50 protein-coding genes and 1 riboswitch (1 of these 51 running past the window's edge) are annotated in these 54851 nt (G+C 73.4%); of the genes, 26 read left to right on the top strand and 24 right to left on the bottom strand.

The window, feature by feature from the left end:
- From ACE3UN_RS10715 to ACE3UN_RS10640, 16 genes are all read left to right on the top strand, one after another.
- Positions 1-596, top strand: partial view of an imelysin family protein gene (locus tag ACE3UN_RS10715; RefSeq protein ID WP_374674932.1) — the 3' end only. Its footprint begins 625 nt before the window's first position; only the last 596 of its 1221 coding nucleotides appear in the window; its start codon lies beyond the left edge, outside the window; the stop codon is at positions 594-596.
- Positions 597-616: 20 nt separating this feature from the next.
- Positions 617-2092: a di-heme oxidoredictase family protein gene (locus ACE3UN_RS10710; RefSeq protein WP_374674931.1), complete on the top strand. Its 1476-nt coding sequence runs from the start codon at positions 617-619 to the stop codon at positions 2090-2092.
- A 17-nt stretch (positions 2093-2109) separates the two neighbouring features.
- A complete protein-coding gene (locus ACE3UN_RS10705) occupies positions 2110-3210 on the top strand; it encodes an imelysin family protein (protein ID WP_374674930.1) in 1101 nt (366 codons plus the stop codon).
- A 25-nt stretch (positions 3211-3235) separates the two neighbouring features.
- Positions 3236-4366, top strand: coding sequence for a DUF1513 domain-containing protein (locus ACE3UN_RS10700; protein ID WP_374674929.1), 1131 nt, complete (start codon positions 3236-3238; stop codon positions 4364-4366).
- Positions 4367-4398: 32 nt separating this feature from the next.
- Positions 4399-4653, top strand: a riboswitch (cobalamin riboswitch).
- Between the two features lie 73 nt (positions 4654-4726).
- A complete protein-coding gene (locus tag ACE3UN_RS10695) occupies positions 4727-6682 on the top strand; it encodes a TonB-dependent receptor domain-containing protein (protein ID WP_374674928.1) in 1956 nt (651 codons plus the stop codon).
- Positions 6683-6703: 21 nt separating this feature from the next.
- Positions 6704-7270 (top strand): bifunctional adenosylcobinamide kinase/adenosylcobinamide-phosphate guanylyltransferase, encoded by a 567-nt coding sequence (locus ACE3UN_RS10690; RefSeq protein WP_374674927.1) that lies wholly within the window; start codon positions 6704-6706, stop codon positions 7268-7270.
- A complete protein-coding gene (locus tag ACE3UN_RS10685; RefSeq protein WP_374674926.1) occupies positions 7267-8151 on the top strand; it encodes an ABC transporter substrate-binding protein in 885 nt (294 codons plus the stop codon). Before ACE3UN_RS10690 ends, ACE3UN_RS10685 begins: the two co-directional genes overlap by 4 nt.
- Before the next feature lies 1 nt (position 8152).
- Complete coding sequence (locus ACE3UN_RS10680) at positions 8153-9196, top strand: FecCD family ABC transporter permease (RefSeq protein WP_374674925.1); 1044 nt, start codon at positions 8153-8155, stop codon at positions 9194-9196.
- Positions 9193-10011, top strand: a complete 819-nt coding sequence (locus tag ACE3UN_RS10675) for an ABC transporter ATP-binding protein (protein ID WP_374674924.1) — start codon at positions 9193-9195, stop codon at positions 10009-10011. The genes ACE3UN_RS10680 and ACE3UN_RS10675 overlap by 4 nt, the downstream gene beginning before the upstream one ends.
- Entirely contained in the window at positions 10008-10688 is a 681-nt protein-coding gene (locus ACE3UN_RS10670; protein WP_374674923.1) for an adenosine nucleotide hydrolase, read from the top strand. The genes ACE3UN_RS10675 and ACE3UN_RS10670 overlap by 4 nt, the downstream gene beginning before the upstream one ends.
- A gap of 183 nt (positions 10689-10871) precedes the next feature.
- Positions 10872-12350 carry a cobyric acid synthase gene (locus tag ACE3UN_RS10665; RefSeq protein ID WP_374674922.1) on the top strand — a complete coding sequence of 493 codons (1479 nt, stop codon included), beginning with the start codon at positions 10872-10874 and terminating at the stop codon, positions 12348-12350.
- On the top strand, positions 12343-13188 hold the full coding sequence (locus ACE3UN_RS10660; RefSeq protein WP_374674921.1) for an ABC transporter substrate-binding protein: 846 nt from the start codon (positions 12343-12345) through the stop codon (positions 13186-13188). Before ACE3UN_RS10665 ends, ACE3UN_RS10660 begins: the two co-directional genes overlap by 8 nt.
- Before the next feature lie 11 nt (positions 13189-13199).
- A complete protein-coding gene (gene cobT, locus ACE3UN_RS10655; protein WP_374674920.1) occupies positions 13200-14297 on the top strand; it encodes a nicotinate-nucleotide--dimethylbenzimidazole phosphoribosyltransferase in 1098 nt (365 codons plus the stop codon).
- On the top strand, positions 14294-15148 hold the full coding sequence (gene cobS / locus ACE3UN_RS10650; RefSeq protein ID WP_374674919.1) for an adenosylcobinamide-GDP ribazoletransferase: 855 nt from the start codon (positions 14294-14296) through the stop codon (positions 15146-15148). Before cobT ends, cobS begins: the two co-directional genes overlap by 4 nt.
- Positions 15145-15723 carry a histidine phosphatase family protein gene (locus tag ACE3UN_RS10645; RefSeq protein ID WP_374674918.1) on the top strand — a complete coding sequence of 193 codons (579 nt, stop codon included), beginning with the start codon at positions 15145-15147 and terminating at the stop codon, positions 15721-15723. The genes cobS and ACE3UN_RS10645 overlap by 4 nt, the downstream gene beginning before the upstream one ends.
- Before the next feature lie 38 nt (positions 15724-15761).
- Entirely contained in the window at positions 15762-16229 is a 468-nt protein-coding gene (locus tag ACE3UN_RS10640; RefSeq protein WP_374674917.1) for a DUF1810 domain-containing protein, read from the top strand.
- On the opposite strand, the gene ACE3UN_RS10635 is transcribed toward ACE3UN_RS10640, so the two are convergent.
- From ACE3UN_RS10635 to ACE3UN_RS10575, 13 genes are all read right to left on the bottom strand, one after another.
- Positions 16226-17215 carry a hypothetical protein gene (locus ACE3UN_RS10635; protein ID WP_374674916.1) on the bottom strand — a complete coding sequence of 330 codons (990 nt, stop codon included), beginning with the start codon at positions 17213-17215 and terminating at the stop codon, positions 16226-16228. The genes ACE3UN_RS10640 and ACE3UN_RS10635 overlap by 4 nt on opposite strands.
- A gap of 367 nt (positions 17216-17582) precedes the next feature.
- Positions 17583-18695: a DUF3466 family protein gene (locus tag ACE3UN_RS10630; RefSeq protein WP_374674915.1), complete on the bottom strand. Its 1113-nt coding sequence runs from the start codon at positions 18693-18695 to the stop codon at positions 17583-17585.
- Positions 18696-18863: 168 nt separating this feature from the next.
- Positions 18864-19997, bottom strand: a complete 1134-nt coding sequence (locus ACE3UN_RS10625; RefSeq protein WP_374674914.1) for a DUF3466 family protein — start codon at positions 19995-19997, stop codon at positions 18864-18866.
- A gap of 135 nt (positions 19998-20132) precedes the next feature.
- On the bottom strand, positions 20133-20609 hold the full coding sequence (locus ACE3UN_RS10620; RefSeq protein WP_374674913.1) for an N-acetyltransferase family protein: 477 nt from the start codon (positions 20607-20609) through the stop codon (positions 20133-20135).
- Positions 20606-21511, bottom strand: a complete 906-nt coding sequence (locus ACE3UN_RS10615) for a ChaN family lipoprotein (protein WP_374674912.1) — start codon at positions 21509-21511, stop codon at positions 20606-20608. The genes ACE3UN_RS10620 and ACE3UN_RS10615 overlap by 4 nt, the downstream gene beginning before the upstream one ends.
- Positions 21512-21553: 42 nt before the next feature.
- On the bottom strand, positions 21554-22456 hold the full coding sequence (locus tag ACE3UN_RS10610; RefSeq protein WP_374674911.1) for an ABC transporter ATP-binding protein: 903 nt from the start codon (positions 22454-22456) through the stop codon (positions 21554-21556).
- Positions 22453-23547, bottom strand: a complete 1095-nt coding sequence (locus ACE3UN_RS10605) for a FecCD family ABC transporter permease (RefSeq protein ID WP_374674910.1) — start codon at positions 23545-23547, stop codon at positions 22453-22455. The genes ACE3UN_RS10610 and ACE3UN_RS10605 overlap by 4 nt, the downstream gene beginning before the upstream one ends.
- Complete coding sequence (locus tag ACE3UN_RS10600) at positions 23544-24440, bottom strand: hemin ABC transporter substrate-binding protein (protein ID WP_374674909.1); 897 nt, start codon at positions 24438-24440, stop codon at positions 23544-23546. The genes ACE3UN_RS10605 and ACE3UN_RS10600 overlap by 4 nt, the downstream gene beginning before the upstream one ends.
- Positions 24437-25579, bottom strand: a complete 1143-nt coding sequence (locus tag ACE3UN_RS10595; RefSeq protein WP_374674908.1) for a hemin-degrading factor — start codon at positions 25577-25579, stop codon at positions 24437-24439. Before ACE3UN_RS10595 ends, ACE3UN_RS10600 begins: the two co-directional genes overlap by 4 nt.
- Before the next feature lie 46 nt (positions 25580-25625).
- Entirely contained in the window at positions 25626-27881 is a 2256-nt protein-coding gene (locus ACE3UN_RS10590; protein ID WP_374674907.1) for a TonB-dependent receptor, read from the bottom strand.
- Positions 27882-27971: 90 nt separating this feature from the next.
- Complete coding sequence (locus ACE3UN_RS10585) at positions 27972-28346, bottom strand: hypothetical protein (RefSeq protein WP_374674906.1); 375 nt, start codon at positions 28344-28346, stop codon at positions 27972-27974.
- Positions 28347-28383: 37 nt separating this feature from the next.
- Positions 28384-29709 (bottom strand): DUF2325 domain-containing protein, encoded by a 1326-nt coding sequence (locus ACE3UN_RS10580; RefSeq protein WP_374674905.1) that lies wholly within the window; start codon positions 29707-29709, stop codon positions 28384-28386.
- Entirely contained in the window at positions 29706-29915 is a 210-nt protein-coding gene (locus tag ACE3UN_RS10575; protein ID WP_374674904.1) for a hemin uptake protein HemP, read from the bottom strand. The genes ACE3UN_RS10580 and ACE3UN_RS10575 overlap by 4 nt, the downstream gene beginning before the upstream one ends.
- 191 nt (positions 29916-30106) lie before the next feature.
- On the opposite strand from ACE3UN_RS10575, the gene ACE3UN_RS10570 reads away from it, so the two are divergent.
- From ACE3UN_RS10570 to fabB, 3 genes are all read left to right on the top strand, one after another.
- The gene (locus ACE3UN_RS10570) at positions 30107-31333 is read left to right on the top strand and encodes a PepSY-associated TM helix domain-containing protein (protein WP_374674903.1); all 1227 of its coding nucleotides are present in this window, start codon (positions 30107-30109) and stop codon (positions 31331-31333) included.
- 70 nt (positions 31334-31403) lie between these two features.
- Positions 31404-31970: a 3-hydroxyacyl-[acyl-carrier-protein] dehydratase FabA gene (gene fabA / locus ACE3UN_RS10565; protein ID WP_374674902.1), complete on the top strand. Its 567-nt coding sequence runs from the start codon at positions 31404-31406 to the stop codon at positions 31968-31970.
- 10 nt (positions 31971-31980) lie between these two features.
- A complete protein-coding gene (gene fabB / locus ACE3UN_RS10560) occupies positions 31981-33195 on the top strand; it encodes a beta-ketoacyl-ACP synthase I (protein WP_374674901.1) in 1215 nt (404 codons plus the stop codon).
- Between the two features lie 39 nt (positions 33196-33234).
- Here fabB and ACE3UN_RS10555 read toward each other — a convergent pair whose 3' ends face one another.
- The 3 genes from ACE3UN_RS10555 to nhaR form a co-directional block, all read right to left on the bottom strand.
- The gene (locus tag ACE3UN_RS10555) at positions 33235-35508 is read right to left on the bottom strand and encodes a helicase-related protein (protein WP_374674900.1); all 2274 of its coding nucleotides are present in this window, start codon (positions 35506-35508) and stop codon (positions 33235-33237) included.
- Positions 35509-35530: 22 nt separating this feature from the next.
- Complete coding sequence (locus ACE3UN_RS10550) at positions 35531-36595, bottom strand: mechanosensitive ion channel family protein (protein WP_374674899.1); 1065 nt, start codon at positions 36593-36595, stop codon at positions 35531-35533.
- 73 nt (positions 36596-36668) lie between these two features.
- A complete protein-coding gene (nhaR, locus tag ACE3UN_RS10545; protein WP_374674898.1) occupies positions 36669-37565 on the bottom strand; it encodes a transcriptional activator NhaR in 897 nt (298 codons plus the stop codon).
- Positions 37566-37675: 110 nt separating this feature from the next.
- Here nhaR and ACE3UN_RS10540 point away from each other — a divergent pair, with 110 nt between their 5' ends.
- From ACE3UN_RS10540 to ACE3UN_RS10530, 3 genes are all read left to right on the top strand, one after another.
- Positions 37676-38440: a TerC family protein gene (locus tag ACE3UN_RS10540; RefSeq protein WP_374674897.1), complete on the top strand. Its 765-nt coding sequence runs from the start codon at positions 37676-37678 to the stop codon at positions 38438-38440.
- A 128-nt stretch (positions 38441-38568) separates the two neighbouring features.
- The gene (locus tag ACE3UN_RS10535; RefSeq protein WP_374674896.1) at positions 38569-39270 is read left to right on the top strand and encodes a Bax inhibitor-1/YccA family protein; all 702 of its coding nucleotides are present in this window, start codon (positions 38569-38571) and stop codon (positions 39268-39270) included.
- A gap of 8 nt (positions 39271-39278) precedes the next feature.
- The gene (locus ACE3UN_RS10530; RefSeq protein ID WP_374674895.1) at positions 39279-39578 is read left to right on the top strand and encodes a hypothetical protein; all 300 of its coding nucleotides are present in this window, start codon (positions 39279-39281) and stop codon (positions 39576-39578) included.
- 1 nt (position 39579) lies between these two features.
- On the opposite strand, the gene ACE3UN_RS10525 is transcribed toward ACE3UN_RS10530, so the two are convergent.
- A complete protein-coding gene (locus ACE3UN_RS10525) occupies positions 39580-42195 on the bottom strand; it encodes a cation-translocating P-type ATPase (RefSeq protein ID WP_374674894.1) in 2616 nt (871 codons plus the stop codon).
- A gap of 105 nt (positions 42196-42300) precedes the next feature.
- Here ACE3UN_RS10525 and ACE3UN_RS10520 point away from each other — a divergent pair, with 105 nt between their 5' ends.
- Complete coding sequence (locus ACE3UN_RS10520) at positions 42301-43305, top strand: sodium:calcium antiporter (protein ID WP_374674893.1); 1005 nt, start codon at positions 42301-42303, stop codon at positions 43303-43305.
- A 67-nt stretch (positions 43306-43372) separates the two neighbouring features.
- The gene (locus ACE3UN_RS10515; RefSeq protein ID WP_374674892.1) at positions 43373-44089 is read left to right on the top strand and encodes a dienelactone hydrolase family protein; all 717 of its coding nucleotides are present in this window, start codon (positions 43373-43375) and stop codon (positions 44087-44089) included.
- A 34-nt stretch (positions 44090-44123) separates the two neighbouring features.
- Here the strand turns inward: ACE3UN_RS10515 and ACE3UN_RS10510 are convergent, their stop codons facing one another.
- The 7 genes from ACE3UN_RS10510 to nosZ all read right to left on the bottom strand — a co-directional run bounded on the left by ACE3UN_RS10510 (position 44124) and on the right by nosZ (position 53106).
- On the bottom strand, positions 44124-44639 hold the full coding sequence (locus ACE3UN_RS10510) for a pyridoxamine 5'-phosphate oxidase family protein (protein ID WP_374674891.1): 516 nt from the start codon (positions 44637-44639) through the stop codon (positions 44124-44126).
- 104 nt (positions 44640-44743) lie between these two features.
- Entirely contained in the window at positions 44744-45280 is a 537-nt protein-coding gene (locus tag ACE3UN_RS10505; protein WP_374674890.1) for a nitrous oxide reductase accessory protein NosL, read from the bottom strand.
- Complete coding sequence (locus ACE3UN_RS10500) at positions 45277-46125, bottom strand: ABC transporter permease (RefSeq protein ID WP_374674889.1); 849 nt, start codon at positions 46123-46125, stop codon at positions 45277-45279. The genes ACE3UN_RS10505 and ACE3UN_RS10500 overlap by 4 nt, the downstream gene beginning before the upstream one ends.
- 10 nt (positions 46126-46135) lie before the next feature.
- Positions 46136-47104 (bottom strand): ABC transporter ATP-binding protein, encoded by a 969-nt coding sequence (locus tag ACE3UN_RS10495; RefSeq protein ID WP_374674888.1) that lies wholly within the window; start codon positions 47102-47104, stop codon positions 46136-46138.
- Positions 47105-47107: 3 nt separating this feature from the next.
- Positions 47108-48418, bottom strand: a complete 1311-nt coding sequence (locus ACE3UN_RS10490) for a nitrous oxide reductase family maturation protein NosD (RefSeq protein ID WP_374675027.1) — start codon at positions 48416-48418, stop codon at positions 47108-47110.
- A 13-nt stretch (positions 48419-48431) separates the two neighbouring features.
- Positions 48432-51098 carry a 4Fe-4S binding protein gene (locus tag ACE3UN_RS10485; protein ID WP_374674887.1) on the bottom strand — a complete coding sequence of 889 codons (2667 nt, stop codon included), beginning with the start codon at positions 51096-51098 and terminating at the stop codon, positions 48432-48434.
- Positions 51099-51183: 85 nt separating this feature from the next.
- Positions 51184-53106: a TAT-dependent nitrous-oxide reductase gene (nosZ, locus tag ACE3UN_RS10480; RefSeq protein ID WP_374674886.1), complete on the bottom strand. Its 1923-nt coding sequence runs from the start codon at positions 53104-53106 to the stop codon at positions 51184-51186.
- A 158-nt stretch (positions 53107-53264) separates the two neighbouring features.
- Between nosZ and ACE3UN_RS10475 the strand changes: the two genes are divergently transcribed.
- Positions 53265-53693: a cytochrome c5 family protein gene (locus ACE3UN_RS10475; RefSeq protein WP_374674885.1), complete on the top strand. Its 429-nt coding sequence runs from the start codon at positions 53265-53267 to the stop codon at positions 53691-53693.
- A 12-nt stretch (positions 53694-53705) separates the two neighbouring features.
- Positions 53706-54755, top strand: a complete 1050-nt coding sequence (locus ACE3UN_RS10470; RefSeq protein ID WP_374674884.1) for an FAD:protein FMN transferase — start codon at positions 53706-53708, stop codon at positions 54753-54755.
- The last annotated feature ends 96 nt before the right edge of the window (positions 54756-54851 follow it).

Here is a 54851-nt window from a genome sequence, read left to right as displayed (position 1 = left end):
CCAACGCCGACCGCCGGCGCCAGTACCTCACGGCCGTCACCGAGCTGCTCATCGACGACCTGCGCTACCTGGTGGGCGCCTGGGCGCCCGGGGCGAGCAACTACCGCGCGCGCTTCGAGGCCGAGGGCCTGGAGGCCGTGCGCAAGATCATCGTGGGCATCGGCTCGCTGTCGCGCGGCGAGCTGGCCGGCGAGCGGCTCGAAGTCGCCATGAACACCCAGGACCAGGAGGACGAGCACTCCTGCTTCTCCGACAACACCCACCGCGACGTGGTCGCCAATGCCACCGGCATCCAGAACGTGTGGCTGGGCCGTTATGTCCGCCGCGACGGCAGCGTGCTGCAGGGCCCGTCGCTGCAGCAGCTGGTCGCGCAGGCCAACGCCGCGCTGGCCGACAAGACCACGCGCGACATCGCCGCCTCGGTCGCCGCCGCACAGGCCATCCAGGCGCCGTTCGACCGCGAGATCGTCGGTGGCGCCGATGCCCCCGGCCGCCGCCGCGTGCAGGCCACCATCGACGCGCTCATCGTGCAGTCGAAGGATCTGCCCCAGGCCGCCGCCGCCGTCGGCATCACGCGGCTGACCCGCACGCAGTGACCGGACCCTCCATGCGCCCAATGCACCGTCCCCCGGCCGCCGCGGGGGCTGCCCTGATCGTGGTGGCCGCCGTGGCCGCCAGCCTGGCCGGCACCGGCCTGCTGAGCCCCACCGAGGCCGTGGCCGACGAGAAGCCCGCACCGGCCGACCCGCTCGGCGAGCAGACCGGCGGGGCCACCACCGTGCCCGCCGCCGGCCGCAACGCCTTTTCCTTTCCCTTCGCCAACCTGGACGACGATGAGCGCCAGCGCTTCGCGGTGGGCAACTCGTTCTTCCGCCGCAACTGGGTGGAGGCACCCGCGTCCACCACCGCGCGCGACGGCCTGGGGCCGCACTTCATTGCCCGGTCCTGCGGCGCTTGCCACGACCAGGACGGCCGCGGTGCGCCGCCGGATTTCCGCCGCGGCCTCAGCGCCGAGCAGCCCACCGGGCTGCTGCTGCGCCTGTCCGTGCCTGTGCGCGGTGGCGACGACCCGCTGGCCACCACGCCCGAGCCCGTGTACGGCGACCAGTTCAACAACCGCGCCATCGGTGACGTGAAGCCCGAGGGGCAGGTGCAGATCCGCCGCACCCCTGTGCCGGGCCGCTTCGCCGACGGCACGCGCTACACGCTGCAGGCGCCGCACTACCGCTTCAGCGACCTGGCCTACGGGCCCATGCGGCGCGACGTGCGGGTCAGCCCGCGCGTGGCGCCGCAGCTGGCGGGCGTCGGCCTGCTCGAGGCCATCGCCGAGAGCGACATCCTCGCCAACGAGCGCGCCCAGGCCGAAGCCGGCGGTCCCATCCGCGGCCGCGCCAACCGCGTGCTCGACGCCTGGTCGGGCGAGCAGCGCGTGGGCCGCTTCGGCTGGAAGGCCAACGTGCCGACGCTGGCCCACCAGACGGCAGGCGCCTTCCTCGGCGACATCGGCATCACCTCCCGCGTGTTCCCCAAGGAGGCCTGCACGGACGCCCAGCGCGACTGCCTGGCGGCGCCGCGCGGCGCCAAGGGGGAAGGCCCGGAGATCGACGACACCACGCTGGGCCACGTGGTCTTCTACCAGGCCACGCTCGCGCCCGCCGCCCGGCGCTCTCCCACCGACGAGCAGGTGCTGCGCGGCCAGGCGCTGTTCCATGCCGCGCAGTGCGCCGTGTGCCACCGGCCGAGCTACGTCACCGCCGGTGCCCCGTTTCCCGCGCTGTCCAGCCCCAAGGTGGCCGGCCAGACCATCTGGCCCTACACCGACCTGCTGGTGCACGACATGGGCCCGGCGCTCGCCGACGGCCGCCCGGACGGCCAGGCCAACGGCCGCCAGTGGAAGACGCCGCCGCTGTGGGGCGTGGGCCTGATCCGCGACGTCAACGGCCACCAGCGCCTGCTGCACGATGGCCGCGCCGACGGCGTGCTGGAGGCGGTGCTCTGGCACGGCGGCGAGGCGGAGGCCGCGAAGCAGCGTGTGCTGAAGATGTCCGCCGCCGAGCGCGCGGCGCTGGTCAAGTTCGTGGAGTCCCTGTGAGGCGCGGCATGCGGACGATGAGCCGTCTTTCATCGGTTCTGGTGGGCGGCCTCGCCCTCGCCGCTGCCGCCGCGCAGGCCGGCCCGGCCGAGCCGGCTTCGGCGGCTTCGGCACCGTCTGCCCCCGCCCGCCTGGCGCTGGCCGATCCGGCGACCGGCGTGTTCGTCGACCGCCTGCTGCGCCATGCCTATGCGCCCGACGCCCAGCGCTTCGCCGACGCCGCTGGCCGCCTGGTGGAACGCAGCCGCGTGCTGTGCGCGGCCGGGGCCCCCGGCGGTGCACCGCTGCCCGCCGCGCGCCAGGCCTGGGTGGACAGCATGCTGGCCTGGACGCGCCTGTCGGCAGTGACCACCGGGCCCCTGCTCACGCGCCGCAGCGAGCCGCGGGTGGACTTCAACGCCTTCCGGCCCCAGGCCCTGGACAAGGCGGTCGCCCAGCCCCATGCCACCGATCCGGCGGCAGACGCGGTGGCCGGGCGCTGGACCTGGCAGCTCGACCGCGTGGGCGCGCCGGCCAAGGGCCTGCCGGCCCTGGAGCACCTGCTGTGGAAGCAGCCGCCCGCCCCGCGCACGGCGGCCTGCGCCTACCTGCAGGCCTTGGCGGGTGACGTGCACGACGAGGCCCGCGGCCTGGCCGACGCGTTCCAGGCCGAGGCAGCCGCCACGCGCAGCCCCGCGCAGGCGGCGGAATGGTTCAACGGCTGGGCCAACCAGTGGCTGTCCGCCGTGTCGCGGCTGCGCTGGCGCGAGATCGAGATGCCGCTCAAGAGCTGGGGCATGGGCCAGGCGCCGCGTGCCAGCAGCGGCCAGACGGCCGCCGCCTGGGCGGCCCGCTGGGCCGCGCTGCGCCAGCAGACCGTGGGCGGCCCCGGCACGCCCGAGGGCCTGCAGCCGCTGGCGGCCTACCTGCGCGCGCGCGGCCTCGCCGCCCCGGCCGATGCCCTGGTGCGCGAGGCCGCCGCGGTGGACGCCGCGTTCGCGGGCGCCACGCCGGCCACCCCGGCCGAGCGCCTGCTGGCCGCGTCGGCGCGCATGGACGTGCTGGCCCACGTGCTGGACCGCCAGGTGGCCGAGCAGCTCGCGTTCCAGCTCGAGTTCAGCTCCGACGACGGCGACTGAGCCGCGTCGGCTGACCAGGCCAGGCATGGACACGGCACGACGCCGCTGGATGGTGGCGCTGGCGGGCGCCGCGGCCTGGCCGGCGCACGCCTGGGCGCAGTCCGCGCCCGCCGGGCTGGCCCTGGCGTGGGACGAGCCCGACGGCCCGGCGCGCGCGGCGCGGCGCTGCATCGGCGTGTGGCGCCCCTCGGGCGATGCGCTGGAGGTGGCCAGCCGGCTGGTGGTGCCCACCCGGGCCCATGGCGTCGCGCGGCTGGCCGTGCCCGGCGCCGGCGAGCAGCTCGTCGCCGTGGCGCGGCGGCCCGGGCTGTGGATGCGGCGCTGGTCGGCCGACGGCCGCGTGCTGCACGAGGCCTGGGCCGAGCCGGGCCGCCAGTTCAACGGCCATGTCTGGCACGACGCGGCGCAGGGTGTGCTGTTCAGCACCGAGCAGCGCCATGAGGACGGCGCGGGCGTGCTTGTCCTGCGCGACCCGCTGACCCTGGCGCGGCGCGCCGAGTGGCCCACCGGCGGCACCGACCCGCATGCGCTGCTGGCGGTGGACGACATGCTGTTCGTTGCCAACGGCGGCGTGCCCACCCGGCCCGAGAGCGGCCGGACCCGCGACGACACGCTCGCGCTGGACTCCTCGCTGGTCGCGTTCGACCGGCGCAGCGGGCAGCTGCGGGGGCGCTGGCGCCTGCCCGACCCCCAGCTGTCCCTGCGCCACCTGGCCTGGCACCCGGGCAGCCGCACCCTGGGCATCGCCCTGCAGGCCGAGCACGCCGACCGGGCGGCACGCGCGACGGCGCCGCTGCTCGCGGTGCTGGACCGCACCGGCCTGCGCGCCGTCCCGCTGCCACCGGCGGCCGAGGGTGGCGGGGACTGGGCGGGTTATGCCGGCGACATCGTGGCCACGCCGGGCGGCTTCCGCCTGGGCGCCACGCGCGCGGATGCGCTGCTCGGCTGGTCGGCGGCGTCCGGCTGGGCGCCGGCATTGCCGCTGGTGCAGGCGGGCGCGCAGGTGGCGTCCGACGGGCCGGCGGACGGCGGGGCCAGCTGGAGCCTCGGCGCCGCCGGGGCGCTGTGCGTGTCCCCCGCGGCGGCGCGGGCCCTGGCCCTGCCGCCAGGCTGCCTGCCCGACAACCATGCCGTGTGGCTGCCGCACGCGGCTTGATGCACCGCAGTGCCCTGCTGCCAGCCACGACGTTATGATGCGCGGCTGTTGGTGCTCGCGCCGCCCGCTCGGGGTGGCGCAGTTCAACGGGAAGCAGGGCGGGTCGTGCCCACGGCGACGACCCCAACCTGCGCTGCCCCCGCAACGGTAAGCGGACGAGGACGCGGCCACCACGGCCGGGCCCTCTGCTCGTGGCACACACCCACTGGGCGCGTCGAACGCGCCTGGGAAGGGACCACGGGTCGCCTCCGCCAGCCCGGATACCGGCCAACGAGGTGGCGCGCCGCAATGCCGTGGCAGCGCCGTGAGGTGCCCGCCGGCGGGGAATCCGGCATGGCACGTGTGCTGTCTCGTCCGTTCATGTCTTCCTCCTTCCTGCGGCTGCATGCCGCCCAGGCGCCTGCCCGCGTCTGCGCCCTGGCGCTCGCCTGCGTCGCGGCGTGCCTGCCCGTCTCCCTCGCCCATGCTCAGGCCGCCCCGGCGGCCGCGGTGCAGCCCGCCGCGGCCCCGGACCCCGAGCGCATCGTCATCACCGGCACCCGCGAGCCGGTGGCTGCCGGCCGCCTGGCCGGCGACCTGGTGGTCATCGACGAGGAGCAGATCCGCGCCTCCACCGCCGACTCGGTGGAGGACCTGCTGCGCCGCGAGGCCGGCCTGCAGCTGTCGCGCAACGGCGGCCCGGGTTCCAGCGCCGGCCTGTTCATGCGCGGCGCCGGCGTGGGCAACACGCTGGTGCTGGTCGACGGCGTGCGCATCGGCTCGGCCACGCTCGGCCAGGTCGAGTTCGAGGGCCTCAGCCTGGCCATGATCGAGCGCATCGAGGTGCTGCGCGGCCCCGGCTCCAGCCTGTACGGCGCCGACGGCGCCGGCGGCGTGATCCAGATCTTCACCCGCCGGGGCGACGGCAGCACCCGCGTGGGCGCGGCGCTCGCCGCCGGCCAGTACGGCGCGGCCGAGGGCTCGGTGCACGCCAGCGGCCGCTTCGGTGCCGTGGACGCGGCGGCGTCGCTGTCGCACGAGCGGCTGGACGGCGTGTCGGCCGTGCGGCCCGGCGACCAGTGGGGCAACCACCACCCCGACCGGGACGGCTTCGAGCGCAGCACCGCCCACGCGCAGTTCGGCTGGCGCGTGGCGCCAGGCCACCGCCTGGGCGTGAGCGCGGTGCGCAGCGAGCTGGACGCGCAGTACGACAGCAGCGAGTACCTGCCGCCCGATTTCGCCGCCGACGCCAGCCCGGATTTCCGCAACCGGCTGGACAACCAGGTGCTGGCGCTCGAGCACCGCGCCGACTGGAGCAGCGCCTGGGCGACCACGCTGCGCACGTCCTGGCAGGAAAGTGACCTGACCAGCGGCGGCACGCAAACCAGTCGCTTCCGCACCCGCCGCCAGCAGGTGGAGGCCCAGGCCACCTGGAAGCCCGCGGCCGGCCAGCGCCTGACCGTCGCCTTCGACGGCCTGAGCGAGGAGGCCGACACGCCCGCCTACCAGAAGGAGCGCGACAACCAGGCGCTGGTGCTGGCCTGGCTGGGGGAGCTCGGGGGTGCCGGCGGCCGGCCGGGCGTGCAGCTGCAGGCCGACCTGCGGCACGATGACAACTCCGCCTACGGCGACGTGACCACCGGCCGCCTCGGCGCGGCCTACGAGTTCACCAAGGGCTGGCGCGTGCGCGCGCTGGCCGGCACCTCGTTCCGCGCCCCCAGCTTCAACGAGACCGACTACCCCGGCTACGGCGTGCCCGGGCTGGACCCGGAGCGCGGCCGCAGCGTGGAGCTGGGCTTGAGCGGCCGCGTCGGCGGCGTCGAGCTGACCGCCACCGCGTGGCACAACCGCATGCGCGACCTCATCGTCTACACGCCGGACCCGGCCGATTGCCCCGACGACCCGTCCTACGCCTTCGGTTGCGCAGCCAACGTGAGCGACGCGAAGCTGCAGGGCCTCACCCTGGGCGGCAGCGCCGAGCTGGGCGCCTGGTCGCTGCGCGCGCAGGTGGATGTCGTCGACGCCAAGGACGCCGACACCGGCGCCCGCCTGAACCGCCGCGCCGCCCACCAGGCCTCGTTCGGCGCGGACTACACCTGGGGCGACTGGCGATTCGGGGCGGCCGTGCTGCAGGTGGGCGAGCGCTCCGACAGCGGCTGGCGGCTGCCGCAGGAGACCACGCTGGACCTCAAGGCGCGCTGGCAGCTTGCCCGCGACTGGGCGCTGGAGGCCAAGGTGCTCAACGCCACCGACGTGGACCTGACGCCGGCGCGCGACTACCAGGGCCTGGGCCGCCAGGCCTGGCTGGGCGTGCGCTACGACTTCGGCGGCCGCTGAGCGCCGCGCCCGGCCGACGCCATGCACGAACTCATCCTCGGCGGACAGAAGAGCGGCAAGTCGCGCTGTGCCGAGCAGCGCGCCGCCGACTGGATGGCGCGTTCGTCCGGCCATGAAGCCTGGCTGCTCGCCACCGCCCTGCCGGCGGACGAGGAGATGGTCGCCCGCATCGCACGCCACCGCGCGGCGCGGTCCGCCCGTGCGCCTGGCTTGCACGTGCGCGAAGTGAACCAGGACCTGCCCTCGGCGATCGAGGCGCACGCCACCCCCAGCCGCCTGCTGGTGGTGGACTGCCTCACCCTGTGGCTCACCCAGGAGCTGATGCCTCCCGGCGAGCCGCCGCTGGAATCGGCCGCGTGGCTGCCGCGCGTGGACGGCACCGCGGATGCGCTGTGCGCGGCGCTGGCGCGGGCGGACGGGCCGGTGGTGCTGGTGTCCAACGAGATCGGCCAGGGCGTGGTGCCGCTGGCCCGCGAGGCGCGCGCCTTCGTGGACGCGCTGGGCACCCTGCACCAGCGCGTCGCGGCCGCCTGTGCACAGGTCACGCTCATGGTCGCCGGCATCGAGATGCCGGTGAAGCGGCCATGAGGCGCGCGCTGCTGCTGGCCGCGCTGCTGGCGCTGGCCACGGTGCGTGCCGGCGCCACCGTGGTGCTGCGCGACGACGGCGGGCACACGCACCGGCTGGCGGCGCCGCCGCAGCGCATCGTGAGCCTGCTGCCCTCGCTCACCGAAAGCGTGTGTGCGCTCGGCGCCTGCGACCGGCTCGTGGGCGTGGACCGCTACGCCAACTGGCCCGAGGCGGTGAACCGCCTGCCGCGGCTGGGCGGCCTGGAGGACGCGCAGGTCGAGCGCATCGTGGCGCTGCGGCCGGACGTCGTGCTGGCCGCGCGCTCGGCCCGCGTGGTCGACCGCCTGCGTGGCCTGGGCCTGGCGGTGGTGGTGCTCGATTCCGAGACCCATGCCGACGTGCGGCGCACGCTGCAGGGGCTCGCGCAGCTGCTGGGCCGCCCGGAGGCCGGCGACCGGCTGTGGGCGGCGATCGAAGCGGACCTGCATGCCGCCGCCGCGCGGGTGCCGGCGGGCTGGCGCGGCCGGCGCGTGTACTTCGAGGTCGCGTCCGACCCGTACGCAGCCGGCGCCGCGTCCTTCATCGGCCAGACGCTGGACCGGCTGGGGCTGGGCAACGTGGTGCCGGCGGCGCAGGGCCCGTTCCCCAAGCTCAACCCCGAGGCGGTGGTGCGAGCCCGGCCCGACGTGGTGATGGCGTCCGCCCGGGCCCTGCGCGACATGCCCGGGCGGCCCGGCTGGGACGGGCTCGCCGCGCTGCAGCCGGTGGCCGGGCGGCCCGGGCGCGCCTGTGGCTTCGAGCCGGCGGTGTACGAGCTGGTCATCCGCCCGGGGCCGCGCATGGGCGAGGCCGCGCACGCCATCGCCGCCTGCCTGGCCGGCCTGCCCCCGGCACCCTGACATGGCCGACACCGCCCGCCGCCGCCTGCTGCAGGCCCTGCTGCTGGCCAGCGTCGTGCTTGGCCTGGCCGGTCTGCTGGCCGGCCCGCAGGGGCTGACGCCCGCCGCCTGGGCCGCGCTGGCCGACGACTGGCACGCCGGGCAGGCAGGCCTGATCGTCGGCGAGATCCGCGCGCCGCGCACGCTGGGCGCCTGGACCGTGGGGGCGCTGCTGGGCCTGGCCGGCGCCCTGGCCCAGGGCCTGTTCCGCAACCCGCTGGCCGACCCCTACCTGCTCGGCACCGCGGCAGGCGCCGGACTGGCCGTGGTGGCGGTGCTGGCCACTGCCACGCTGGCCGCCGGCCATGGGGACGCGGCGGGGGCGGCGCCGCTGGGGCTGCTGCTCGTGTGGCTGGAGCGCCTGGGCGCCGTGCTGGCCGCCTTCCTCGGCGCCCTGGCCGGCCTGCTGCTCACGCTGGCGCTGGCGCGCGGCGCGCGGGAGCCGCTGCGCCTGCTGCTGGCCGGGGTGGTGGTCGGCGTGGTGCTCGGCGCGGCGAGCGACCTGATCACCACCGCGGCGCCCGAGGCGCTGCGCGGCAAGCAGAGCTTCCTGCTCGGCACCACGGGGTTCCTCGGCTGGCCGCAGGTGGCCGTGCTGGGGCTGGGCCTGGCCGGCCTGCTGCCGCTGGCCTGGCGGCATGCGCGCGCGCTGGACGCCCTGACGCTCGGCGACGACAGCGCCGCCAGCCTGGGCCTGGACCTGCCGCGACTGCGCCTGGTGATGGTCGTCCTGCTGGCGCTGGCCACCGGGCTGGCCGTGTCACAGGCCGGGCTGGTGGCCTTCGTCGGCCTGATCGCCCCGCACCTGGTGCGCCGCCACGCGCCCGGGCCGCACGGCTTCCTGCTGGTGGCCAGCGCCGCGGCGGGCGGCACGCTGCTGCTGGCGGCCGACGTGGCCGCGCGCACGCTGCTGGCGCCGCAGGAGCTGCCCGTGGGCGTGCTCACGGCGGTGCTGGGCGGCGGCTACCTCATGCACCTGCTGCGGCGCCACGGGGAGGCCGCATGACGGCGCCGGCGGCCCTGCGTGCCGCGCCGCCGCGGCTGCATGCGCGCGGGCTGCATGTGCAGCTCGCGGGCCGCGCGGTGCTGCACGGCGTGGACGCCGTGTTCGAGCCGGGCTGGACGGCCGTGGTGGGCCCGAACGGCGCCGGCAAGAGCACGCTGCTGCGCGCGCTGGCCGGCCTGGTGCCGGCGGCCGCGGGGCAGGTGACGCTGGACGGCCGCCGCCTGGGCACCATGCCGCTGCGCGAACGCGCCTGCCGCATCGCGTGGCTGGCGCAGGCCGGGCCGGTGAGCGGCGAGCTCACGGTGCTCGACACCGTGCGCCTGGGCCGCCTGGCCCCGCTGGGCCTGTTCGCCGAGCCGGATGCCCAGGACGAGGCCGCCGTGGCCCGCGCCATGCAGGCCACCGGCTGCGCCGACTGGGCCGGCCGGCGGCTGCACGGCCTGTCCGGCGGCGAGCGGCAGCGCGTGCTGCTGGCGCGGGCGCTGGCCACCGGCGCGCCGGTGCTGCTGCTGGACGAGCCCACCGCCCACCTGGACCCGCCGCACCAGGTCGCGCTGGTGCAGCTGCTGCGGCGGTTGGCCGCCACGCACACCGTGGTCAGCGTGCTGCACGAGCTGAACCTGGCGCTGTGCGCCGACCGCCTGCTGCTGCTGGAAGGCGGGCGCGGGACGGCCGCCGGCCGCAGCGACGACCCGGCCCTGCACGCCGCCGTGCAGGAAGCCTTCGACCACACCGTGCAGATCCAGCGGCATGCCGGCCGCTGGGCGGCGCTGCCGTGCCTGCCCGCCATCGAGACCCCCGAGGAGACCCCATGACCCGAGCCGCCATCAGCTGGAGCGCCGGCAAGGACGCCTGCCTGGCCCTTCTGCGCGCCCGCGCCGCCGGCCTGCCGGTGGACACCTTCCTCACCGTCATGGACGAGCCGGGCGAGCTGAGCCTGAGCCATGCCCTGCCAGCCGACCTGATGCACGCCCAGGTGCGGGCGCTGGGCGGCCAGTGGCGGCCGACACCCATCGCCAGCGCCGGCTATGCCCAGGGCTGGGCGGCGGCGCTGGTGGCGCTGCGCGACAGCGGCCACACGCACCTGGTGTTCGGCGACATCGACCTGCTGGCCCACCGCGCGTGGCTCGAGCCGGCCTGCGAGGCGGCCGGGCTGGAGGCGGTGTTCCCGCTGTGGGGGCAGCCGCGGGCCGCGCTGGCCGAGGAGATCGTGGCGCGCGGCATCCGCGCCCGGCTGGTGTGCGTGGACACGGCACGCCTGGACGCCGGCTTCTGTGGCGCCGAGTACGACGCCGACCTGCTGGCGCGCCTGCCCGCCGGCGTGTGCCCCTGCGGCGAGGACGGCGAGTTCCACACCTTCGTCTGGGACGGCCCCGGCTTCTCCGCGCCCCTGCCGCTGACGGCCGGGGTGCGCCGGCTGGTGCCGGCACGCCCGCCGCTGTCGCCCACCGTGCTGGCCTTCCAGGTGCCCGCGCTGGAACGGGCGGCGTGAACGCCTGCGCCGGCGCCGTGTGGAAGTCGCGGTTGTTACAGCTGTTGCACGCCGGGTGGCCCGAGTGGCGCAGAACCGTTGCCCGCGCGCCGATGCGCCGGTGGCCGGCAGCGGGCATGATGCCGGGCTCCGAGGTGCGGTGCAGTCCGCCGCGCCCGGCCACACGAGGATGACGTCGTTCCCATGAACCCACGAGCCATCATGGTCTGGGGCTGCTCCAGCGGGGCAGGCAAGAGCCTGCTGAGCACGGCGCTGTGCCGCTGGGCCGCCCGGCGCGGGATCTCCGTGGCGCCGTTCAAGGCGCAGAACATGAGCAACAACGCCCGCGTGGTCGCGGGCACGCACGGCCGCTTCGGCGAGATCGGCGCGGCGCAGTACTTCCAGGCCCTGGCCGCCCGGGTGGAGCCCACGGTGGACATGAACCCCGTGCTGCTCAAGCCCGAGGGCGAGACGGCCAGCCAGGTGGTGGTGCACGGCAAGGTGGCGCCCGGCCTGTCGCGCCTGCCCTGGCGCGAGCGCAGCGGCCACCTGGCACAGGCGGCGCGCGAGAGCTTCACCCGGCTGCGCGCCGCGCACGAGCTGCTGGTCATCGAAGGCGCGGGCTCGCCGGCCGAGATCAACCTCGCGGCGCAGGACTACGTGAACCTGGGCACGGCGCGCTGGGCGCGCGACAGCAGCCGCCTGCATGCCCTGCTGGTGGCCGACATCGACCGCGGCGGTGCCTTCGCCCACGCCTACGGCACCTGGGCCCTGCTGCCCGAGGACCTGCGCGGCTATCTCTCGGGCTTCGTGCTCAACAAGTTCCGCGGCGACGCGGGCCTGCTGGCCCCCGGCCCGAAGCAGCTCGAGGCGCTGACCGGCGTGCCGCTGGCGTCCGTGCTGCCCATGCACCGCGGCCACGGGCTGCCGGAGGAAGACGGGGTGTTCGACCCGCAGCCGACCCAGGCGCCCGCCGCGGCCACCCGCACCATGGCCATCGTGGCCTACCCGCAGGTGAGCAACCTCGACGAGTTCCAGCCGCTGCGCCAGGTGGGCAGCCTGCGCATCGTCTGGGCCCGCAGCGTGGCCGACCTGCAGGGGGCGGACTGGATCGTGCTGCCCGGCTCCAAGCAGGTCAGCGGCGACCTCGCCTGGCTGCGCGCCCAGGGCATGGACCGCATGCTGCGCCTGTACGCCGCCGCGGGCCGGCCGCTGCTGGGCATCTGCGGCGGCCTGCAGATGCTGGGCCAGACCCTGTCCGACCCCGACGGCGTGGACGGCGAGGCCGGCGCCTGGTCGGGCCTGGCGCTGCTGCCCCTGGCCACGCGCTACCAGGCGCCCAAGCGCGTGGGGCGGGTGCAGTCGCGCTTCGAGGGCCTCGCGGGGCCCTGGGCACCGCTGAACGGCACGCTGCTGTCGGGCTACGAGATCCGCCAGGGCCAGACCACCGCCATCGACCGCCAGCGCGCCGTGCCGGTGCTGCAGGGCACGGACGGCCATGCCGTGGCCTGGCAGGGCGGCTCGGTGCTCGCCACCGCGGTGCACGGGCTGTTCGAGTCGCCCGCGGTGCTCAAGGCGCTGTTCGGGGCGCAGGTGCCCAGCCTGGACGACCGCTTCGACGCGCTGGCCGATTTTATCGACGAGGGCTTCGTGCCCGGGCTGCTGGAGCGCCTGCTTGCCTGACCTGAACCATGCACCGACCGGGGACACGTTCGGCGCCCCGTCCGACGGCCCGCGCCGCATCGTCTGCCTGACCGAGGAAACCACCGAGTGGCTGTACCTGCTGGGCCAGCAGGACCGCATCGTCGGCATCTCGGGCTACACCGTGCGGCCGCGCCGCGCGCGCGAGGAGAAGCCGCGCGTCTCGGCCTTCCTCGACGGCAAGATCGACCGCATCGTGGCGCTGGAGCCGGATCTCGTGATCGGCTTTTCCGACATGCAGGCGGCGCTGGCCGACAAGCTCATCCGCGCCGGCCTGAACGTGCTGGTCACCAACCAGCGCAGCCTGGCCGAGATCACCGCCACGCTGCGCCTGGTGGCCGGCCTGGTGGGCGCCAGCGCCGCGGCCGAGGCCTGGATCGCCGAGCGCGAACAGGCCTTCGCCGCCATGGCGCGCACGGCGGCGGCCTGGCCACGCCGCCCGCGCGTGTACTTCGAGGAATGGGACGAGCCCATGATCAGCGCCATCCAGTGGGTGTCGCAGCTCATCGGCGTGGCCGGCGGCGACGACGTGTTCCCCGAGCTGGGCGCGCAGCGCATGGGCCGCGACCGCGTCATCGCCGATGCCACCGAGCCGGCGCGCCGTGCCCCCGACCTCATCGTCGGCTCGTGGTGCGGCAAGAAGTTCCGCCCCGAGAAGGTGGCCGCGCGCCCGGGCTGGCAGGACGTGCCGGCCGTGCGCGCCGGCCGCCTGCACGAGATCAAGTCCTGCGACATCCTGCAGCCCGGCCCGGCCGCGCTGACCGATGGCGTGGCCCAACTGCATCGCCTGTGCGCCGACTGGGCCGCGCAGGCGTCCTGAGCTTCCACCGCATGCACCTGTCCTTCGCCGATTTCCCGCTGGCCGATGCGCCCGCCCCCGACCTGCACATCGCGCCGCTGCCCGACGACGGCCTGGCCGCGCGCGTGCAGCACCGCCTGGACCACCTCACCAAGCCGCTGGGCTCGCTGGGCCGGCTGGAGACGCTGGCGCTGCGCCTGGCGCTCATCGTGGGCCGCGAGACGCCGCGCCTGCACGACCCGCAGCTGGTGGTGTTCGCCGCCGACCACGGCCTGGCCGCGCAGGGCGTGTCGGCCTACCCGTCGGACGTGACCTGGCAGATGGTGGACAACTTCCTGGCCGGTGGCGCGGCGGTCTCGGTGCTGGCGCGCCAGCACGGGCTGTCGCTCACCGTGGCCGACTGCGGCGTGTGCCACGACTTCGGCCCCGGCCGCCCCGGAGGCGTGGACGGCACCCGCTACGCCGACCTCAAGCTCGCCCGCGGCACGGCCGACAGCAGCCAGGGCCCGGCCATGACGCGCGGGCTGGCGGTGCAGGCCATGGCGCAGGGCGCGGCGCTGGTGCGGCGCCTGCCGGGCAACGTGCTGCTGCTGGGCGAGATGGGCATCGGCAACACCTCGGCCGCCAGCCTGCTGATGAGCCGCCTCACCGGCCAGCCGCTCACCGATTGCGTGGGCCGCGGCACGGGCCTGGACGACGCCGGCCTGGCGCGCAAGCTGGGCGTGCTGACGCAGGTGCTGCAGCGCCATGCGGGCGCGGTGGAGCCGCTGGACGCGCTGGCCGCGTTCGGCGGGCTGGAGATCGCCACCCTGGCTGGCGCCGTGCTGCAGGCCGCGGCCGAGCGGCGCGTGGTGGTGGTCGACGGCTTCATCACCACCGCCGGCGTCGCGGTGGCCGCGGCGCTGGCGCCGGCCGTGCTGCAGCGCTGCGTGTTCGCGCACGCCTCGGCCGAAAGCGGCCATGCCCGCTGGCTGGCGCACCTGGGCGCCGAGCCCCTGCTGGACCTGGGCCTGCGCCTGGGCGAGGGCTCGGGCGCGGCGCTGGCCTGGCCGCTGCTCGAATCCGCCTGCCGGGTGCTGGCCGAGATGGCCAGCTTCGCCTCCGCCGGCGTGAGCACCGCCTCGGCATGACGCCGCCGGCGCCTGGCGCACGCCGCCCGTCGCTCGGCGGCCGCCTCGGTGCGGCGCTGGTGCACGAGCTGCGCCTGGCCGCCGTGGCCCTGCAGTTCCTCACCCGCGTGCCGGTGCCGGCGCGCGTGGGCTTCGAGCCCGAGTGGCTGAACGCCTGCGTGCGCCACTTTCCGGCGGTGGGCGCGGTGGTGGGCGCGGTGGGCGGCGGGGTGCTCGCCGGTGCGGCCGCACTGTGGCCGCCCGCCGTCGCGGCGCTGCTGGCGCTGGCCGCCACCGTGGCGCTCACCGGCGCCTTCCACGAGGACGGCCTGGCCGACACCTTCGACGCGCTGGGCGGCGTGGTCCCGCGCGAGCGCGCGCTGGCCATCATGAAGGACTCGCGCATCGGCACCTACGGCGCGGCGGCCCTGGTGCTGAGCCTGGCCCTGCGGGCCGCGGCCATGGCCGCGCTGTGCGCGTGGCCCGCCGCCGCCATCGTGGCCGCCATGGTGCTCAGCCACCTGCTGGGCCGTACGGTGGCGGTGGCCGTGATGGCCGCGCTGCCCTATGCGGGCGACGCCGAGCACGCCAAGGCCAAGCCGCTGGCGCTGGCCGTGCGGCCGGTGCACTGGGCGCCCGCCGTGGCGCAGGCCGTCCTCGGCGTGGCGGCCTGCGTGGCCTGGGGCGGCGTGCCGATGGGGGCGGTGGCCGCGGCATGCGGGGCGGCGCTCATCGTGGCGGTGGGCATGCGCGGCTGGCTGCGGCGCCGGCTGGGCGGCTACACCGGCGACGGCCTGGGCGCCTCCGAGCAGCTGGCCGAGCTGGCGGTGCTGCTGGCGCTCACGGCGGCTTGGGGCATGGGCACCGCGTGAGCGTCTCCGACCGCGGCCCCTGCCTGGCCTGGCGCCACCCGCGGCCGGACGGTGCGGCGGGCCGCTGCGTGGGCGCGGGCACCGACCTGCCCGTGGACCCGCGCCGCGCCAAGCGCCTGGCGCACCGCATCCGCCGCACGGCGCGGCACGCCGGCCTGCCTCGCGTGGTGGCCACCTCGCCGCTGCACCGCTGCGCGGATGTGGGCCGCTGGCTGCGCCGCTGGGGCTGGCGGCACGTGGTGGACGCCGGGCTGCGCGAGGTGGACTTCGGCCGCTGGGATGGGCAACGCTGGGACACCGTCGGCCAGCCCGCCGTGGACGCCTGGTGCGCGGACTTCGCCCACCACGCCCCCGGCGGCGGCGAGAGCCTGCAGGCCCTGCTGCACCGCGTGCGCGCCTGGCACCCCCCGCCCGGCTGCCGCGTGCTCGTCACCCACGGCGGCTGGCTGCTGGCACGGCACTGGCTGGACACGCATGGGGCCGGCGAGCTGCCCACCGCGGCCACCTGGCCGGCGGCGCCGCCCTACGGCGCCTGCGTGGCGCTCGCCGAGCCGGTCGGCGCGGCGCCAGGCTGAACGCACCCGCCCGGCACGCACCGTGCCCCGTGCGGCCCATGTCGCCATCGGGTCCGGATCCCTTCGACCTGGAGCGCTTCGTGCGCGCCCAGTCGGCCCACTACGACACTGCGCTGGCGGAGCTGCAGCGCGGCCGCAAGCGCACGCACTGGAGCTGGTTCGTCTTTCCCCAGCTGCGGGGCCTGGGGCGCAGCGACATGGCGGTGCGCTACGCCATCTCGGGGCTGCCCGAAGCCGCCGCCTTCCTCGCCCATGCCACCCTGGGGCCCCGCCTGCGCGCGTGCGTGGCCGCCATGAACCGGCATGCGGGTGTGTCGGCCACCGCCATCCTGGGCGACATCGACGCCACCAAGTTCCATTCCTGCGTCACCTTGTTCGCGCAGGTGTCGCCGCCCGGCACCGTGTTCCATGAGGCCTTGGCCATCCACTTCGGCGGCCAGCCGGATGGGGCCACGTTGCGCTTGCTGGCCGATCAGCGTGGCGAGCGCGGCGGGCACAGGGGCTAGTTCGAGGGGAATGCCCGGTGGTAGCCCCGGGGGAACGCCCCGTCCTGGATGTCGAGTTCCACGCCCCCCGGCGTGAACTGGATGCGGAACGCGTTGCTCATCATCTCCCCGCAACGCGCGATGCCGGTGACGGGGGCCGCCTCGGTCCCGGCCAAGGAGAAACGTTCCGCCCTCACCGCAGGGTCGGTCCGCACCACGACCAGGCTGCACCCGTCGCGCGGTGTGCTGTCGACGAAGGCCAGCCTGTGCGAGTCCGCGGACCACACGAAGTGCGACAGGACCTGATGGGGGTTCTCCGCCAAGTCCAGAAGCAGGTTCTCGCGGGGCAGCCCGTCCGGCCCCAGGTCGGGCAGCAGCGGCATGCCGATGTCGGCGGTGCCCAGTTCATCGCCGGTGTCGTCGGCGTCGTCGGGCGGCGGGATCGGCTCGGCCCCCGTCACCCCGAGAGCGACGGCTGGCTGGTTCTGCTCCCTCGGCCTGTCCAGGTCGTAGAGGCGGTACTGGAACTCGATGCCCTCGACGAAGTGTTCCGGAAAGAAGCGTGCATAGGCCAGGAACCGCCCATCCGGCGACACCACCGGGCTCATGGCAATGAAGCGGTCCACCGGGCGTGACGCCAGCACGTCGAACACCAGCACCTCCCGGAGGGCGACGTGTCCGGTGCCACCGAGGACCACGAGGGTACGCCCACCATACAGGTGGGCCGACTCGATGGTGGCCATCACCGATTGCGGCAGCCGCCTGGGGGCGCGGCCTTGCGCGCCGGGGGTGAGCAGTTGCAGGCGCCCGGCGTCGCGGTTCAGCACGACGCGCAGGGGGCCGAGTCGGGTGTGCTCAAGTTCCACGGCCTGGATGCGCGGCCTGGCCTGCCCGGAAGTGCTGGCGTGCGGTGTGTGGGGTGCCAGCACCGCACACACCGCAGCCACCGCCAGGGCCCAGCGCGGCAGGGTGCGCACACGGGCGTGCGTCCCCGTGGTCAGCACCATCGCCCCCTCACCGCGGCGCGGCGTCCACGGGAACCAGGACGAACCCGCGCGTGGCCTTGCCGGTGTCGCCCGGCCGGTGGCCATGCGCCGTGACGTAGCCCTGGTCGTTGATGCGCATGCCCCAACTGGTGGAGCGCAGTTGGCTCAAAGTCCGACATGGTGGGGTCATCGGTCTTCAGCGGCACGGCGCCGGTGCTGCGCTTCCAGATGAAGGCGTGGCGCTCATCCGGTTCGTCCGACTGGGGCCGGTTGATGTGGCCGCCACGTGCCCCTTGTCGTCGATGGCAGTGGCCTGGCTGACACAGTCGCAGCGCTTGCGCTCGATGGCCGGCAGCGGATCGCATTTTGTTAGCCAATTCGCGGTAAATCACTGCTGCGGCACCAACACAAAGGTTCGGTGTGCAACATTGAATGGCGGCGGCTTATAGGAATTCAACCGTCCGGACACCATAATGAGTCCTCGATCGCTTATGCGAACATTTGCTCCGTTGTGCCAAAGAGTCACATCGGCCGTCAACGGGTCAGCGGGATCCAACAACGATTGTAAATCCACGACGCCACTTTCTTCATCCCAATAGAAGAAGCGCGGCGGAGTGCCCGCGCCATCATCGACATAGGAGAAGGTACCGACCACCTGACCGCGATTGTTGATGTCCAGCGCCGTCATGTCGCGCATCCGCCCATCTGCCGGCTCCAGCGTCCTTCGGCCGGTGTCAAGGCTCCACATGAAGGCAACACGCCCCTTTGGATTGTCATGACGGTGCGTTAGATACCCTGACCCGACTACTTGGCCCCTATTATTAATTCCATAGGCCCGACTCTCCCGGCCGCAGTGCACCCAACCAATGGGAGGCCCATCATCAAGCGCTGTGAATTCCTCGGTGTTCGAGTCGTAGACGAACGCGCGGACGCTGGGGCACATGTTTTGCGGCGATTCGCTATAGCCCACGACCTGACCCATATCATTCAGACGTTGAACATACAGTGTATAGGGGCCATTCACTATGGGTCTCACCCCCCTATCAGCCGACCATACCCAGGGCCACTTACTCTGCCCGAGAACTTGGTCAGAATTCGAAATGTCAATAATTGGAAAGTCGGCGAGGGAGTGGGCGGCCCATGTCCCCTTCAAGAAGGGCAACACAGTTCGGTCGCTCTTCACAAGAATGGCTGTTTGTTTTCTGGATACTTCCGTAATCAATGTTCCCGCCATGTTTCCGCGGTTGTTGATTGCATAAAGTGCTGACCAAGCGCGTCTTGGCTCCGGAAGATACGAAGCTCCCCTATTTCGCTTCCACCAAAGGTGGTTATCAGCAACACCAAGGGCCACATCGTGATCGTTCAAATCGAAGCCGACAGTTGCCCGTTTGCCATCACCCCAGAGGCCCCAGTCCATTGCTCGGTACAGTGGCGGAGAGGCGAGGCTACTGAAGCTTGCCGCGCACGACAGGACCGCTGCAATCAGGCGGACGAATTGCATTTCAAACTCCTACCTTGACCAATTCCACGGAGAGTCTTCTGATAATCCGCATGTCGTAGGGTCTACGGGAGGTCTGTCAACACCGGGGAACATATTGCGATATGTAAGCATCGCGGCGATCCGGTTTGTGTCTCCAGCATCGGTAATTGTCTTTGTGGCCGCGCCGCTTCACGGCGCAGGCTTCACCGGCACAAGGACGAATGCACGACCCGCCTTGCCGATGTCACCTGGCAAGTTGCCGTGGGCCGTGATGTAGCCCTGGTCGTTGATGCGCATGCCATACGAGGTGGAGCGCAGCTGCACCTGGGCGCTCAAGGGGTCGTTGGGGTCGAGCATGGTCTGCAGGTCCACGATGCCGGTGTGAGCGTCCCAGTAGAACAGCCGTCGTTGCGGCTTGGGGTCGCCCTTTTTGACGAAGGTGCCTACCACCTGATCCCGCTCGTTGATGTCCAGCGGTTCGAAGTCCGACATGGTGGGGTCATCGGTGTTCAGCGGCACGGCGCCGGTGCTGCGCTTCCAGATGAGGGCGTGGCGCTCGTCGGGGTCGTCAGACTTGGGCCGGTTGATGTGGCCGACCACGTGCCCCTTGTCGTTGATGGCAGTGGCCTGACTGAACCAGCCGCAATGCTTTCTGTCCACGGCGGGCGGCCCACCATCGATGGCGGTGTAGCGGCCGGTGCTGTCCTGGTAGATGAAGGCGCGGGTGCCCAGGCACCCCGGTGAGTTGTCATCTTCCTGAAGCTTGTAGCCGACCACCTGGCTGTGGTTGTTGACCCGCAGCACGTGGTAGTTGATGCCCGACACCTCCTGGAGCGCACGCAGGCCCTGGGTGGGTGACCACAGCCACGGGTACTCGCTGCTGCCGAGTACCTCGCCGTTGTCGGCCAGGTCACGAACGGGCTCATGCGGGTCGGGCGTGTCCCCCGCCCAAGTGCCTTCGAGGAAGCGATGGGGTTCCTCGCCGAGGCGAAGAAGAATGGGCGTGGAGATGGTGTCGCTGCGTTGGCTGGTTCTGCCTGCGAACTGGTTCGCGTTGTTCACTCGGCGCAGGTACAGCATGTCGGGACCGAAGCTGAAACGCCGCGCGCCTTCCTTCTCGGTCCACAGGATTTCAACGCCGCTTTCATAGCCAATCGCCAGCGCCAAGCCCTGGTCATTGATGTCCATGACCCTGATACGACCATCGCCAGGCAAGAGAGGCAGCTCTTCTGCACGCCACATCGGCGTGGCGGCCTGGGCCGTCGAAAAGCACAGGGCGGTGAGCAGCGCGGTGCACGCGAGCGTCGGACGAACGGTTGGCATCAAGGCCCCTCCTGGCGTGGGTGGAGCCGCGCAGTGTGGGGCCGCCCCGGGTCGGGGACCACCACTAGAACGCGGACAGCCGGGCCCAGGCGGGGCCGCCGCGGCCACGCGCTACCGGACGTCCGGCGCGCTCGCTCAGGTGCCGTCCGTGGGTGCGGGCGTCACCCGCCGCGAGTAGGCGAGGAACACGTCGTCGCGCACCCAGTCCATGGCGGTGTAGAGCGCCTGCGCGGTGGTGTTGGTGCGCGCGGTGGTCAGGTCCATGCGGTGCTTGCCGTCGGCGGCGGCGCGCGCCTCGGCCGCGGCCAGCAGCGCACGGCCCACGCCACCGCCACGCGCCTGTGGCGACACGAACAGGTCGTACAGCACGTAGATGGGCGCCGCCTCCACCGAGCAGAAGCTCGGGTAGAGCTGGCAGAAGCCGAGCAGGCACGGGCGACCGTCGCGGTCCTGTTCCGCCACCAGCACGACGGACTCGCCGCGCGCCATGCGCGCCTGCAGGAAGGCGTGCGCCCCATCCCGATCGGCCGGCTGCTCGTAGAACTGCCGGTAGGCGTCGAACAGGGCGGCGAGGGCGGGCAGGTCGTCGGGGGTGGCGGGGCGGAGGGTCATGCGGGCGATTGTGGCCCGCTGGCGGGCGGGGCCGGGGGCGCCCTGAACGCCTCGCACGGGTCCGGCCGCGGTTCGGGCTCGGTGCGGACCACCGCGTCGTAGCGGCCCGGTGCGTCCGCGTCGGCGTTGTCGCCGCCGCGCTCCAGCACGCCGATGGCGGCGATCTGATCGGGGGGCACGCCGGCGGCTTGCAGCAGCACCGGCACGCCCAGGTCGCGGCGCACGTGGCCGTTGCCGGCGATCAGCACCACGCGGTGGCCGGCGGGTGCGGCCAGCAGCGCGGCGGCCAGGCTGGCGTCGCGCACGCGCTGGGCCAACACCATGGGGGCCACCATCGTGGGCGGCAGCGCGCCGCAGTGGCCGTCGGTGATCTCCTGTGCCTGGGCCTGCTGCCGGGCAGGCGTCCACGCGGCGCCGGCCAGCAGGGGCTGCAGCGCGGCCGGCACGGCGGCCTCGCCCTGGCGCACCACGGCACGCACGGTGTCGCGCGGCAGGTTGCCGCCGGCCACGCGCGCGCCGCCGTCCAGGGCCGCCTGCAGCACGGGTCGGTGCAGCGGCCAGCGCCAGCCGCGTTCGTCCAGCCCGCCGGCGCGCGCCACGGCGTCGGGGTCGCCCGGCGCCGCGGCCTGGGCGCGGCGCAGGTCCTCGCCGCGCGCGGCGTCCATCTGCTCGAACACCACCACGGTGGGCCGGCCGTCGGCGAGCAGGCGGCGCAACCACTCTGCCCGCAGCGCGTGGTGGCGCGGGTTGTCGTGCACCTCGCCCAGCAGCACGACACGCGCGTCGCGCGCAGGGGCGGGCAGCGGCTCGGCCGGCCGGGTGGCGCAGGCGACGAGCAGGGCGGCCCACGCCAGGGCGGCCGATCCGAGGGCGCTGCGGGCGGCGCGGCGGGGGCGTGTCATCGGCGCGGCAGGGTGCGTCACGGCCAGGTCTCCATGCGGGGGTCAGCCAGTGTGCCGGGTGGTGCCGGGCACGCTGAGCGAGGGGGCGGTGCGAGAGGTGACCGCGTCCGGGGCGGGCGCGCGCGCAGGTGGGGCGCCACGCCGCCGCGGCACCACGCCCACCGCGCCGTCGGGCAGCCTCACGCCGTGCAGCCCCACGCCGTACAGCGCCTCCAGCGCGGGCAGGGCGGCCAGGCCCGCGCGGCGCGGCGGGCCGGCCAGGCGGCCGTCCTGCACCAGCCAGAGGGTGTCGAAATCCGACAGGGCCTGGCCCAGGTCGTGCAGCACGGCCACCAGAGCGTGGCCGCGCTCCCGGGCGTAGGCCTGCAGGGTGTCCATCAGCTCGCGTTGCAGGGCCGGGTCCAGCGCCGCAAGCGGCTCGTCCACCAGCAGCAGGCCGTGCGTCTGGTCCCACAGCTGGGCCAGCACGCGGGCCAGCTGCACGCGGGCCAGCTCGCCGCCGGAGAGCTGGTCGATGCGGCGGCCGGCGAGGTGCAGGGCGCAGGCGGCGCGCAGGGCCTCGTGCACGATGGCCTCGCGCGCCGGGTCGGGTTCGCGCGCCAGGCGGCCCAGCCCCACCACCAGCCGCACGGGCAGGCCGAAGGCGATGGCCGCCCCCGCGCCGCCCAGCTGCGGCAGCACGGCACGGCGGCATGCCAGCGCGGCGCGTGGCATCGCGGCGAGCAGGCCGCCGTCCAGCCGCACCTCGCCGCGCTGCGCGGCCAGCTCACCGGCCAGCAGGCGCAGCAAGGTGGACTTGCCCGCGCCGCTGGGCCCGAGCACGGCGATGCGCTCGCTGTGCTGCACGCAGGCGTCGAAGGGGCCGAAGGCGCGGCCGCCCTGGTGCGGCTGGGCGGCGGCCAGCTGCAGCAAGGGCGACGCGGACGCGGCGGTGGCGGCCGTCATGCGGCACCGCCCCGGCTCGCCTGGCGCAACAGGGCCAGGAACAGCGGCGCGCCCAGCAGGGCGGTGAAGATGCCCACCGGGATCTCGGCCGGGAGCGCCACGGTACGCGCCACCGTGTCGGCCACCAGCAGCAGCGCGGCGCCGAAGGCGGCGGACAGCGGCAGCACGCGCCGGTGGTCGGCGCCGGCCACCAGGCGCGCCAGGTGCGGCGCCATCAGGCCGATGAAGCCGATCACGCCGCACCAGGCCACGGCCAGGCCGCACAGCAGCGCCACCGCCACCACCACGCGGGTGCGCAGCCGCGCCACGTCCAGGCCCACATGGCCGGCCACGGCCTCGCCGAGCGCCAGCGCGTTCAGGCCGTCGGCCAGGCGGCGCGCCAGCGGCAGCGTCAGCGCCAGCACGGCCGCCAGCACGCCCACCACGGCCCACTCGCCGCCGGCCAGCGAGCCCAGCGTCCAGAAGCTCAGCGAGCGCAGCTGCTCGTCGGTGGCCAGGTAGGTGCACAGGCCCACCACGGCCATGGCCCCGGCGTTCAGCGCCAGGCCGGTGAGCAGCAGCCCGGCCACCGAGCCGGGCGTGAGCCAGCGCGCCAGGCGGTCCAGCGCCAGGCACACGGTGAGGCCGCCGGCCAGGGCGGACGCTGGCAGCACCCACGGGCGCCACGCGGCGGGCAGGGGGTGCGTGGCCCCGGAGAACACCGTGAGCACCAGCGCCGCCGCGCACGCCGCGCCGCTGGTGATGCCCAGCAGCCCGGGGTCGGCCAGCGGGTTGCGGAACAGCCCCTGCGCCAGGGCCCCGGCCAGCGCCAGGCAGGCGCCCACGGCGAGCGCCAGCAGCGCACGCGGCAGGCGCAGCTGCCACAGCACATGGGCGCCGCCGGCGCTGGCGGGGTCGGTGCCGGGGCGCCAGGGGGCCAGCCAGTCGGCCGCGGACACCGGCACCGCGCCGAACTGCACGGCGCCGGCCAGCAGCACCCCCAGCAGGGCCGCGGCCGCCAGCGCCGGGCGCAGCGCCGACCCCGCGCCGCCGTCGCGCGGGGGACGGCCGGCGCCGCGGAAGGCGCGGTGCCACGCCGCCAGCGTGTTCACGTGGCGGGCCCTCGGCCGTGCAGCCCCTGCGCCAGCGTGCGGATGGCCGAGGGCAGGCGCGGGCCGAAGCCGAGCAGCCACAGCGCGTCCAGGCTGAGCACGCGCCGCGCGCGCCCGGCCGGTGTGGCCGCGAGGCCGGGCGCACGCAGCAGCCCGTCGATGCCGCCGGCCGCCTGCAGCCCCTGGTCGGTGACGAGCAGCACCTCCGGCGCGGCGGCCAGGGCGGCCTCGGCGTTGAGCGGCACGTAGCCGGCGGTCGGCGCCAGCGCATTGCGCGCGCCGGCCAGCGTGAGCATGGCATCGGCCGCGGTGTCGCGGCCGGCCACGCGCACCGCGTTCATCGCATGGGCCAGCACGAACAGCACACGCGGCGCGGGGCGCCCGCCGGCCAGCCGCTGCGCCTCGGCGCGCGCGGCCTCGGCCTCGCGCTGCCATTGCACCGCGAGCGCCTGCCCCGCCTCGGCACGGCCCAGCAGGGTGGCGACGGCCCGGGTGCGCTGCGCCAGGCCCTCGATGCGGTGCTCGGCCGGCAGCATATGCACCGGCACGCGCGCCGCCTCCAGCTGCCGCAGCACGGCGGGCGGGCCGGCCTCGTCGCTGGCGAGGACGGCCGTGGGCGCGAGCGACAGCACGCCTTCGGCGGACAGGGCGCGCGCGTAGCCCACGCTGCGCAGCGCGCGGGCGGCCTCGGGGTACAGCGAGGTGGTGTCCACGCCCACCAGCGTGCCCGCAGCGCCCAGTGCGTACACGGTCTCGGTGATGGCGCCGCCGACGGCCACGATGCGTGGGCCGGTGGCCGCTGCCCGGGCGGCGTGGCCCAGACCCATGCTGCCGCCCAGGCCCAGCGCCGCCGCCTGCAGCACGCGGCGACGTGACGGCCGGTGCGGGCTCATGCCGCGCACCCCGAGGCCGCGCCCGAGGCCACGCCGGTGGCACTGGCCAGCAGCTCGCGCCAGTCGCAGCGCTCGGCCTGGCCGGGCTTGCGCTCGCCGAACAGCATGGCGATGGTGCGGCCCTCGGCGTCGAACAGCTCCAGCGAGCTCACCACGCCGTCGACGGTGGGCTTGTGCACCACCCAGGCGCGGTCGATGTGGTCCTCGCGCAGGTGCAGGTTGAAGCCGGGGTCCAGCACGTTCAGCCACGGGCCCATCACGGTCACGCGCCGCACCAGCCCGGTGTGGATCTGGATCATGCCGGGGTTGCCCACGAAGACCATGATCGACGTGCCCTGCTGCGCGGCGCGCGACAGCAGCTCCTGCGTGCAGGCGGGTTCCACCGGGCGGGCGAAATCCGGCGGCGCCAGGCGCAGGGCCTGCGTGCGGCTCAGGCGGTGGCGGCGCAGCAGGCCGAAGAAGTCGTGCGTGTCGCGCAGGGCGGCCCAGTCGGCGTGGAAGGCGGCCAGGTCCACCTCCGCGTCCGGCCGGTCGGGCGTCTCGGTCGGCGCGGCCACGGGGGGCAGTGCGGCCGGTGCCTGGTCGTCGTGCGCGAAGCGCTCCACCAGTGCCTCGTAGGCGGCCGGGTCGCTGCCCTCGCGCAGGAACACCTTGTGGATGGCCGTGCCCTGCGCGTCGAACCACTGCAGGCTGCGCTGCAGGCCGCGGTCGGTGGCCTCCTGCACCGCGAAGCCGTGGGCCCAGGCGGCGTAGAACACGCGCAGGTCGATGGCCTCGCCCAGCACCAGCCCCACGCCCCGCCCTTCGGGGCCGGACACGGAGACCTCGCGGTAGCGGCCCACCTTCTCGTGCACGCAGGACGCGTTGCGGGTGAGCGCGGTCACCTCGCCCAGCGATTCGAGCGCCGCCACGGCTGCCGGCCAGTCCCGCCGCAGGCGCAGGGCGCGCAGCGGCGATTCGCCGGCCGGCCAGGCGCCCACATGGGCGGCGATGAGCGCCGCCTCCGACACGCCGAGCGCCTCGGCGATGTCGCGGTGGCGGCGCGCCGGCGGCCGGCGCGCCTCGGCAAAGGCGCGGCGCAGGGCGGGGAGGGACGCGGGGGCGTCCGCAGTCGGGGCGATGAGGGGCAGGGCGCTCATGGGGGCTCTCCAGCGATGGCGTGAGGGGGCCGCGTCGGGCGGTGGGTCAGAAGTCCGCGCGCAGGGCGATCTGCACGCTGCGGCCGGGGGCGGTGTAGGCGGGCAGGGCCGGGTTGGCGCTGCCGTCGGCGGCGCTGGCCGACAGGCCACGCACGTCGGACCAGCGCCACCAGGTCTCGTCGAAGAGGTTGCGCACCGCGCCGCGCAGCGACCAGGTGCGGTCGATGCGCCAGGTGGCGAAGAGATCCACCACGTCGGCGGCCGGCGGCAGGAAGGCGCTCGCCCGGCTGTCGCCGGGCACGTCCTCGGCGGCCTTGCCGTCGTGGTGCTGCCACTGCGCCATCACGTTCCAGCGGCCGGCGTCGTGGCGCAGCGCCAGCAGCCAGCGCAGCGGCTGGATGGTCTCCAGCGGCTCGCGCACGCCGTCCACCTCGCTGGAGCCCTCGGCCTTGGCCAGCGCGGCGCGGGCGCTCCAGCCGCTGCCCAGCGTCGCGTCCAGGCGCAGCTCGCTGCCGCGGATGTGGGCATCGCTCAGGTTCACGTACTGGAACACCGCCGGGTCGGTGGGCGTGAAGCTGCCGCCCACCTGCTGCTGGCTGATGAAATCGCGGTAGCGGTTGTCGTAGACCGCCAGCTGCCAGGCCACGCCCGCGGCCAGCTCGCCGCGCGCGCCCAGCTCCACGCTGCGCGCATGCTCGGGCTTCAGGTCGGGGTTGCCGATGGAGACGTAGCCCGAGGCCGGGTTGGAGAAGCCGTTGTTGACCTGGTCGGGCTGCGGCGCGCGGAAGCCCAGCGACCACTGCGCGTAGGGCGCGAAGGCCGGCGACACGCGCCAGATCGCGCCCAGCCGCGGCGTGACCGCCTGGTCGCTGAGCGAGACGGCGGTGCCGCTGAAGCCCGCGGTGTCGCGCGGCGCGAGGCGGAAGCTGTCGAAGCGCAGGGCCGGAATGAGGGTCAGGCGCTTGGTGTCGATCTCGCTCTGCACGAAGGCGCCGGCCTGGGTGAAGCGCGTGTCGGGGAAGGGGTTCGAGGGGTAGGTCTCGCCGAAGGGCGGCACGGTGCCGTCGCGCTCGGCCGAGAGCTCGCTGCGGCTGGCGTCCAGCCCGACGCTCAGGCGCTGCGGCAGCGCGCCGCGCAGCCTGGCCGTGCCCTGGGTGCTCAGGCCCACGACGCGCTCGCGGTAGCGGTTGTCGCGGGTGCGGTCGGCGCTGAAGGCGCGGTCCTCGGCATGGAACTGGGTGGTCTCGGCACGCTGCGCGTAGACGGTGGTCTGCCAGCCGGTGAGGCCGGCCGCGCGCTCGTCGCGCCAGCGGTGGCCCACGGACACGCGCAGGCGCTCGCTCTCGTCCTTCGCCTCGAAGCCCAGCGTCTGGTTGGCGAAGGGGTTGCCCGGGCCGGGCACGGCCGGCTCGGCGGCGACGGCGGACCACATCGTCGCGTCCTGGCGCAGGCGCCGCCCCTCCACCGTGGCCTCCAGCGCATGGTGGTCGCCCAGGCGCCAGGCCAGGTTGCCCAGCACGCTGGTGGCGCGCGTGTCCAGCGGGTTGGGGGCGGTGCGGGTCTCGTTGCGGGCGGTGTGGTCGCCCTGGTTGTCCGTCTCGTGGCCCTGGCGGTGGCTGGCCAGCAGCAGCGCCTGCAGCGTGTCGCCGCCCCAGGCGACGGCCGCGGTGGCCACGGCGGAACGGTCCACCGAATCGCCGCCCAGCTTCACGAAGCCCGCGGTGGAACGCGCACCGGCGCTGCCGGGTTCGCCACCCAGCAGGTCGGCCGGGCGCAGCAGGCGCAGGCTGAGCGCGCCCGCCAGGCCGTCGCTGCCGAACTGCGACGAGCTGGGCCCGCGCAGCACCTCGGCGGTGGCCAGGGTGTCCGGGTCCACGGTGTCCAGCCGGCCGGTGCCGAACGGGCCGAAGCTGAAGGCGCTGGGCAGGCGCACACCGTCCACCAGCACCAGCACCTGGTTGCCCTCCAGGCCGCGGATATTCAGGCCTTCCTGGCCGGCGCGCCCGCTGCCGCTGCCGGTGGAGAAGCGCGCGGCCGGCGCGCGCACGGCCAGGTCGGGCTCGTCCTCCAGCAGGCGCTTGAGGTCGCCGGCCTGGCGCTCGGCCACGTCCGCCGCGGTGTGGGTGCTGACGGTGGCCGGCACCTCGTCGGCCGCGCGCTCGGTGCGCGTGGCACTCACCGTGATGGTGGGCAGGCGGGGTGGCTCGGCGGCCGGTGGCGTGGGTTCAGCCTGGGCGAAGCCGGCGGCGGGGTAGGCGAGGGACAGCGCGCAGGCGAGCGGCGCGAGGGAAAGGCAGCGCATGTAACGTCAGGTCGTGGCGGAAGGGGCACGGGGCTGGCGTCATGGCTGGCGGTGTGCGGGGCGGCGCGAGGCCGCGGGCAGGGGGAAAGGTCAGTGCAGGGTGGTGCCGGGCGGGCGGGCCTCGCAGGGGGCGCGGGCTGGCCGGGCCTCGTCGGGCGCCAGGGCGGGCCGCGCCTCGTCGGGCGCGGGGCGGTCCATGGCCTGCCACTGGGCGTGGGCATGCCGCAGCGCGGCGGCCATGGGCGGCGGCACGTCCGGGTGGTGCATGAGGAAGAACAGGTTGGACACGATCTTGCGCGCCAGCAGCGGCCGCAGCAGGCTGGCCTGCGCCTGGCCGCTGGTGCGCGCATCGGGCGGCAGCGCCGCCCAGCGGGTCATCAGGGCGAAGGTGGCCACCACCAGGGCGTTCGGGCAGGGGAAATCGGCGGTGTCGGCGGGCGAGGGGGTGTCGATGGGGGCAGGCATGGCGGTGGGCGGTGCAGCGGTGCAGTGGAGGGCGGGCTCACGCCTCGTCCGGCACGGGCGGTGCCCACTCGGCCAGCGCGCGCTTCAGGCTGGCCTGGCTGGGGTTCTCGACGAACAGGCAGCGCTTGCCGGTGCGCTTGCAGTGGTCCTTCACGCGCCAGTAGGCGTTGTGGCTGATGCAGCCGGTCTGGCAGATCACCAGGTCGGCCGCCTGCAGGGTGTCGTCCAGCCTCGCCACCTTGTCCTCCTCGCCGCCGTCGTGGTGCAGGAAGCGGCCGCCCACGTCCTCGATGACCCGGCGGTAGGCACTCAGGCTCGCGGCCCGCCCGCCCACGCACAGCACGGCGCGGTCGCCCAGCGGCGGCGGCACGGGCGCGGCCTCGTCGGCATCGCCGACGGGGCTGGCGGGGCCGTTGGCGCGGGTGGCGTGCAGCGCGGCCAGCGCCTCGCCGGCCCGGTGCCGTTCGCGCTCCAGCTCGTGGCGCGTGCGCAGGAGCGCGCGCTCCAGGTCCTGGATGCGCTCGATCTGGTGGGCGACCTGGCGGGTCAGCTCGTCGCGGCTGCGCAGGCTGGGCACGGCGGCTTCCAGGGCGCGCAGCTCGTCCTGCAGGCCGGCGACGAGCGTGTCGCGGCCGATCAGGTCGGCCCGGGCGCGCACGAGCTGGGCCTGGGTGGCCTCGAGCCGGCGCGCATGGTCGGCGGCCTGCTGCACGCAGCGTTGCTGCGCGGCGCCGAGTTCGCGCGCCAGGACCTCGTTCTCCTGCAGCAGCGTCTCCAGCCGGGCCAGGTCGGCCCGGTCGGCGGCGCCGTTCTGGTGCTGCAGCATGTGGATGTCGGCCAGCACCTGCTCTTCGAGGATGGCGTCGCAGCGCGGGTGGCTCAGCGTGGCCCACAGCGCGCCGGGCACGTCGCGGCCGTGGCGCTGGGCGGCCCACCAGTCGGCCAGGGCCACGGTGGTCTTCAGGCGCTGCGTCTGGCGCAGCGCGGCCGCGTAGCGCCGGTCCAGCTCCTTCTGCACCGCCTCGGCGATGGCGCCGCGCTCGCGGCATTCGGTGTTCACGCCGCAGTGCAGCTCGTAGTCGCTGGCCTGCGCCTGGCCGCCCAGCACCTTGTCCACCAGCTTGCGCACCACCGGGAGGGGCAGGCACACGCCGACGACCGGGCAGTGGGCATGGCGGCTCAGCTCCCACACGCGCCGGCGGCGCGAGCCGCGCGGCGGGTCGGGCGGGAACGGCGCGGCCGTGCAGCCACAGGCCAGGGCGAGCGGTGCACCCATCGGCGGGTGCTGCATCGGCGCCTCCAGCGGCCCGGGGCTGGCCGCGTCCGAGGGCGTGCGCATCAGGGCGGGGGATGGGAGGGTCATTTCGTCAGGATGAGCTTGCCGGTGCCCGTGCGGCGCAGGCGGTAGACCTGGTCGCCATGGACGATCAGGGCCTCGTCCCCGCCGGCGAGCAGCGCATCGCTGGGCCAGCGCGGCAGGCCGGCACCGGGCGGCGGCGGCAGGGCGGTGGGGGAGGCGGGCGGCGCGCCGGCAGACGGCGTCGGCAGGGAGGGCGGGCTGGTCAACATCGTCCGCATCGTAATGCGAGTGATTCGCATTACGACATCAACCCTGTGGAAAGCGGGCTAGGCCTTGTGAATGCGAACTATTCCCATTAACATCGCACGTTCGCCCGGCCAGCCGTCGCCAGCCCGTGCTCCGCGTCCCGTCTTCGCACGGCGCGGTCCGTCTTCCCGAGAGCCACCGAGGAGCCCCCGCCATGCGCGCCTGGCTTGTCCGCATTCACCGCTGGTTCGGCCTGGCCGCCGCGGCGTTCCTGTTCATCGCCGGCCTGACCGGCGCCATCATCTCGTGGGACCACGAGCTGGATGCCGCGCTCAACCCCGCGCTGTACGACGCCCGCACGCCGGGTGCACCGCTGCCGGTGGCCGACCTCGTCGCGCGCATCGAGGCGTCGGATCCGCGCGTGCGGGTCACCTACCACCCGCTCGCGGTGGAGCCGGGCCACACCTTCAGCGCCTTCGTGGCGCCACGGGTGGACGCGTCCACCGGCGCCCCGTTCGCTGTCACCTACAACCAGGTGGCGCTGGACCCGGCCACCGGCGAGGTGCAGGGCCGGCGCATGTGGGGCGCGGTCTCGCTGGAACGCGAGAACCTGCTGCCCTTCCTGTACAAGCTGCACTACTCGATGCACCTGCCGGCCTCCGACAGCGGCCTCGAGTGGGGCATCTGGCTCATGGGCCTGATCGCCATCGCCTGGGTGATCGACACGCTCGTCGCGCTGTGGATCTCCTTCCCCAACCTGGCGCAGTGGCGCCGCTCCTTCGCCTTCCGCTGGGCGGCGGGCGGCCACCGGCTGGTGTTCGACCTGCACCGCTCGGGCGGCGTGTGGCTGTTCCTGCTGGTGCTGATGGTCGCGGTCACGTCCGTGTCGATGAACCTGCAGCGCGAGGTGATGCGGCCGGTCGTCTCGTGGTTCTCCACCCTCACGCCCACGCCCTTCGACAGCCGCACGCCGTCGGCCACGCCGGCCGAGCCGGTGGTCACGCGCGAGGCGGTGGTGGCGCGCGCCACGGCCGATGCCCGCGAGCGCGGCATCACCGAGCCCGCGGGCGGCCTGCTGCTGTCGCCCGAGTTCGGCGTCTGGGGCGTGGGCTTCTTCCAGCCGGGCAACGACCACGGCGACGTCGGCCTGGGCAACGCCTGGCTCTACTACGACATGGCCAGCGGCCAGCCCGCCGGGGCGGTGGTGCCCGGCACCGGCAGCGCGGGCGACCTGTTCATGCAGAGCATGTTCCCGTTGCACTCCGGGCGCATCATCGGCCTGCCCGGCCGGGTGCTCATGAGCCTGCTCGGCCTGGCGATTGCCGCGTTCAGCGTGACGGGCGTGTGGCTCTGGTGGAAGAAGCGGGTGGGGCGCGCCCGCGCTGCGGCCACCGTGCGCACCCCGGCGGCCGGCACGGGCGACCCCATGCCCACGGTTTGATCGGGGGCGGGGCGGTTCGTCAGCCTGCCCGGGCACAATGGCAGGTTGCTCTTGCACACCGGACCGACCCATGCCACCCAGCGATTCCGCCACCGCCCCCGCCCGCCCGGCCAGCCAGCGCGAACAGGGCCGCCACAGCTACACCCGTGACGAGCTGCTTGCCTGCGGCCGCGGCGAGCTGTTCGGCCCGGGCAATGCCCGCCTGCCGCTGCCCAACATGCTGATGATGGACCGCATCGTGCGCATCGACGACACGGGCGGCGCACACGGCAAGGGCTTCATCGAGGCCGAGCTCGACATCCACCCCGACCTCTGGTTCTTCGCCTGCCATTTCGAGGGCGACCCGGTGATGCCGGGCTGCCTGGGCCTGGACGCGCTGTGGCAGCTGGTGGGCTTCTGGCTCGGCTGGCGCGGCAACCCCGGCCGCGGCCGCGCGCTCGGTTCGGGCGAGGTCAAGTTCTATGGCCAGGTCTTGCCCACGGTCAAGAAAGTGACCTACCAGCTCGAACTCAAGCGCGTGATCGAGCGGAAACTCGTCATGGGCATTGCCGATGGCAAGGTCTTTGCCGATGGCCGGGAGATCTACTCCGCCACCGACCTCAAGGTCGGCCTGTTCACCTCCACCGAAGATTTCTGAGTCACCTGCAATGCGTCGTGTCGTCGTCACCGGCTATGGGATCGTGTCGAGCCTGGGCAACCACCGCGAGGAAGTTGCCCACAGCCTGCGCGAAGGCATCTGTGGCCTGAAGTTCAACCCGACCTATGCCGAGCGCGGCATGCGTTCGCAGGTCAGCGGCCGTCCCGCGCTGGAGCTGGAATCGGTGATCGACCGGCGCACGCTGCGCTTCATGGGCGACGCCGCGGCGTACTCGTACCTGTCCATGCAGCAGGCCATCGAGCATGCGCGCCTCACGCCCGAGCAGGTGTCGCACCCGCGCACGGGGCTGGTGGCCGGCTCGGGCGGCGCCTCCAGCGCCAACCAGGTGTGGGCCGCCGACACGCTGCGCGACAAGGGCATCAAGCGCGTCGGGCCCTTCATGGTCACCCGCACCATGGGCAGCACCGTGTCGGCCTGCCTGGCCACGCCCTTCCACATCAAGGGCGTCAACTACTCCATCACCTCGGCCTGCGCCACCAGCGCGCACTGCATCGGCCACGCCGCGCAGCTCATCGCCTGGGGCCAGCAGGACGTCATGTTCGCCGGCGGCGGCGAGGAGGAGAGCTGGGAGCTGTCGCTGCTGTTCGACGCCATGGGCGCCATGAGCAGCGGCTACAACGACCGGCCCGAGCAGGCCTCGCGGGCCTTCGACGTGGGCCGCGACGGCTTCGTCATCGCCGGCGGCGGCGGCATGCTCGTGCTGGAGTCGCTGGAGCACGCCCAGGCGCGCGGCGCCACCATCCTGGCCGAGCTGGTGGGCTTCGGCGCCACCTCCGACGGCCACGACATGGTGGCCCCCAGCGGCGAGGGCGCGGTGCGCTGCATGGAGCAGGCGATGGCCACGGTGAAGACGCCGGTGGACTACATCAACGCCCACGGCACGTCCACGCCCGTGGGTGACCTGGCCGAGCTCAAGGCGGTGCGGCAGGTGTTCGGCGACCAGGTGCCGATGATCAGCTCCACCAAGTCGCTGTCCGGCCACTCGCTGGGCGCGGCCGGCGCGCAGGAGGCGATCTACAGCCTCATCATGCTGGAGCAGGGCTTCGCCGCCGCTTCCGCCCACATCGAGCAGCTCGACCCGCTGGCCGAGGGCCTGCCCATCCTGCGCGAGCGCCACGACGGGCCGCTGCACACCGTGATGAGCAACAGCTTCGGCTTCGGCGGCACCAACGCCACGCTGGTGTTCAGCCGCTTCGGCGGCTGAGGCCGGGGCCGGCCGCGCGGCGGCTGCCGCGCGCGGCGCTCAGCGGCGCCCGCCGCCGCCGCGGCCGCGCCGCTGCGCCAGCGGGCGCTTGCCCTTGAGCTGGCGCTCGATGCCGTCGTTGAGCTCGCTGCGCAGGGCGAGCACCTCGTCCACGTGGCCGTAGACATCGGGGAAGCGCAGGTCCAGCCACAGCCACAGTGAACACGCGCGCAGGGCCTGCTCCATGGCGTCCAGCCGGCTGTGGCCGCTCACGGCGCCCAGGAACCACGGGTCCTTCACGTGGCCGGTGTGGGCGTGCTGCCAGGCCCAGTCGAGGTACTCCTGCACGCCGCCTTCGGTGCGCGTGTCCACGGGCGCCTGGGCGTAGACGAAACGCTCGCGCAGGCTCAGCGAGCCGGCGTGCCGGTCCAGCTGCTCGGCCAGCTCCAGCATGGTGTCCAGCTCGGCGACGGCGAAGTGGGCGTCGTCCAGCCTGAGCTGCTCGACGAACACGCCCAGCACCTCGCGCAGCTTCGTCTTGTGCAGCCGCAGCGCGATGGTCTGCACGTGCCAGAGGTTGGGCGCCACCGGGGCCTTGAAGTCGCGCGGCGCGCGGGGCGGGCGCGGCAGCAGCTCCTTCAGCGCCCGGGCGGCGGTGGGCTCGGCTTCCTTCAGCACGCCCACGAACCCTTCCTCGTGGATGCCGTAGCGGCCGGCGCGCCCGGCGATCTGGTGCACCTCGGATTCGTTCAGCTCGCGGTCGGCCACGCCGTCGAACTTGTTCATGGTGGAGAACAGCACGCGCTGGATGGGCAGGTTCAGGCCCATGCCGATGGCGTCGGTGGCCACCAGGATGTGCGAGGCGCCGGTGGCGAAGCGCTCGGCCTCGCGCCGGCGCACCTCGGGCGGCAGCGCCCCGTAGATCACCGACACCGGGTGGCCGTTGGCGGCGATCTGGTCGCGCAGCATGAGCACGTCGCGCCGGCTGAAGGCCACGACCGCGTCGCCCATCTTCAGCGCGGCGATGGGCACCGGGTGCGCGAGGCGCTCCACGTGCTGCTTGCGCTCGAAGCGGCGCACCTCGCAGCGCTCGCCGCACAGGCCCAGCAGCTTCTCGATGGCGGCCACGGCGTAGGCCGAGCAGATGATGATGACCTCGTTGGCCGGCACCGCCACGATGGCCTGCGTCCAGGCCCAGCCGCGCGAGTTGTCGAAGATCATCTGGGCTTCGTCGATCACCGCCACGTCGATCGGCGTGTTGGTGTCCACCATCTCGATGGTGCTGGACACCGCGCGGGCGCCCGGCGCCGGCACGTTCTCCTCGCCCGTCAGCAGCGAGCAGGGCACGCCCCGGGCCACCAGCCGGTCACGGCCCTCCAGGGCCAGCAGGCGCAGCGGGGCCAGGTAGGCGCCATCCACCGCCTGCGCCAGGCGCTCGAAGGCGGCGTAGGTCTTGCCGCTGTTGGGCGGGCCCACGTAGAGCGTCACCTGGCGGTGCGCGCGGCGCGCCTTGTCGAAGGTGTCCGGGTAGCCGCGGAAGGCCAGCTCGTCGTTCAGGTTGGCCAGCGCATCGGCCTCGGTGACCTGCTGTTCCCAGCGTTCCTGCGCGCGGTCGGCGGCCTTCTTCAGCTCGTCCAGGCCGGCGCCGGCCACGTCGGCCCGCACCGGGTGGGCGGCCAGCTCGGCCTGCAGGCGCGGCAGCAGCGAGTCCACGCGCGCCTCGGCCAGCTGGCGGCTGCGCTCGACCGTGCCCTCCAGGTGCTCCACCAGGGCGGCCGCGGCGGGGTAGGGCTGGGGCACGCCGAGCGCCGCATGCAGGGCCGGTTCGTCGCCGGTGCGGAAGAAGGCCCAGACCACGTCCTCGGCCACCGGCACGCGGAACAGCACCGGCACACGCCAGTCGGCCCGGGGCAGGCGCAGGGTGTGGCGCACCAGGCGGGTCCATTCGCCGCGGTGCCGGGAGACGGCCGCCGCCTCCAGCGCGGTGAAGCGCTCCAGCATGGTGGCGCGCGCGTCGGTGCCGGTGCCCACCGCCTGGATCTGAGCCAGCGCCACGGCGATGTGGCTCGGGTGGATCCAGCGGCTGGCGCGCTGGCCGGCGGCGGCCTTCTGCAGCATCACGAAGCCCAGGCGGTCCATCTCGGCCTCGCCGTGGGTGTCGTTCTCCACATCGACCTGGTCGGACGGCTTCACCACCTGGGGCAGCGAGTGGCCGTGCGCGCGCAGGCGGTTGAAATCGGTGGCGGTGAACCCCGCGGGCAGGCGCTCCGCGTGGCGGGGGTCGGGCAGCTTGGGGGGCCGGGGCGTGCCGGCAGGGGCGGTCTTGTGGGTCATGCGTGGGCGGCAGGGTAACCGCTCACGCCGGATCCGGGAAACCCTGCAGCTCCGCGCGCACCCGCGGCAGCGCGTCCGGGTGCTCGCGCGCGATGAACGCGATCAGCTGCTCGCGCAGCTCGCAGCGCAGGTCGAAGGCGGCGCCGGAGTCGCGGGCGCTGATGAGCACGCGCAGCTGCATGGCGCGCTCGCTCACCTCCGTCACCTGCACCAGGCACACGCGCCGGTCCCACAGCGGCGAGGCCTCGCACAGGCGCTGCGCCTCGGCGCGCACCGCGTCCACCGGCAGGCGCGGGTCCACCCACAGGAACACCGTGCCGAGCAGCGCGGCGCTGGTGCGCGTCCAGTTCTGGAAGGGGTGGTCGATGAACCAGCTCAGCGGGATGATCAGGCGCCGGTCGTCCCAGATGCGCAGCACCACGTAGGTGGCGGTGATCTCCTCCACGCGGCCCCATTCGCCCTCGACGATCAGCACGTCGTCGATGCGCATGGGCTGCGCCAGGGCGATCTGGAGGCCGGCCAGCAGGTTGCTGAACACCGACTTGGCCGCCAGGCCCACCACCAGGCCCGCCACCCCCGCCGAGGCCAGCAGGCTGGCACCGAACTGGCGCGCCGTGGGAAAGGTCATCAGGATCAGCGCCAGGCCGGCCACCATCACCGCGCCGGACGCGGTGCGGGCCAGCACGTTGGTCTGGGTGCGGATGCGCCGGGCGTTGAGGTTGTCCTCCACGTTGTCGGGGTGGCGCTGCATCACGCCGTCGGCCACGCCGCGGATGGCGCGGGTGCCCAGCCAGGTCAGCGCCACCAGCAGCAGCACGCTGTTCAGGTGGCTGACCACCGCCCGGCCCGGCAAGGTGTCGGGCGCGCCCTGCCAGACCACCTGCAGCGCGGCCAGCGGCAGCAGCCACTGCACGGGCCCGTCCAGCCGGCGCACCAGGGCGCTGAGCACCACCGACCAGGCGGCCATGCGGCGCACCACCGGGCGCAGCAGGCGATGCGCAAGCTGGGCCGCGAGCACGATGCCCGCGGCCAGCAGCAGCAGTTCGGTCCAGGGGCCCAGGGCGCGGGTGAGGTCCGTCCAATCCATCGTGCCGGTGTGAGCTGCCAAACCCCGCGGGCAGCAATCGGCATGCCTCCGGGACCCGGGGGGGGCCCGCGGCTCAGCCGCCGGGCAGCTGCTCGCTGGCGCGCGCGGTGATGGCCGCCACGCAGGGGTGCGTGATGCGGCGTTCCACGCTGACGGCGTAGAACTCCTCCACCAGCTCCTCCGTGCGACCCACCACGCGCACGCCGTACTGGGCGGCGGTTTCGGACTCCAGCACCGTGGGTGTCATGAACACCCCGCGCCCCTCGCCGCCGAAGGCCTTCATGAGCGCGGCGTCGTCGAACTCGCCGATGACGCGCGGCCGCAGCTTGTGCGCGGCGAGCCAGAAGTCGAAGCGCTGCCGCATGGCCGACGTGCTGCCCTGCAGCAGCATCGGCGCCCCGTCCAGGCACTGGGGGAACGGCCCCTCGAGGGTGCGCTTGAGCGTGGGCGCGGCGAAGAAGCTCATGGCGGTGGAGCCCAGCAGGTGGTTGAAGGCCTTCACGCTGACCTGCCGGCCCATGGGCTCGTCGGCGATCACCAGGTCCAGGCGGTGCACGGCGAGCTGCCCCAGCAGGTCGGCGAAGCGGCCCTCGTGGCAGATCAGCCGCACCTCGTCGGACACGGCGAGCGCGGGCTCGATCAGGCGGTAGGCCACGGCCTTGGGCACCGAGTCGGCGATGCCGACGTGGAAGACGAGCGCCTGCTCGCCCGCACGGGCCTGGCCCAGGCGCGCCTCGAGCTCGGCGCCCAGGGCGAAGATCTGGTCGGCGTAGGCCAGGGCGGTGCGCCCCTCGTCGGTGAGCTCCAGCCCGCGGCCGGCCTTGCGGAACAGCGCGCAGCCGAGCCGGTCCTCCAGCAGCTTGATCTGTCCCGACAGCGTCTGGGGCGACACGTGCAGCTGCTCCCCGGCACGCACGATGCCCCCGGCCTTGGCGGCCGCCCAGAAGTAGTGCAGGTGCTTGAAGTTCATGGCTGCGGCCGCAACGATGCGTTTTATTCGAATGATCGAGGGGGTTGATTCGAATTTACACGAATCGACCTTGTTCCCTACACTTTCCCGTTTCGCCCGCCTGGACCACCATGGACTTCCTCCTGGACCCCAACCTCTGGATCGCCTTCGCGATGCTCACCACGCTGGAAATCGTGCTGGGCATCGACAACATCATCTTCATCTCCATCCTGGTGGGACGCCTGCCGGCCGACCAGCGCGACCGCGCCCGCCGCATGGGCCTGGGCTTCGCCATGGTCACACGCGTGCTGCTGCTGCTGTCGCTGAGCTGGGTGATGGGCCTCACGGCCGACCTGTTCGAGTTCGCCGGCCAGGGCATCAGCGGCCGCGACCTGGTGCTGTTCGCCGGGGGCGTGTTCCTGCTGTGGAAGGCCTCGCGCGAGATCTTCATCCAGGTCGAGGCGCGCGAGGAGCACTCGCCCGACGAGACGGCCGAGCCCTCGGCGGCGGCCAAGCGCGGCCTGTTCTGGGGCATCATCGGCCAGATCGCGATCATCGACATCGTCTTCTCGCTCGACTCGGTGATCACCGCGGTGGGCATGGTCGACAACGTCGCCGTGATGATCGCCGCCGTGCTGGCGGCCGTGGGCGTGATGATGTTCGCGGCCAAGCCCATCGGCGAGTTCGTCGACCGCCATCCGTCGGTCAAGGTGCTGGCGCTGGCCTTCCTGGTGATGGTGGGCATGGCGCTCACGGCCGAGGCCTTCGACGTGCACGTGCCCAAGGGCTACATCTACGCGGCCATGGCCTTCTCGCTGGCGGTCGAGGCGCTCAACATCCGGGCGCGCAACAAGCGCCTGGCCAAGGCCGCCAACGACACGCTCAGCATCGAGTGAGCCGCCCCGCGCGGCTCATGCTTCGGTTTAGTTGGATCGAGACTACGAGACTTTCGACTTTTCTCGAATGAACCGCCGGCGTAGATTCCGGTCACATCGATCACTGTCTTTCTTGCCAAGGACCCACCATGAACCTGCAACCCGTTCGCGCCGATGGCGCCTTCGCTGGCGGCCACGGCACCAGCGTCGCGCAGCGCAACCGCGTCCTGCGCAATACCTACTGGCTGCTGGCGCTGAGCATGGTGCCCACCGTGCTGGGCGCCTGGCTGGGCGTGGCCACCGGCCTGGCCCGGGCCATGTCGCCGGGCGTCAGCCTGATGGTCTTCCTGGTCGGCTCGTTCGGCCTGATGTTCGCCATCGAGCGCACCAAGAACTCGGCGGCCGGCGTGCCGGTGCTGCTGGCCTTCACCTTCTTCATGGGCCTGATGCTGTCGCGCCTGGTGGGCGTGGTGCTGGGCCTGGGCAACGGCGCCTCGCTCATCATGATGGCCTTCGCCGGCACGGGCGCCATCTTCCTGGGCATGGCGATGCTGTCCAGCGTCATCAAGCGTGACCTGTCCTCCATGGGCAAGTGGCTGTTCATCGGCGCGATCATGCTGCTGGTGGCTGGCATCGCGAACTTCTTCCTGAAGTCGCCCGCGCTCATGATCACCCTGTCGGTGCTGGCCATCGGCATCTTCTCCGCCTTCATCCTGCACGACCTCAAGCGTGTGCAGGACGGGTATGAGACGAACTACATCACCGCCACCCTGGGCGTGTACTTGAGCATCTACAACGTGTTCCAGTCGCTGCTGGCGCTGTTCGGCATCTTCGGCGGCCAGGACGAGTGAGACCCGCCATGCACGCCAGCCTGCCCCACGCCATCGACCGCTCGCCGGGCGGTTGGCTCGGCCAACTCGGCCGCACCCTGCTGGCCGTGTGGCTGCTGGCCATGGGGGTGGCGATCGGCCTGCTGGTGATGGCCGTGCTGGGCGTCACCTGGCTGGTGGCGCGGTTGACCGGGCGGCGCCGGCCCTTGCCGAGGCCCGTGTTCGTGGCGCGCGGCTGGGCCAGCCACCGCGCCAGTCGCCCGGCGGCGCCCGCCACGGGCATGGCCGACGTGGTCGACATCGAGGCGCGAGAGATCACGCCACGTTGAATCACCTGGCGGCGGCTACGCGCCGCCGCCAGGCCTTTTCAGCCTCCACGGCCAGCGCCACCGCAGCGGCCGCGGCCACGCTGAGGGCGAGGTCCGCGGGCGCCAGCGCCTCGGTGCGGAACACCGCCTGCAGCGCCGGCAGGTAGACGACGGCCAGCTGCAGGACCACCGTGAGCGCCACCGCGGCGAGCAGTGGCCGATTGCCACCCAGACCGCGCCAGACGGGGTCGTGTTCACTGCGGATGGCCAGCAGGTGGGCCATCTGCGCGAAGGTGAGGGTGGTGAAGACGAGCGTCTGCGCCCGCGCTGTGCCGCCCGGGTCGCCCTGCAGCGCCCAGGCTTGCAGCGCAAGGCACAGCCCGCCCATGAGCAGCCCCACCCACAGCGCGTGCTGCCACAGGCCGCCGGCCAGCACGCTCTCGTCGGGCGCACGCGGCGGCCGTCGCATCACGCCGCCCTCGGCCGGCTCGGTGGCCAGGGCCAGGCCGGGCAGGCCGTCGGTCACCAGGTTCACCCACAGGATGTGCAGCGGGGCCAGCGGCATGGGCAGGCCCACCAGCGGCGCGAGGAACAGCACCCAGATCTCGCCGGAGTTGCCGGTGAGCGCGTAGCGCACGAACTTGCGGATGTTGTCGAAGATGCGGCGGCCCTCGCGCACCGCGCCCACGATGGTGGCGAAGTGGTCGTCCAGCAGCACGAGGCTGGCGGCCTCGCGGGCGACGTCGGTGCCCCCCAGGCCCATGGCGACGCCGATGTCGGCCTGGCGCAGCGCGGGCGCGTCGTTCACCCCGTCGCCGGTCATGGCCACGAACTGCCCCTGCGCCTGCAGGGCCTGCACGATGCGGATCTTCTGCGCCGGGTCGGTGCGCGCATAGACGGCCACCTCGCGCACCGCGGCGGCGAGCGCCGTGTCGTCCAGCGTCGCCAGCTCCGGGCCGGTGACGACGCGGGCGCTGCCCGTCTGCGCCACGATGCCCAGCTCGCGCGCGATGGCCAGGGCGGTGGCAGGGTGGTCCCCGGTGATCATCACCGGCCGGATGCCGGCGGCGCGGCATTCCGCCACGGCGGCGCGCGCTTCCGGGCGCGGCGGATCCATCAACCCGACCAGCCCCACCAGCTCGAGCACCTGCTCCGCCTGGTCGGCGTCCCAGGTGGTGGCGACCCTGAGGTCGTCGACGCGGCGGCGTGCCAGCGCCAGCACGCGCAGGCCCTCGGCGGCCCAGGCGTCCGACGTGGATTGCGCGAGCGCCAGCGCGCCGGGGTCGTCCCCGGCCAGGCGGCAGCGCGGCAGCACCGTCTCCGGTGCACCCTTCACCCACAGTACACCCCCGCCACCCGGCGCGTCGTGCAGCGTGGCCATGCGCTTGCGCTCGGCGTCGAAGGGCCACTCGTGTCGCCGGGGCTGTCGGCCTTGCTGCCCGGCCACGTCCACGCCAGCGGCTTCGGCCGCCTGCAGCAGGGCGGTCTCGGTGGGGTCGCCCACCCAGTCGCTGCCGCCCGCGCGCGCGTCGTTGCACAGCACGGCTGCCGTCCACAGCGCCTGCGGCTCGGGCACGAAGACGGCGTGGGTGCGCAGCTGCATGCGGTTCTGCGTCAGCGTGCCGGTCTTGTCCGAGCAGATCACCGTGACCGAGCCGAGCGTCTCCACGCTGGGCAGGCGGCGCACCAGCGCCTGCACGGCCACCAGCCGGCGCGCGCCCAGCGCCAGCAGCACGGTCACGACGGCCGGCAGCGCCTCGGGGATGGCCGCCACCGCCAGGCTGATGGCCGTGAGCGCCATGCGCAGCACCGGCTCACCACGCAGCACGCCCAGCGCGAAGACCAGCGCACAAATGGCGAGCACCACCCAGGCGATGCGCCGGCCGAACGCGGCCAGGCGCTGCTGCAGCGGGGTGAGGCGGCGCTCGGTGCGCTGCAGCAGCGCCGCCACCCGGCCCAGCTCGGTGTGGCCGCCGGTGGCCACCACCAGGCCCTCCGCATGGCCGTGCGTGACGAGCGTGCCCTGCCAGGCCATGTTGTGCCGGTCGCCGAGGGCGGGCTCGCCAGCGGGCAGCGTGGCGGTGGTCTTCTCCACCGTCACGGACTCGCCGGTGAGCGCGGATTCGTCCACCTTCAGCCGCGCCACCTGGTGCAGGCGCAGGTCAGCGGGCACACGCTGCCCCGCCTCCAGCAGCACCACGTCGCCAGGCACCAGCTCGTCGCTGGCCACTTGGCGCAGCTGGCCGCCGGCACGGCGCACGGTGGCCTGCGGCGCGGCCATGCGGCCCAGCGCCTGCAGCGCGCGGTCGGCCTGCCACTCCTGCCACAGCCCGATGCCGGCGTTGAGCAGCACGATCACCAGGATGGCCACCGTGTCGGCCAGCTCGCCGATCGCCCCGGAGATCAGCGCGGCCGCCAGCAGCACCATCACCATGACGTCGCGAAAGGGATCGAGCAGCCGCAGCCACAGCGGCCTCGGTGGTGCCTCGGGCAACCGGTTGGGCCCGTGGCTGGCCCGCCGCGCCGCCACGTCGTCGTCGGCGAGCCCGTGGTCCAGGCGCACGCCCAGGCCGTCGGCCAACGTGGTGGCGGGGTGCGCGTGGGGCTCGGAGATGGGGCGGGCAGACGATGCAGCCATGGGGCTTGTGGGGTGGCGTGGTGCGGGCAAGGCTAGCGCAGCACGCGGACGGGCACGTGTCCGGCGTCAAGGCGGCCTCAGGCACCGCACGTACAGTGCGCGTGCATGGACCTGTGGCGCATCTGGATCGAGTTTGGCTTGTGCCTTGCGCTGATCGGCGTGGCGGGCACGCGGCTCATCCGCCAAGCCGACACCATCGCATCGCTGACCGGCATGTCGCGCCACTGGATCGGCATGACGCTGGTGGCCACGGTGACCTCGCTGCCCGAGCTCGTCACCGGTGCCACGGCCGTGCTGGGCGCCCAGGCGCCCGCGTTGGCGACGGGCGACGCGCTCGGCAGCTGTGTGCTGAATCTGGCCTTGCTGGCCGTGCTGGAGCCCCTCGACCGACGCGGTGCATTGTTCGCGTCGGCCGCGCCCGCGCACCGCGTGTCGGCGATGGTCGGCTCGGCCTTGCTGGGCCTGGTGGCGCTGGAGATCGCCGGCGCGGTGCCGCGCCTGGCAAGCGGTGCGGCGTGGGGCATGGCCAGTGGCATCACGGTGCTCGCTTATGCTGCCGTGCTCGCGGTGGGGCGCCGCGGTGCAGCCATGGCGGCGGGGCCGGAAGGCGCGGCGCCGGCCGTCGTGCCGCCAGGGGCGCTGCGCCAGGCCATGGGCTGGGCGGCCGTGTCTTCGGTCGTGATCGTGGCCGCTGGCGCCCGCCTGCCCTTCGTGGGAGTGGCCCTGGGGGACGCCATGGGCTGGTCCACGTCATTTGTAGGCAGCCTGTTCATCGCCACGGCCACCTCGGCCCCCGAGATGGTGACGACCTGGGCGGCGTGGCGCGCGGGCGCGCTCGACATGGCCATCGGCAACCTGCTGGGCAGCAACCTCTTCGACCTGCTGGTGCTGGCCTTCGACGATCTGCTCTGGACGCATGGTCCCATCCTGCATGCCGTGCCCGGCGCGCAGGCGGCCACGGCGCTCACGGCGGCCGCGATGAGCGCGCTCGTGGCTTTCGCGGTGGGCCGCCGGTGTCGGCCCCTCCTCGGCGGTGCCAGCGCGGTGGGGGTGGGGTTGGGGCTGCTGTACGTGCTGCACCTCGCCACCCTGGCCGGCTGGGGCACCTGACCCCGACGCTGGCAGGCGCACCGCCGCTTGGTGATACTGGCCGCTTCACCTGAAGGAGGCACCACACATGTCAGCGCACGACACGACAGGGCAGAGCATCGAGTTCAAGCGCCCGGACGGCCGCACGGCGACGGGCTACCTGGTGGAGGCCGACGAGCCGCTGGGCTCGGTGGTGGTCATCCAGGAATGGTGGGGCGTGAACGACCAGATCCGCGGGGTGGCGCAGCGCCTGGCGGCCGCCGGCTTCACGGCCCTGGTGCCCGACCTGTACCGCGGCCAGAGCACGCTGGACAAGGAGGAGGCCCACCACCTGATGACGGGGCTGGATTTCGCCGACGCCGCCACCCAGGACGTGCGCGGCGCCGTCACCCTGCTCAAGGCGCGCGGCGCCGGCACGGGCAAGGTGGGCGTGACCGGCTTCTGCATGGGCGGCGCGCTCACCTGGCTGGCCATGGTGCATGTGCCGGAGGCGGACGCCGGCGTGGTCTGGTACGGCTACCCGCCGCTCGAGTACATCGACGCCGGCAAGGTGGACAAGCCGGTGATGGCCCACTGGGCCACGCAGGACAAGGCCTTCGACATCGCCGGCGTGGACACGCTGGAAGCCAGGCTGCGCGAGGCGAAGGTGGACTACGAAGGCCACCGCTACCTGGCCCACCATGCCTTCGCCAACGAGACGGCGCAGGGCCCGGGCCGCATCGAGATCACCCAGTACGACGAGCGCTGGGCGCAGCTCGCCTGGGACCGCACGATGCGGTTCTTCGGCCGGCACCTGGCCTGCTGAGGCCGGGCGGGCCGCTGACCCGTCGGGCGCGCGGTCAGCCGCCCGGGCGCAGCTCGCCGTGCTCGCCCATGTGCTTGGGCGGCTCGCCGGTGACCGCAGCCTTGAGCATCTTGGCGATCTGCACCGGCTTGCTGTCCTTCACTTCCCAGTAATCGGCGTGGCTGATGTGCACGCCCACCAGGGCGAGGTCGGGGTCCTGCGCGCCCTGCGGGAACCAGGCCTCGGCCATGGGCGACCACAGCTGCTTCACCTTGGCCGGGTCGTCGACCAGGCGGGCCTGGCCGGCGATCGAGACGTAGCGGTCCTTGTCCATGTCGGCGAAGGACAGGTTCACCTGCGCGTCGCGTGCCAGGTCGGCCACGGGCTCGCTGCGGCGCGACATGAAGAACCACAGGGTGTCCTCGCTGCCGTCGTCGAGCTTGGGGTTCTGCACGGTCATCGGCCGGCCATGCAGGTGGCCGTTGCCGTGGCGGGTGATGAAGAGGCAGAAGCGCATCGGGCCGATCAGGTCGGCCAGGTGCTGGCGGTCGATCTCGCTGGAGGCGGTCATGGGGGGCTCCTTGGTGGGATGGCAGGGGTTGCCGCCCCCCACGGCAAGCCACATACCGGCACCCGCGGGGCCGTGACCGCGCGGGCGCGCCTCACATGCGCTGGTTACATGCGCTGGTCGTGCTGCGCGCCGCCGGACAGGTCCACCATCTCGGGCTTGATCTCGGCGAACTTCAGCACCCGGCCGCCGTGGTCGCCCGCGAACCGGCGCGCGTCCGCCTCCTGCGCGAAGCTGGCGATGGTGGGACCCATGGAGCCGTGCTTCTGGCTGCCCAGCACGTACCAGCCGTCCTGCGCCAGGATCCAGTGGCCCTGCGGGTGGCTCCAGTCGGCCCGCCCCATGTCCTGCACGTAGGCGGCGGTCACGGGGCGCACCTGCTCGGGCTTGAGCAGCATGCTGAACAGCTCCACCGTGTCGCAGAAGAACTCCGGCGCGGGGGCGCCCTGGTAGTGGATCTGCGCCTTGGGGCCCGGGTAGTCGGCCAGCAGCATGCCGTCCAGCGAGCAGGTCGTGCCGGGCTGGATCTCGGCGGCCACGCGCGCGGCTGCCGCGTCGTCGCGGCCGCAGCCGGCCAGCGCCAGGCCCAGGACAAGCGCGGCGGACAGGCGGGCGATGGCGGGAAGCAGGGCAGTGCGGGTCATCGGAATCTCCAGCTCGCCACGGCCAGCGGCGCCACGATCCAGCCCAGCATCGCGCTGCCCATCAGCCAGGGGTTGGCCAGGGCGGGCGGCACGATGCTGCCCAGGCCGTACAGCGTGCGCAGGTCCTCCAGCGAGAACACGTTGAGGATGCGGAACACGTCCGCGGGGTTGAGCAGCAGCAGGTAGGGGAAGGCCTCGGCGCCCAGCGCGCCCAGCCGCGCGCCGCCCAGCACCAGCAGGCCCAGCAGCAGCAGGTCGAACACCAGCACGAACAGGAACCACAGGCTGATGGCCAGGCCGGACGCCCGGGTGCGGTCGCGTGCGAACACCGACAGCATGACGGCCAGGCTGAGGAAAGCCAGCCCCAGCAGCACCGAGCTGGCCATGAAGCCGAGGTAGTGGTACAGGCCGTTGGCGCCCAGTTGGCGGCCCATCTGCACGGCCACCAGCGCGAAGCCGGCCAGCGTGGACAGCGTGAGCGCGGCGGCCAGCCCGAGGTACTTGCCGAGCAGCAGCTCGCCGCGCGTGATGGGCAGGGCCAGCAGCAGGTCGAGCGAGCCGCGCTCGCGCTCGCCCACCACGGCGTCGAAGCCCAGCAGCAGCGAGATCAGCGGAATGAGGTAGATGACCAGGCTGACCAGGCTGGCGATGGTGGCTTCCGCCGAGCGCAGGCCCACCGCGCCCTGCTGGGCGCCGCCGAGGTAGGCGATGGCCAGCGAGAACACGGTGAACACCACGGCGACGGCCAGCACCCAGCGGTTGCGGATGCGGTCGCGGAACTCCTTGGCGGCGATGGCGGCGACCTGCCGGATTTCGGGCAGGTGGGCGGCGAGGGAGGTGCTCATGCGCGGGCCTTCAGGCGGCAGCGGCCGGGCGCTGGGCCAGGCCGACGAACAGGTCTTCCAGGGTGGGCTCGGCGAAGTGCACGTCCTGCACGGCGGCGCCCAGGGTGGCCAGCGCGCGCAGCAGGGCCATCTTGGCCGCGCGCGGGCACTCGGCCCGCCAGCCGCCCGCCACGGCCTGCGGCGCCGCGGCCGCACGCGCGGTGGCCAGGGTGGCCGCCAGCACCTGGCCGACGGCGGCATGGTCGGCCTCGGACGCACGCACGGTCACGCCCAGCGGCAAATCGTGCTGCTCGCGCAGCGACTGCACCGTGCCCAGCGCATGCACGCGGCCGGCCGACAGGATGGCCAGGCGGTCCACCCGCTCCTGCAGCTCGGCCAGGATGTGCGAGGTGAGCACGATGGTCACGCCACTGTCGCGCAGGGCCCGCAGCGTGGCATGGAACTCGCGGATGGCCATCGGGTCCAGGCCGGTGGTGGGCTCGTCGAGGAACAGCACTTCCGGGCGGCCCAGCAGCGCCTGCGCGAAGCCCAGCCGCTGGCGCATGCCCTTGGAGTACTCGCGCACCGGGCGGTGCACGGCATCCGCGCCGAGTCCCACGCGCGCCAGCAGCGGTGCGCACTCAGTGGCGTCCACCTGCTTGAGCCGCGCGAAGAAGCGCAGGGTTTCCAGGCCGCTCAGGTTGTCCCAGAGCACCACGTTCTCGGGCAGGTAGCCCAGGCGGCGGCGCGCGGCGCGAAACCCGCGGCCGGCCACGTCCGCGCCGGCCACGCTGAGCGAGCCGGCGGTGGGCGGCACCAGGCCGAGCATCATCTTGAACAGCGTGCTCTTGCCGGCGCCGTTGTGGCCGATGAGGCCGAACAGCTCGCCGGGCGCGATGTCCAGGTCCACGCCGTCCACGGCATGCACGGCACCGTAGTGCTTGTGCACGCCGCGCAGCACGATGGCACCCGGGTGGGGGGAGGGGGTCGAGGCAGACATGGGTCAGGGCGCGGCAGTGGGCGCAGGTGCGGGGCCGAGGGCGCGTTCGCGTGCGGCCACCCAGCGCTGCCAGCGTGCGGCGTCGGGCGACATGCGGGGGTGCGGGTCGACCACGCTGGGGACACGCAGCACGGGGAACTGGCGGCTGACCAGGCGCAGCGCCTGCACCGAGGGGCTGGCCAGCAGCAGCTTCATCGAGGGATGCTGCCAGGACAGGCGGTCCACCAGGTCGTTGGCCTCGTAGGGCAGGTCGCCCACGCCGTCGCCGTCGCGGTCCCAGCCGAGGTAGTTGCTGAAGTGGTTGCCACGGCCGGGCCGGGCGGCGCCCCAGGGCTCGTCGCGGGCGCCGACGTAGCGCACCTGCTCGCGGTTGCCCACGAAGTCGTTGTGCTCGACCTGGTTGCGGGTGGAGCCGGCCGACAGGTGCACGCCCACCTCGTTGTCCACCACCAGGTTGCCGCGCAGGGTGGCGTACTCCACGTCGTAGATGAAGAAGCCGCGGCCGTTGGCGGCGACGATGTTGTTCTCCACCACCGAGTCCTGCAGGGTGCGCAGCATGATGCCGTGGTCGCTGTTGCCCCAGGCGATGTTGTGGCGCACCACCTGGTCGCGCACTTCCATCAGCGCCAGCCCGCCCCGGTTGCGGTAGGTCTCGTTGCCTTCCCACAGGTTGCGGTAGGAGTTCATGTAGTGCGTGCCGTAGCGGCTGTGGTGCAGCTTGTTGCGCAGGAACTGCGCGTCGTGCGAGACGTCCACGTACAGCGCATCGCGCACGAAGCTGATCTCGTTGCCGACGATGCGCGCGCCGCGCGTGTTGTACAGCTGCACGCCGTTGCCGCGCCGCGCCGAATCGAGCGCACGCATGCCGGTGATGTTGTTGTGTTCCACCCGCACGTCGTTGGCCTTCTCGATCCACAGGCCGAACAGGTTGTGCGCCAGGTCGCTGCGGCGCACCACCGCGCGGTGGGCGCCGGGCTGGATGTAGATGCCGGCGTTCTGCTCGAGCAGGCTGTCGCCCGAGTCGCGCACGATCACGCCTTCGATGGTGACGTCGGTGGCGGTGACGCGGATGGTGTCGCCCCGGCCGCCGCCGGCGATCGTGGGCCGGCCGATGCCGCGCAGGGTGAGCGGGCGCTCGATGCGCAGGTTGCCGGTGTACAGGCCGCGGTGCACTTCCACCACGTCGCCGGGCTGCGCGCGGTCCAGCACGGGCTGGATCGCCTCGCCCGGCCGCACCGTGTGCGTGGCCGCGGCGGCCAGGCCGGCCGCCGCCAGCAGGGCGGCAGCCCCGGCCAGGCGCACGAGGCGGGTCAGCACCGGCGGCCCCTCACTGCGGCAGCCAGCCGGCCGCCTTGAGCACGAGGAACAGCGTGGCGCCGATGAGCAGGTTCTTGAAGCCCACGTAGGACAGCATGTCCATCACGTTGGCCGCGCGGTAGCGCCGGCCCCACCACGGGCCGTCCTTCACATGCGGCTTGGCCGCCAGGCGGATGAGGGCCTCGTACACGCTCCACCCGAACCACCAGGCAATCACCGCGCCGGACGACACGCGCCCGGTGGCGGCCAGGGCCCACGCGAGCGTGGCCGCCACGGCCAGCGCGGCACCCGCGGCGCGCCAGGCCACCGGGCGGCCCGTGAGCCGCGCGCGGTCCCAGGGCCAGAGGTGGTCGCGCAGCTCGCCGGCCAGCCAGGCCAGCAGCGGGCGGGAACCATCGGCGGTGGGCAGGGCGTAGGGCGGGGTCACGGGGTCGGTGGGCACGCGGGGGTCGGGACGGCCCTTCAGGTCACCCTGCTCGGCCGTGGTGTCCAGCGTATCGGCGCGGGGCAGGGCCTGTACAGGCACGATGGGGATGTAGTAGCCCGCCCGATTGATGGCGGTCAAGGGCAGCCCATCGCGCTGGCGCTGCTTGCGCTCCCTGGCCAGCGGCGGGCAGCCCGTGCTGTCCGTGTACAGCACCATGCAGTCCAGGCAGTGCAGGCATTCGCGGTGGTCGATGCGGCCGTCCGCGTCGATGGCCTGCGCGCCGCAGCCCACGGCGCAGGCCTTGCAGCGGTTGCAGTCCGGCTTGCGGCGCAGGCCGAACCAGCGGAAGGTGCTGGGCATGGCCAGCGCCCCGCCCAGCGGGCACAGGTACTTGCAGAACGGCCGCTCGATGAAGATGGACAGGCCCAGGATCACCGCCAGGAACAGCGTGTAGGGCCAGGCGCGGTTGAGCGGGCCCACCAAGAAGGTGGTCTTGAACGGCTCCACCTCGGCCAGCATCTCGGCGGTGGTCATCGAGAAGGCCGACACCGCCAGCAGGCCGAAGAAGACCGCGTACTTCACCCACTTGAGGCGGTCGTGCCAGCGCTGGGGCAGCTTGAACTGCCAGCGCTTGAGGCCCACGGCGCCGGCCACCTTGTGGATGATCTCCTGCAGCGACCCGAACGGGCACATCCAGCCGCAGAACAGCCCGCGCCCCCACACGAAGGTGGTGGTGATGATGAAGATCCAGAACAGGAAGATGAACGGGTCGGACAGGAACAGCGACCACTGCCACGAGAACAGCAGGGCGTGGAACCACGTGAGCACCTGCGTGATCGAGGGCTGGGCCATGGCGCCGAAGCCCACCAGCCCCACCGAGATGACCCAGAAGGTGTACTTGAAGCCGTTCACCGGCCACTTGTTCTTGTGGGTGGACAGCCGGGTGAGGCGCTCGCGGAAGGCGTACACCGCCGTCACGGCCAGCAGCAGGGCGACGAACGCGGCGATGGCCGGCGCGCGCGCCTTCCACACCTTCTGCCAGGCGGCCTCGGCCTCCACGATGGCCGGGTGGCCGCCGTCCAGGTAGGCCTCGGGCAGCCAGTAGCCGGTGTCGAAGTTGGCGAAGCTGCGCGTGCCGGTGGCGCGGTCCACCCGGTTGCCCAGGAAGTTCAGCTTCCACGGGTAGGCCGCTGAGAAGGAGGACGACCGGATGATGAAGATCGCCGATTCGTCGTAGGCCGGCGCACCGGCGGCCTCCAGGCCGTAGAGGTTGAGCGCGTCGGTGTCGCGGAAGCTGAAGGTGTCGCTGCCCTGGCGCACCGAGACGCGGTCGTAGATCCCACCGCGCACGAAGCCCGAGCCCTTGAACGACTCGGCCCCGGCCGTGCGGATGATGAAGAGGGCGTTGTCCTGCGGGCCGATCTGCGCCATCAGGTTGCGCCAGCTGCGCTCGCCCAGCAGGGCCGGGCCCAGCACAGGGGAGTTGAGCGAGCCGAACCAGAGCTCGATGAACGGCGTGTCGCTGCGCTCGAGTCCCACCTGCTCGGGCTTCACGCGCAGGCGCTGCACGGCCTTCTGCTCGACGAGCGTGGCCCAGCTCAGTGCCGCGCTGCCGGCCGGCAGGGCGGTGGTATAGCGGGCCGGCTCACGCACCGTGGGCGCGATCAGGCCCACCTGGCGGGCGACGGCCTGCGCCGAGGTCATCATGACCTGGTTCTGGGCGATGACGGTGACCGTCGCGCCCGAGATGGCGTCGACGCCCAGCACGCCTTCGTCGGGGCGCGAGGGGCCCACCTCGATGGTGTCGGTGACGGCCTTGCCCGTGTACTGGTCGTTGAAGGCGACCAGGGCGGATTCGGGGATGCCCAGCAGCAGGATGGGCTCGGAGTGCTTGAGCACCTTCACGCCGGCAAAGCGGCCGGCGGCGTCCATGCCGATGAGCGTGACCACCGGCTTGCCGGAGTAGGCGGGGATGTCGGTGATGTCGGTGGACAGCATCACGTAGCCCACCAGGCGCTGGGCGTCGCCCTCGCCCGCGTAGCCCTCGACATAGGGCGGCTGGCCCTTGCGGGGCGAGAAGCGCGTCGCCCCCGGCAGCACGTCGGCGCAGGGCACGCGCGCGCACAGGTCGGGCGTGGTGGCCAGGTCGTCGGGCAGCGTGGCCTCGTAGGCGCCGGCGTGGGCCAGCACGGGAACGAGCAGGAGGGCCAGCCACAGCCGGCGCAGGAATCGCAGGGTGAGATCCGTCATGGGTGTCGTGCGGCCTCGGCCCGGAAAGAAAAACGGCGCGCCGCCCGAGGCGGCGGCGCGCCGAACGTCACGAGGACTGCCGGTATCAGGCCTCGACGATCATGCGGCTGCGCATCTCGAGGTGCAGCGCATGGCAGAAGTGGGTGCAGTAGCACCAGAACACCCCCGCCTTGTCGGCCGTGAAGGTGACCGACTTGGTTTCCTGCGGGTTCACGATGAAGTTGACGCCGTGGTTGGCGATCGCGAAGCCGTGCGTCAGGTCCTCCACCTTGTCCAGGTTGGTCAGGATGAGGGTGACCTCGTCACCCTTCTTCACCGTGAACTCGGGCAGCGAGAAGGCCGGGGCCTGCGAGGTCATCTTCACCGTGACCTTCCGGCCATTGCGCGTGACGCCGCTTTCCTTGGGGTCCTTCACCGCGTTGGGGAAGTCGCTCAGTTCGTAGATCGGCTTCGGACGCAGCAGGTCGCGCTTGAAGATGATGAAGTCGTGCGGCTCGCCGCGCACCGGGTGGTCGGCGGCCAGCACCATCTTCTCGCCGGAGATGTCGATGATCTGCTCGTTCTCGGCGTGCAGCGGGCCCACCGGCAGGAAGCGGTCCTTGGAGAACTTGCAGCCCACCGCGAGCCACTTGCCGTCGGCGAAGCGGGTCTCGGACTGCGAGGCGTTCACGTGGCCCGGCTGGTACTGCAGGTCCAGGCGGTCGACCACGTACTTGACGCTCTTGTCGCCGGCGTGGAACTTGATCGCGCCTTCCACGTTCCACTTGACCAGCTGGCTGTCGAGGAACAGGGTGGTGTAGGCGTTGCCGCGGCCGTCGAAGGCGGTGTGCAAGGGGCCCAGGCCCAGCTCCACCTCGGCGACGATGGCGCCGTCGATCTTCTCCAGCTTGCCGTCGAACCACTCCAGCACCTTGGCCAGCTCGATCACCGTGGCGGTGGGCGACAGCTTGCCGGCGCAGATGAAGTACTTGCCGTCCGGCGAGGCGTTCACGCCGTGCGGGTTCTTGGGCACGCTGACATAGGCCGACAGGGCGGTCTTGGGGTCGGCGTTGGCCTTGCGGGTGGCGTCGACCACCGGCACCTTCGAGTCGCCGTAGGTCTTGAACTTGCCGTCCTTGACCGCCTGCTCGACGCGGGCGATGTGGAAGAACACGCAGGCGTCGCGTTCGGCCGACATCATCTCGGGGTAGTGCGCACCACCCTCGATGTTGTACTGGTTGGCCGCCGCCAGCTTGCCGTCGTACGAGGTCGCCACCAGGTCGCAGTTGCCGTCGATCAGGGCCTGCCAGCGCACTTCCATCGTCTCGGCGTCCACGCAGGTGAACAGCGAGTGGTAGCTCTCGGCCTTGGCGGCGTCCGGGCCGGTGTTGGGCAGCGGGATGCCGAACTCGGCGCCGCAGAACACGCGGGTGGTGTAGTTGACGTTCGGGTCGACCGGGTCGGCCTTGTCCGGGAAGATGCCGTGGAAGCCCTGGACGTTGGGGATCTGCGTGATCTTGTCGCAGACGAAGTAGTCCAGCCGGATGCGGGCGATGCGGCTGTTGATCTTGTCGTTGATCCAGGCGTAGCGGCCGTCGTAGTTGCCGTCCTTGTAGGAGGCGTGGGTGTGGTGCGTGTCGGCGCAGGGGAACTTCAGGCTGCCGTCGGGCTTGGTGCCCATGATGGCCTTGGATTCATTGGTCTGGCCCCAGCCCACCAGCGCGTCCGGCACGAAGCACGGGATGCGGTGCAGCTCGCGGCCCGAGGGCATGCCCAGCACGCGCATGTCGCCCGTGTGGCCACCGCTCCACAGGCCGTAGTAGGTGTCGAGTTCGCCCGGCTTCGGGTGCACGCCGGCGGACGCCGTGCCCACGTGGCCGGCCGCCGAGGCGGCGGGGGCGGCCGCAGCGGGCGCGCCCTTGTCGTTGCAGGCCGCCAGGCCGACGCCGGCCAGGCCGGCTGCCGCGGCGGTGTTCAGGAACTTGCGGCGCGACGGCGCTTCCGAGGCGCGTTCACGGGAGTCGCTCATGGGGATTCCTTGTCGTGTGAGCACTGTTTGAAACAGGGCTGCATGATCCGTGGGCGCGGAATCCGGATCCTTGATCTGCGACATTTTTTTCGAGTCGGGTTCCGGATTCCAATTCGTTCCGCGGGGGGCCGTGGCTTTCTCTTGAATTGGATATTCCCATGAAGACATCATTGGTATTTACCCTGGTTTCTCTGTCGCTGGCGGCTGGCCTGGCGGCGTGCGGCAAGCAGGAGCCCGCCGCGCCGGCATCGGCGCCGGCGCCTGTCACCACCCCGGCCCCCGCACCGGCGCCCGCGGCGGAGCCGGCCACCCCGGCGCCCACGGCGGCGGCCAACCCGGTGGGGGCGTCCGTGTATGCCAAGACCTGCGCGCTGTGCCATGCCGCGGGCGTGGGCGGTGCGCCCAAGCCGGGCGACAAGGCCGACTGGGGCCCGCGCATCGCCCAGGGCGAAGAGGTGCTGTTCAAGCATGCCCTCGAGGGCTTTACCGGCGCCAAGGGCATGATGCCCGCCAAGGGAGGAGCCGCCAGCCTGAGCGACGAAGACGTGAAGGCAGCGGTCACTCACATGGTGTCGCTGTCACGCTGAGGGCCGCTCGCCATGCGCGCTCCCGATTCCACCCGCCGGGCCCTGCTCGGCGCCCTGGCCGGGGCATCGGCCGCCTGGTTGACGGCGCCGGCGCTGGCCGGCCCGGCGCCCGCGCTGCGCGACCGCCGGGCCTTGATGGGCACCTGGGTGGACCTGACCCTGGACGGTGCGCCGGCGGCCACGCTGGCGGCCGCACGCGACGCCGCCTGGGCCGAGATGGAGCGCCTGGCCGCGATGATGTCGCGCTACGTGCCCGGCAATCCGCTCGACCGCGTGCAGCAGGCGGCGGGCCGCGAGCCGGTGGCCGTGCCGCGCGAGATGCTGCGCGTCATGCAGGCGGCCCAGGCGCTGGCCAAATCCACGCAAGGCGCCTTCGATATCACCGTCGGTGCGCTGGGTTGGCAATTTGACGAAACTCAGAGATTCAAACTCCCGACCGCGCGCCAGATTCAATCGGAATTGCGATTTGTCAATTACCGGGACCTGGTGCTGAACCATTGCGAGTGCAGCGCCTGGCTCAAGCGCGCAGGCATGAAGCTGGACCTGGGCGGCGTCGCCAAGCTGCCTATCCTGGCCGCCGGCCTGGCGGCCGCCGTGCAGGCGGGCGCGCCCGCGGCCATGGTCAACGGCGGCGGCGACGTGCTGGTGCGCAGCGCGCCGGGAGGGCGCGAATGGCGCATCGGCATCCGCGATCCCCTGGCGCCGGATCGGCTGCTGGCCGTGCTGCCGCTGCGGCAGGGCGTCGTCGCGTCCTCCGGCGACTATGAACGCGGCGTCACGCTGGACGGCCGGCGCTGGCACCATGTGCTGGACCCCGCCACGGGCTACCCCACGGCGGGCGTGCGCGGCGTGACGCTGGTGGGCGAGGGCGTCGATGCCGTCAACGGCCTCGGCACCGCGGCCATGGTCATGGGCCCGCAGCGCGGCGCCGACCTGCTGGCCGGCACGCCCGCGCGCCAGGCGCTGCTGGTGCGCGCGGACGGCGGCCTGTGGGCCAGCCCGGGCCTGGCCGCGCGGCTGCAACCACCGCCCGGCGCGCGCCGCGTCCGCGGCCTCGCCTGACGCGCCGCGCCGCGCCGCGCCGCGCCGCGCCGCGCCCGCGCGGTCCGCACCGGATTGCACGTCTTTGCAAACGCGAATGAGTCGCACTACAATGCT

Origin of the sequence: Ideonella sp., assembly GCF_041918995.1 — a bacterium.
GTDB lineage: Bacteria > Pseudomonadota > Gammaproteobacteria > Burkholderiales > Burkholderiaceae_C > Ideonella.
This window is presented reverse-complemented; position numbering and strand designations above follow the sequence as displayed.

Bases quoted from the DNA above. Each gene is read 5' to 3' on its own strand.
- ACE3UN_RS10710 (WP_374674931.1), top strand. From the start codon at position 617: ATGCACCGTCCCCCGGCCGCCGCGGGGGCTGCCCTGATCGTGGTGGCC.
- ACE3UN_RS10705 (WP_374674930.1), top strand. From the start codon at position 2,110: ATGAGCCGTCTTTCATCGGTTCTGGTGGGCGGCCTCGCCCTCGCCGCT.
- ACE3UN_RS10700 (WP_374674929.1), top strand. From the start codon at position 3,236: ATGGACACGGCACGACGCCGCTGGATGGTGGCGCTGGCGGGCGCCGCG.
- ACE3UN_RS10695 (WP_374674928.1), top strand. From the start codon at position 4,727: ATGTCTTCCTCCTTCCTGCGGCTGCATGCCGCCCAGGCGCCTGCCCGC.
- ACE3UN_RS10690 (WP_374674927.1), top strand. From the start codon at position 6,704: ATGCACGAACTCATCCTCGGCGGACAGAAGAGCGGCAAGTCGCGCTGT.
- ACE3UN_RS10685 (WP_374674926.1), top strand. From the start codon at position 7,267: ATGAGGCGCGCGCTGCTGCTGGCCGCGCTGCTGGCGCTGGCCACGGTG.
- ACE3UN_RS10680 (WP_374674925.1), top strand. From the start codon at position 8,153: ATGGCCGACACCGCCCGCCGCCGCCTGCTGCAGGCCCTGCTGCTGGCC.
- ACE3UN_RS10675 (WP_374674924.1), top strand. From the start codon at position 9,193: ATGACGGCGCCGGCGGCCCTGCGTGCCGCGCCGCCGCGGCTGCATGCG.
- ACE3UN_RS10670 (WP_374674923.1), top strand. From the start codon at position 10,008: ATGACCCGAGCCGCCATCAGCTGGAGCGCCGGCAAGGACGCCTGCCTG.
- ACE3UN_RS10665 (WP_374674922.1), top strand. From the start codon at position 10,872: ATGAACCCACGAGCCATCATGGTCTGGGGCTGCTCCAGCGGGGCAGGC.
- cobT (WP_374674920.1), top strand. From the start codon at position 13,200: ATGCACCTGTCCTTCGCCGATTTCCCGCTGGCCGATGCGCCCGCCCCC.
- cobS (WP_374674919.1), top strand. From the start codon at position 14,294: ATGACGCCGCCGGCGCCTGGCGCACGCCGCCCGTCGCTCGGCGGCCGC.
- ACE3UN_RS10640 (WP_374674917.1), top strand. From the start codon at position 15,762: ATGTCGCCATCGGGTCCGGATCCCTTCGACCTGGAGCGCTTCGTGCGC.
- ACE3UN_RS10635 (WP_374674916.1), bottom strand. From the start codon at position 17,215: ATGGTGCTGACCACGGGGACGCACGCCCGTGTGCGCACCCTGCCGCGC.
- ACE3UN_RS10630 (WP_374674915.1), bottom strand. From the start codon at position 18,695: ATGCAATTCGTCCGCCTGATTGCAGCGGTCCTGTCGTGCGCGGCAAGC.
- ACE3UN_RS10625 (WP_374674914.1), bottom strand. From the start codon at position 19,997: ATGCCAACCGTTCGTCCGACGCTCGCGTGCACCGCGCTGCTCACCGCC.
- ACE3UN_RS10620 (WP_374674913.1), bottom strand. From the start codon at position 20,609: ATGACCCTCCGCCCCGCCACCCCCGACGACCTGCCCGCCCTCGCCGCC.
- ACE3UN_RS10615 (WP_374674912.1), bottom strand. From the start codon at position 21,511: ATGACACGCCCCCGCCGCGCCGCCCGCAGCGCCCTCGGATCGGCCGCC.
- ACE3UN_RS10610 (WP_374674911.1), bottom strand. From the start codon at position 22,456: ATGACGGCCGCCACCGCCGCGTCCGCGTCGCCCTTGCTGCAGCTGGCC.
- ACE3UN_RS10600 (WP_374674909.1), bottom strand. From the start codon at position 24,440: ATGAGCCCGCACCGGCCGTCACGTCGCCGCGTGCTGCAGGCGGCGGCG.
- ACE3UN_RS10595 (WP_374674908.1), bottom strand. From the start codon at position 25,579: ATGAGCGCCCTGCCCCTCATCGCCCCGACTGCGGACGCCCCCGCGTCC.
- ACE3UN_RS10590 (WP_374674907.1), bottom strand. From the start codon at position 27,881: ATGCGCTGCCTTTCCCTCGCGCCGCTCGCCTGCGCGCTGTCCCTCGCC.
- ACE3UN_RS10585 (WP_374674906.1), bottom strand. From the start codon at position 28,346: ATGCCTGCCCCCATCGACACCCCCTCGCCCGCCGACACCGCCGATTTC.
- ACE3UN_RS10580 (WP_374674905.1), bottom strand. From the start codon at position 29,709: ATGACCCTCCCATCCCCCGCCCTGATGCGCACGCCCTCGGACGCGGCC.
- ACE3UN_RS10575 (WP_374674904.1), bottom strand. From the start codon at position 29,915: ATGTTGACCAGCCCGCCCTCCCTGCCGACGCCGTCTGCCGGCGCGCCG.
- ACE3UN_RS10570 (WP_374674903.1), top strand. From the start codon at position 30,107: ATGCGCGCCTGGCTTGTCCGCATTCACCGCTGGTTCGGCCTGGCCGCC.
- fabA (WP_374674902.1), top strand. From the start codon at position 31,404: ATGCCACCCAGCGATTCCGCCACCGCCCCCGCCCGCCCGGCCAGCCAG.
- fabB (WP_374674901.1), top strand. From the start codon at position 31,981: ATGCGTCGTGTCGTCGTCACCGGCTATGGGATCGTGTCGAGCCTGGGC.
- ACE3UN_RS10555 (WP_374674900.1), bottom strand. From the start codon at position 35,508: ATGACCCACAAGACCGCCCCTGCCGGCACGCCCCGGCCCCCCAAGCTG.
- ACE3UN_RS10550 (WP_374674899.1), bottom strand. From the start codon at position 36,595: ATGGATTGGACGGACCTCACCCGCGCCCTGGGCCCCTGGACCGAACTG.
- nhaR (WP_374674898.1), bottom strand. From the start codon at position 37,565: ATGAACTTCAAGCACCTGCACTACTTCTGGGCGGCCGCCAAGGCCGGG.
- ACE3UN_RS10540 (WP_374674897.1), top strand. From the start codon at position 37,676: ATGGACTTCCTCCTGGACCCCAACCTCTGGATCGCCTTCGCGATGCTC.
- ACE3UN_RS10535 (WP_374674896.1), top strand. From the start codon at position 38,569: ATGAACCTGCAACCCGTTCGCGCCGATGGCGCCTTCGCTGGCGGCCAC.
- ACE3UN_RS10530 (WP_374674895.1), top strand. From the start codon at position 39,279: ATGCACGCCAGCCTGCCCCACGCCATCGACCGCTCGCCGGGCGGTTGG.
- ACE3UN_RS10525 (WP_374674894.1), bottom strand. From the start codon at position 42,195: ATGGCTGCATCGTCTGCCCGCCCCATCTCCGAGCCCCACGCGCACCCC.
- ACE3UN_RS10520 (WP_374674893.1), top strand. From the start codon at position 42,301: ATGGACCTGTGGCGCATCTGGATCGAGTTTGGCTTGTGCCTTGCGCTG.
- ACE3UN_RS10515 (WP_374674892.1), top strand. From the start codon at position 43,373: ATGTCAGCGCACGACACGACAGGGCAGAGCATCGAGTTCAAGCGCCCG.
- ACE3UN_RS10510 (WP_374674891.1), bottom strand. From the start codon at position 44,639: ATGACCGCCTCCAGCGAGATCGACCGCCAGCACCTGGCCGACCTGATC.
- ACE3UN_RS10505 (WP_374674890.1), bottom strand. From the start codon at position 45,280: ATGACCCGCACTGCCCTGCTTCCCGCCATCGCCCGCCTGTCCGCCGCG.
- ACE3UN_RS10500 (WP_374674889.1), bottom strand. From the start codon at position 46,125: ATGAGCACCTCCCTCGCCGCCCACCTGCCCGAAATCCGGCAGGTCGCC.
- ACE3UN_RS10495 (WP_374674888.1), bottom strand. From the start codon at position 47,104: ATGTCTGCCTCGACCCCCTCCCCCCACCCGGGTGCCATCGTGCTGCGC.
- ACE3UN_RS10485 (WP_374674887.1), bottom strand. From the start codon at position 51,098: ATGACGGATCTCACCCTGCGATTCCTGCGCCGGCTGTGGCTGGCCCTC.
- nosZ (WP_374674886.1), bottom strand. From the start codon at position 53,106: ATGAGCGACTCCCGTGAACGCGCCTCGGAAGCGCCGTCGCGCCGCAAG.
- ACE3UN_RS10475 (WP_374674885.1), top strand. From the start codon at position 53,265: ATGAAGACATCATTGGTATTTACCCTGGTTTCTCTGTCGCTGGCGGCT.
- ACE3UN_RS10470 (WP_374674884.1), top strand. From the start codon at position 53,706: ATGCGCGCTCCCGATTCCACCCGCCGGGCCCTGCTCGGCGCCCTGGCC.